58 protein-coding genes and 1 riboswitch (2 of these 59 cut by a window edge) are annotated in these 57671 nt (G+C 37.0%); of the genes, 40 read left to right on the top strand and 18 right to left on the bottom strand.

The window, feature by feature from the left end:
* Positions 1 to 4: the 5' portion of a heavy metal translocating P-type ATPase metal-binding domain-containing protein gene (locus tag LQV47_RS00525; RefSeq protein WP_230032605.1), read on the bottom strand. It extends 2375 nt beyond the left edge of the window; only the first 4 of its 2379 coding nucleotides appear in the window; it begins with the start codon at positions 2 to 4; its stop codon lies beyond the left edge, outside the window.
* Between the two features lie 89 nt (positions 5 to 93).
* Between LQV47_RS00525 and LQV47_RS00520 the strand changes: the two genes are divergently transcribed.
* The 12 genes from LQV47_RS00520 (at position 94) to LQV47_RS00465 (ending at position 9767) form a co-directional block, all read left to right on the top strand.
* Positions 94 to 807, top strand: coding sequence for a Crp/Fnr family transcriptional regulator (locus LQV47_RS00520; RefSeq protein ID WP_230032601.1), 714 nt, complete (start codon positions 94 to 96; stop codon positions 805 to 807).
* Positions 808 to 869: 62 nt separating this feature from the next.
* Positions 870 to 1685 (top strand): 3-methyl-2-oxobutanoate hydroxymethyltransferase, encoded by an 816-nt coding sequence (gene panB / locus LQV47_RS00515; RefSeq protein ID WP_047491717.1) that lies wholly within the window; start codon positions 870 to 872, stop codon positions 1683 to 1685.
* 3 nt (positions 1686 to 1688) lie between these two features.
* On the top strand, positions 1689 to 2006 hold the full coding sequence (locus LQV47_RS00510) for a hypothetical protein (RefSeq protein ID WP_230032600.1): 318 nt from the start codon (positions 1689 to 1691) through the stop codon (positions 2004 to 2006).
* Positions 2007 to 2014: 8 nt separating this feature from the next.
* Complete coding sequence (locus tag LQV47_RS00505) at positions 2015 to 2695, top strand: RluA family pseudouridine synthase (protein WP_230034218.1); 681 nt, start codon at positions 2015 to 2017, stop codon at positions 2693 to 2695.
* 17 nt (positions 2696 to 2712) lie between these two features.
* Positions 2713 to 3549, top strand: a complete 837-nt coding sequence (locus LQV47_RS00500; protein WP_230032599.1) for a hypothetical protein — start codon at positions 2713 to 2715, stop codon at positions 3547 to 3549.
* Between the two features lie 101 nt (positions 3550 to 3650).
* Positions 3651 to 3748: riboswitch (TPP riboswitch) on the top strand.
* A 57-nt stretch (positions 3749 to 3805) separates the two neighbouring features.
* Positions 3806 to 4012, top strand: a complete 207-nt coding sequence (gene thiS, locus LQV47_RS00495) for a sulfur carrier protein ThiS (RefSeq protein WP_230032596.1) — start codon at positions 3806 to 3808, stop codon at positions 4010 to 4012.
* Positions 4013 to 4036: 24 nt separating this feature from the next.
* Positions 4037 to 5848 carry a phosphomethylpyrimidine synthase ThiC gene (gene thiC, locus LQV47_RS00490; protein WP_230032593.1) on the top strand — a complete coding sequence of 604 codons (1812 nt, stop codon included), beginning with the start codon at positions 4037 to 4039 and terminating at the stop codon, positions 5846 to 5848.
* Entirely contained in the window at positions 5845 to 6432 is a 588-nt protein-coding gene (locus LQV47_RS00485) for a thiamine phosphate synthase (protein ID WP_230032590.1), read from the top strand. Before thiC ends, LQV47_RS00485 begins: the two co-directional genes overlap by 4 nt.
* 45 nt (positions 6433 to 6477) lie before the next feature.
* A complete protein-coding gene (locus tag LQV47_RS00480) occupies positions 6478 to 7092 on the top strand; it encodes a thiamine phosphate synthase (RefSeq protein WP_230032588.1) in 615 nt (204 codons plus the stop codon).
* Between the two features lie 34 nt (positions 7093 to 7126).
* Positions 7127 to 7903 (top strand): thiazole synthase, encoded by a 777-nt coding sequence (locus LQV47_RS00475; RefSeq protein ID WP_230032585.1) that lies wholly within the window; start codon positions 7127 to 7129, stop codon positions 7901 to 7903.
* 9 nt (positions 7904 to 7912) lie between these two features.
* Positions 7913 to 9031: a 2-iminoacetate synthase ThiH gene (gene thiH, locus LQV47_RS00470; RefSeq protein WP_230032583.1), complete on the top strand. Its 1119-nt coding sequence runs from the start codon at positions 7913 to 7915 to the stop codon at positions 9029 to 9031.
* A gap of 25 nt (positions 9032 to 9056) precedes the next feature.
* On the top strand, positions 9057 to 9767 hold the full coding sequence (locus LQV47_RS00465; protein ID WP_230032581.1) for a HesA/MoeB/ThiF family protein: 711 nt from the start codon (positions 9057 to 9059) through the stop codon (positions 9765 to 9767).
* Between the two features lie 195 nt (positions 9768 to 9962).
* On the opposite strand, the gene LQV47_RS00460 is transcribed toward LQV47_RS00465, so the two are convergent.
* Positions 9963 to 12179: an outer membrane beta-barrel family protein gene (locus LQV47_RS00460; protein ID WP_230032576.1), complete on the bottom strand. Its 2217-nt coding sequence runs from the start codon at positions 12177 to 12179 to the stop codon at positions 9963 to 9965.
* 131 nt (positions 12180 to 12310) lie between these two features.
* The gene (locus LQV47_RS00455) at positions 12311 to 12457 is read right to left on the bottom strand and encodes a hypothetical protein (protein WP_230032572.1); all 147 of its coding nucleotides are present in this window, start codon (positions 12455 to 12457) and stop codon (positions 12311 to 12313) included.
* An 86-nt stretch (positions 12458 to 12543) separates the two neighbouring features.
* Between LQV47_RS00455 and LQV47_RS00450 the strand changes: the two genes are divergently transcribed.
* From LQV47_RS00450 to LQV47_RS00440, 3 genes are read left to right on the top strand one after another with little or no spacing between them, the layout of a single operon-like run.
* Positions 12544 to 12693: a hypothetical protein gene (locus tag LQV47_RS00450; RefSeq protein WP_230032569.1), complete on the top strand. Its 150-nt coding sequence runs from the start codon at positions 12544 to 12546 to the stop codon at positions 12691 to 12693.
* A complete protein-coding gene (locus LQV47_RS00445) occupies positions 12680 to 12883 on the top strand; it encodes a response regulator (RefSeq protein WP_230032566.1) in 204 nt (67 codons plus the stop codon). Before LQV47_RS00450 ends, LQV47_RS00445 begins: the two co-directional genes overlap by 14 nt.
* Positions 12880 to 13176 carry a hypothetical protein gene (locus LQV47_RS00440; protein ID WP_230032562.1) on the top strand — a complete coding sequence of 99 codons (297 nt, stop codon included), beginning with the start codon at positions 12880 to 12882 and terminating at the stop codon, positions 13174 to 13176. Before LQV47_RS00445 ends, LQV47_RS00440 begins: the two co-directional genes overlap by 4 nt.
* A gap of 84 nt (positions 13177 to 13260) precedes the next feature.
* Here LQV47_RS00440 and LQV47_RS00435 read toward each other — a convergent pair whose 3' ends face one another.
* Together LQV47_RS00435 and LQV47_RS00430 are read right to left on the bottom strand one after the other, a co-directional pair.
* Positions 13261 to 15528 (bottom strand): aconitate hydratase, encoded by a 2268-nt coding sequence (locus LQV47_RS00435; protein ID WP_230032560.1) that lies wholly within the window; start codon positions 15526 to 15528, stop codon positions 13261 to 13263.
* Positions 15529 to 15832: 304 nt separating this feature from the next.
* A complete protein-coding gene (locus LQV47_RS00430) occupies positions 15833 to 18613 on the bottom strand; it encodes a bifunctional aconitate hydratase 2/2-methylisocitrate dehydratase (protein ID WP_230032558.1) in 2781 nt (926 codons plus the stop codon).
* A gap of 302 nt (positions 18614 to 18915) precedes the next feature.
* On the opposite strand from LQV47_RS00430, the gene LQV47_RS00425 reads away from it, so the two are divergent.
* The 9 genes from LQV47_RS00425 (at position 18916) to LQV47_RS00385 (ending at position 28688) form a co-directional block, all read left to right on the top strand.
* Complete coding sequence (locus LQV47_RS00425) at positions 18916 to 19686, top strand: WG repeat-containing protein (RefSeq protein WP_230032555.1); 771 nt, start codon at positions 18916 to 18918, stop codon at positions 19684 to 19686.
* Between the two features lie 279 nt (positions 19687 to 19965).
* Positions 19966 to 22083: an outer membrane beta-barrel protein gene (locus LQV47_RS00420; protein WP_230032553.1), complete on the top strand. Its 2118-nt coding sequence runs from the start codon at positions 19966 to 19968 to the stop codon at positions 22081 to 22083.
* A gap of 225 nt (positions 22084 to 22308) precedes the next feature.
* Positions 22309 to 23061: a hypothetical protein gene (locus tag LQV47_RS00415; RefSeq protein WP_230032550.1), complete on the top strand. Its 753-nt coding sequence runs from the start codon at positions 22309 to 22311 to the stop codon at positions 23059 to 23061.
* On the top strand, positions 23049 to 23591 hold the full coding sequence (locus LQV47_RS00410) for an acyl-CoA thioesterase (protein ID WP_047492349.1): 543 nt from the start codon (positions 23049 to 23051) through the stop codon (positions 23589 to 23591). Before LQV47_RS00415 ends, LQV47_RS00410 begins: the two co-directional genes overlap by 13 nt.
* Positions 23592 to 23681: 90 nt before the next feature.
* Complete coding sequence (locus LQV47_RS00405) at positions 23682 to 24062, top strand: GxxExxY protein (RefSeq protein WP_230034216.1); 381 nt, start codon at positions 23682 to 23684, stop codon at positions 24060 to 24062.
* A gap of 45 nt (positions 24063 to 24107) precedes the next feature.
* A complete protein-coding gene (locus LQV47_RS00400; RefSeq protein WP_230032547.1) occupies positions 24108 to 25037 on the top strand; it encodes a 2-hydroxyacid dehydrogenase in 930 nt (309 codons plus the stop codon).
* 127 nt (positions 25038 to 25164) lie between these two features.
* On the top strand, positions 25165 to 26427 hold the full coding sequence (locus LQV47_RS00395; RefSeq protein ID WP_230032544.1) for a serine hydrolase domain-containing protein: 1263 nt from the start codon (positions 25165 to 25167) through the stop codon (positions 26425 to 26427).
* Positions 26428 to 26452: 25 nt separating this feature from the next.
* The gene (locus LQV47_RS00390) at positions 26453 to 28225 is read left to right on the top strand and encodes an Ig-like domain-containing protein (protein ID WP_230032541.1); all 1773 of its coding nucleotides are present in this window, start codon (positions 26453 to 26455) and stop codon (positions 28223 to 28225) included.
* Positions 28226 to 28229: 4 nt separating this feature from the next.
* Positions 28230 to 28688, top strand: coding sequence for a heme-binding domain-containing protein (locus LQV47_RS00385; protein WP_230032539.1), 459 nt, complete (start codon positions 28230 to 28232; stop codon positions 28686 to 28688).
* 522 nt (positions 28689 to 29210) lie between these two features.
* Here the strand turns inward: LQV47_RS00385 and LQV47_RS00380 are convergent.
* The 5 genes from LQV47_RS00380 to LQV47_RS00360 form a co-directional block, all read right to left on the bottom strand.
* Positions 29211 to 29723 (bottom strand): NUDIX domain-containing protein, encoded by a 513-nt coding sequence (locus LQV47_RS00380; protein WP_230032536.1) that lies wholly within the window; start codon positions 29721 to 29723, stop codon positions 29211 to 29213.
* Positions 29724 to 29765: 42 nt separating this feature from the next.
* On the bottom strand, positions 29766 to 30680 hold the full coding sequence (gene xerD, locus LQV47_RS00375; RefSeq protein ID WP_230032533.1) for a site-specific tyrosine recombinase XerD: 915 nt from the start codon (positions 30678 to 30680) through the stop codon (positions 29766 to 29768).
* Between the two features lie 6 nt (positions 30681 to 30686).
* On the bottom strand, positions 30687 to 31109 hold the full coding sequence (locus LQV47_RS00370; protein WP_047492363.1) for a dCMP deaminase family protein: 423 nt from the start codon (positions 31107 to 31109) through the stop codon (positions 30687 to 30689).
* A gap of 48 nt (positions 31110 to 31157) precedes the next feature.
* Positions 31158 to 31925: an enoyl-CoA hydratase-related protein gene (locus LQV47_RS00365; RefSeq protein ID WP_230032530.1), complete on the bottom strand. Its 768-nt coding sequence runs from the start codon at positions 31923 to 31925 to the stop codon at positions 31158 to 31160.
* A gap of 105 nt (positions 31926 to 32030) precedes the next feature.
* A complete protein-coding gene (locus LQV47_RS00360; protein WP_230032528.1) occupies positions 32031 to 33518 on the bottom strand; it encodes a catalase in 1488 nt (495 codons plus the stop codon).
* Between the two features lie 133 nt (positions 33519 to 33651).
* On the opposite strand from LQV47_RS00360, the gene LQV47_RS00355 reads away from it, so the two are divergent.
* The 9 genes from LQV47_RS00355 to LQV47_RS00315 all read left to right on the top strand — a co-directional run bounded on the left by LQV47_RS00355 (position 33652) and on the right by LQV47_RS00315 (position 41315).
* Positions 33652 to 34602: a LysR substrate-binding domain-containing protein gene (locus LQV47_RS00355; RefSeq protein ID WP_047428937.1), complete on the top strand. Its 951-nt coding sequence runs from the start codon at positions 33652 to 33654 to the stop codon at positions 34600 to 34602.
* Between the two features lie 228 nt (positions 34603 to 34830).
* A complete protein-coding gene (metK, locus tag LQV47_RS00350; protein WP_230032527.1) occupies positions 34831 to 36111 on the top strand; it encodes a methionine adenosyltransferase in 1281 nt (426 codons plus the stop codon).
* A gap of 82 nt (positions 36112 to 36193) precedes the next feature.
* On the top strand, positions 36194 to 36685 hold the full coding sequence (locus LQV47_RS00345; protein ID WP_230032526.1) for a hypothetical protein: 492 nt from the start codon (positions 36194 to 36196) through the stop codon (positions 36683 to 36685).
* 196 nt (positions 36686 to 36881) lie between these two features.
* On the top strand, positions 36882 to 37472 hold the full coding sequence (locus LQV47_RS00340) for a sigma-70 family RNA polymerase sigma factor (protein WP_230032524.1): 591 nt from the start codon (positions 36882 to 36884) through the stop codon (positions 37470 to 37472).
* Positions 37473 to 37674: 202 nt separating this feature from the next.
* Positions 37675 to 38370, top strand: coding sequence for a YjjG family noncanonical pyrimidine nucleotidase (locus LQV47_RS00335; protein ID WP_230032523.1), 696 nt, complete (start codon positions 37675 to 37677; stop codon positions 38368 to 38370).
* 165 nt (positions 38371 to 38535) lie between these two features.
* Positions 38536 to 38985: a PepSY-like domain-containing protein gene (locus tag LQV47_RS00330; protein WP_230032522.1), complete on the top strand. Its 450-nt coding sequence runs from the start codon at positions 38536 to 38538 to the stop codon at positions 38983 to 38985.
* 34 nt (positions 38986 to 39019) lie between these two features.
* Entirely contained in the window at positions 39020 to 39277 is a 258-nt protein-coding gene (locus tag LQV47_RS00325; protein WP_230032521.1) for a hypothetical protein, read from the top strand.
* 83 nt (positions 39278 to 39360) lie between these two features.
* Positions 39361 to 40032 (top strand): response regulator transcription factor, encoded by a 672-nt coding sequence (locus LQV47_RS00320; protein WP_230032519.1) that lies wholly within the window; start codon positions 39361 to 39363, stop codon positions 40030 to 40032.
* Entirely contained in the window at positions 40032 to 41315 is a 1284-nt protein-coding gene (locus tag LQV47_RS00315; protein ID WP_230032517.1) for a HAMP domain-containing sensor histidine kinase, read from the top strand. Before LQV47_RS00320 ends, LQV47_RS00315 begins: the two co-directional genes overlap by 1 nt.
* A gap of 75 nt (positions 41316 to 41390) precedes the next feature.
* Here the strand turns inward: LQV47_RS00315 and trpS are convergent, their stop codons facing one another.
* The 7 genes from trpS to ileS all read right to left on the bottom strand — a co-directional run bounded on the left by trpS (position 41391) and on the right by ileS (position 48263).
* Entirely contained in the window at positions 41391 to 42359 is a 969-nt protein-coding gene (trpS, locus tag LQV47_RS00310) for a tryptophan--tRNA ligase (RefSeq protein WP_230032514.1), read from the bottom strand.
* Positions 42360 to 42596: 237 nt separating this feature from the next.
* Complete coding sequence (locus LQV47_RS00305; RefSeq protein ID WP_230032509.1) at positions 42597 to 43241, bottom strand: ElyC/SanA/YdcF family protein; 645 nt, start codon at positions 43239 to 43241, stop codon at positions 42597 to 42599.
* Positions 43242 to 43256: 15 nt separating this feature from the next.
* On the bottom strand, positions 43257 to 43895 hold the full coding sequence (locus LQV47_RS00300) for a lipoprotein signal peptidase (protein WP_230032507.1): 639 nt from the start codon (positions 43893 to 43895) through the stop codon (positions 43257 to 43259).
* Positions 43895 to 44089, bottom strand: a complete 195-nt coding sequence (locus LQV47_RS00295) for a DUF2683 family protein (RefSeq protein ID WP_047492401.1) — start codon at positions 44087 to 44089, stop codon at positions 43895 to 43897. The genes LQV47_RS00300 and LQV47_RS00295 overlap by 1 nt, the downstream gene beginning before the upstream one ends.
* 16 nt (positions 44090 to 44105) lie before the next feature.
* Positions 44106 to 44351 (bottom strand): DUF6576 domain-containing protein, encoded by a 246-nt coding sequence (locus LQV47_RS00290; RefSeq protein WP_230032504.1) that lies wholly within the window; start codon positions 44349 to 44351, stop codon positions 44106 to 44108.
* 77 nt (positions 44352 to 44428) lie between these two features.
* Positions 44429 to 44809 (bottom strand): TraR/DksA C4-type zinc finger protein, encoded by a 381-nt coding sequence (locus tag LQV47_RS00285; RefSeq protein WP_002983772.1) that lies wholly within the window; start codon positions 44807 to 44809, stop codon positions 44429 to 44431.
* A 58-nt stretch (positions 44810 to 44867) separates the two neighbouring features.
* Positions 44868 to 48263, bottom strand: a complete 3396-nt coding sequence (ileS, locus tag LQV47_RS00280) for an isoleucine--tRNA ligase (protein WP_230032502.1) — start codon at positions 48261 to 48263, stop codon at positions 44868 to 44870.
* Between the two features lie 425 nt (positions 48264 to 48688).
* Here ileS and LQV47_RS00275 point away from each other — a divergent pair, with 425 nt between their 5' ends.
* From LQV47_RS00275 to LQV47_RS00260, 4 genes are all read left to right on the top strand, one after another.
* Entirely contained in the window at positions 48689 to 50377 is a 1689-nt protein-coding gene (locus LQV47_RS00275) for a M23 family metallopeptidase (protein WP_230032495.1), read from the top strand.
* Positions 50378 to 50462: 85 nt separating this feature from the next.
* Positions 50463 to 51755, top strand: coding sequence for an AMP-binding protein (locus tag LQV47_RS00270; RefSeq protein ID WP_230032494.1), 1293 nt, complete (start codon positions 50463 to 50465; stop codon positions 51753 to 51755).
* A gap of 14 nt (positions 51756 to 51769) precedes the next feature.
* Entirely contained in the window at positions 51770 to 52369 is a 600-nt protein-coding gene (locus LQV47_RS00265; protein ID WP_230032485.1) for a hypothetical protein, read from the top strand.
* A 30-nt stretch (positions 52370 to 52399) separates the two neighbouring features.
* On the top strand, positions 52400 to 53002 hold the full coding sequence (locus LQV47_RS00260; RefSeq protein ID WP_230032484.1) for a hypothetical protein: 603 nt from the start codon (positions 52400 to 52402) through the stop codon (positions 53000 to 53002).
* Positions 53003 to 53034: 32 nt separating this feature from the next.
* On the opposite strand, the gene LQV47_RS00255 is transcribed toward LQV47_RS00260, so the two are convergent.
* Positions 53035 to 54282 (bottom strand): NAD(P)/FAD-dependent oxidoreductase, encoded by a 1248-nt coding sequence (locus LQV47_RS00255; protein WP_230032483.1) that lies wholly within the window; start codon positions 54280 to 54282, stop codon positions 53035 to 53037.
* Positions 54283 to 54379: 97 nt separating this feature from the next.
* Between LQV47_RS00255 and LQV47_RS00250 the strand changes: the two genes are divergently transcribed.
* The 3 genes from LQV47_RS00250 to LQV47_RS00240 all read left to right on the top strand — a co-directional run.
* A complete protein-coding gene (locus LQV47_RS00250; protein ID WP_230032481.1) occupies positions 54380 to 55900 on the top strand; it encodes an aromatic amino acid ammonia-lyase in 1521 nt (506 codons plus the stop codon).
* Positions 55901 to 55969: 69 nt separating this feature from the next.
* Positions 55970 to 56701 carry a 3-oxoacyl-ACP reductase FabG gene (gene fabG, locus LQV47_RS00245; RefSeq protein ID WP_230032480.1) on the top strand — a complete coding sequence of 244 codons (732 nt, stop codon included), beginning with the start codon at positions 55970 to 55972 and terminating at the stop codon, positions 56699 to 56701.
* A 1-nt stretch (position 56702) separates the two neighbouring features.
* Positions 56703 to 57671: the 5' portion of a beta-ketoacyl-[acyl-carrier-protein] synthase family protein gene (locus LQV47_RS00240; protein ID WP_230032479.1), read on the top strand. The gene runs 252 nt beyond the window's last position; only the first 969 of its 1221 coding nucleotides appear in the window; the start codon lies at positions 56703 to 56705; its stop codon lies off the right edge, out of view.

The following is a 57671-nucleotide window of genomic DNA, read 5'->3' as shown; positions in this document are numbered from 1 at the left end:
TCACCACCATAAAATATTGAACTACAAAATTATAACAATTTTTTTTGTTTATCGTGTTAAAAAGTTCTATTTTTGTGATAAATATCATATAAAATGCCGCAGGAACAACAGATAGCAATTGAAGAGAGGTTCGCCAAAGTTTTTAATGATAAATCATTTAAGGAAAGACTTTCTAGCGCAGATTTTGAAAAATATATTAATGGCAAAAAGAAATTAAGTTTTCAAAAACACGACACTATTTTTGAGGATGGAGAAACTCCAAAGGGAGTTTATGTCCTTGAAAAAGGTGCTGCCAAATTATCAAAATCAGGAGCGTTCGGAAAAGATCAGATTTTAAGATTTATCAAAGAAGGGGATATCATCGGCTATCGTTCTTTGCTTTGTGGAGAAAACTTCCAAGCCAAAGCCGAAGCTATGACGGATATTGAGTGTGTTTTTCTACCAGCAGATATCTTTATGTATCTCTTAGAGGTAGATCCACAGCTTTCTTTTGTCATGCTTCAGAAAATTTCATACGAATTGGGAGAATCTTCCAATACCATTACATTCCTTGCACAGAAAACGGTAAGAGAAAGGCTGGCTGAAATATTACTGCTTCTGGAGCAGAAGCTGGGGGTAGATCCGGAAGGCTTTATTAAAATTTCTCTGACAAGGGAAGAAATTGCCAATATTATTGGTACTGCCACAGAAAGTGCCATCCGTCTGATCTCAGAATTCAAACAGGACAGCCTGATTGAAGTAGACGGAAGAAATATCAAGATTTTAAATCACGACAAACTCATGAAACTCGGCCACGTAGTTTTATAAAAATCATACAAAATTTAAGTCGGCTGAAGGCCGACTTTTTAACTTTTAAAAATAGATAAATTATGTCTGTTCACTCTGAAATTAAAAAAGTTACGACTGAAACCTTGCGTAAAATGAAATTCGACAAGGAAAAAATAACAATGCTTACGGCCTATGACTTTACCACGGCAAAGATGGTAGATGCTGGCGGTGTAGATGCTATTTTGATTGGAGATTCTGCAGCAAATGTGATGGCTGGTTTTGAAACTACATTACCCATTACACTGGATCAGATGATTTATCACGCTCAAAGTGTGGTAAGAGGAACTGACAGAGCTTTGGTCATTGCAGATCTGCCTTTCGGAACTTATCAGAGTAACCCTGAAAAAGCATTGGAATCTGCAGTAAGAATGATGAAGGAAGGAGGTGCTCATGCCGTGAAAATTGAAGGAGGAAAAGAGATTTCTAAATCGATAAAGAAAATCGTGAACGCAGGAATTCCTGTAATGGGACATTTGGGATTAACTCCACAATCTATTTATAAGTTTGGAACCTATAAAGTGAGGGCAAAAGATGAAGCAGAAGCAGAAAAACTGATTGCTGATGCACAGCTTTTGGAAGAACTGGGATGTTTTTCTGTAGTTTTAGAGAAAATTCCTGCTGATCTGGCTAAAAGAGTAACGGAAAGTATTTCTATCCCTACTATAGGAATTGGCGCCGGAGCTGACTGTGACGGGCAGGTTTTGGTATATCATGATATGGTGGGAATGAATAAAGGCTTTAGCCCCAAATTCCTAAGAAGATACCTTGATCTTTATACTGAAATAACAGGAGCTGTTGCTCAATACGTAAAAGATGTAAAGACAGTAGAATTTCCAAACGAAAACGAAAGTTATTAATCTATGCAAAATCAACAACAATCTATCCAGGGAATTTTATCTATTGCCGCATTGGTATGCCTCGCTATAGGCTGGTTTAATCTTTTCTCCCCGGAAATCAATCATCTGCTGTCCCGAAAAGTTTTTTATGTCCTGATAGGAGCGAGTTTCTTTATTCAGGCACCCTTGCTTACGAATAAGAACTTTGTCTATGCTATGTATGCTGCTGCAGGGATTTGCGTCATCGGAGCTTTTATACCTGAAGATTCAACCCTTTCAGTACTTAAAACCATTGGTCTTTTGGGAGGAATTATTCTTTCACTGTCCAATAGAAGAAGATAGACTGAAGCATTATGAAGGAGCAGATTGTATATGAAGATAACCATCTTCTGGTGGTTAATAAAAAAGTCGGTCAACTGGTACAAGGAGACAAAACCGGCGATGAATCATTATTAGAATCTATAAAGAATTTTATAAAAATAAGAGATGCTAAGCCGGGGAATGTTTTTCTCGGCTTGGTTCATCGTATAGACCGTCCTACTTCAGGATTGGTAATCTATGCTAAAACGTCCAAAGCACTTTCCCGCCTTACTCAAATGGTGAAAAACCGTGAGGTCAAAAAGACATATTGGGCTGTGGTAGGAAAAGAAATGATTCCACAGAGTCAGAGGTTGGTTCATTACCTAAAGAAGAACGAAAAAAACAATAAAGCTATTGTTTTTCCAAAGGCAACAGAAGGAGCGAAAGAAGCTATTTTAACCTATCATGTTATTAAAACACTTGATAATTATATACTTCTTGAAATTGATCTGGAAACAGGCAGGCATCATCAGATTCGTGCCCAATTATCTAAAACGGGAATTCCCATCAAAGGAGACCTTAAATACGGGGCTCCCCGTTCCAATCCTGACGGAGGAATTAATCTTCATGCAAGGAAACTGGAGTTCATTCACCCGGTAACCAAAGAAAAGATTGAAATTACAGCACCCGTTCCGCAAAATGATGCAATCTGGAGAGCTTGTGAGGATTAAAAAACTTAAAAAACTACATGAAAATTCAATTATTATGCCTGGTCATACTAATGACTTTTGCATCCTGTTCCAGCAGTAATGACGAAATGTTAACAGAAAATACCCAACAAATAACTGTAGATCAGCCAAATAAAATATCCTGGAACTTTCCGGTTTTATCACCTAATGGGGTAGGAAATATGACAGACCCTAATATCTATTTTGAATATGATTCTCAGGGAAGGGTTGTTAAAAAAGTGGGAGGTTTTATATTTATTGATCCTAATACAGGATATAACTCTACACATTTTTCTAAAGACATTTATACCAGTGTTTCCTATAATGGGAATATAATTTCTATTTCTACATTCAGCAGTAGCCCTGACTATATTGTCCCAATCAATAAAAGAACATTTGAAGTTGACAATCAGGGAAGAATAATGAAATCTATTATTCCTTCAGTAGATAATCCGTATTTTGATAAACATCTGAATTATAGTTATGATTCATCTGGGAAACTCATTGAAATTTTAACAACGTTTCCAAACATGCCTTATGATCCGACTGATCCTGATGACTTTATTTGGACGATAGCTAAAAGATTTACTTATGATAATATAGGAAATCTGAAAAAATCTGTTGAAGTAGAAAGGCATAATAACGTTGATTTTTACATAGAAAATACAGTAGAGTTCAGTAATTTTGATACAGCCCCCAATCCTTTTAAAAAGCTGCAGATTTTTGAAGATTACTTTTATTTTTCACTATCAAAAAATAACTTTCAGAAAGAGGTAAAACTATATAACAGTGGAATTGGAGAATCAAAATGGGTGAATCAGTATGATTCTAATGGAAATGTAAAACTTTACTATTAAAAATAATAATTACAGATAAACAGGGCCATCTCAATTTTGAGGTGGTTTTTTGTGTAAGGAAAATTCAATTTTGCCCATTCTGAAAAAATACCTACCTTCGTCCCAGACTTTAGGGGTGTCTGTTGACCAACAGACTGAGACTTTACCCTTTGAACCTGATCTGGATTATACCAGCGTAGGGAAAAGCAGATGACTTTTGCTGTACATTCTATTTTACAATAATGGCCATTCCTAAAGTATATTAAAATTATTAGGAATGGAACTTATAATCAACCACACCCGAAAAACATTTGATATACTTCCCGACAATCTGGAAGCATTACTGGCTATGGAACTACCCGGAAAGAAAAAAGGGATTGCTGTAGCTGTAAACAACCGTATTATTCCACTGTCCGCCTGGGCAGAGACATTTCTTAAGGATAAAGATTCAGTTTTAATTATTACTGCCACTCAGGGCGGTTAATTTTCATATTTAATACCAATATTTATGGCTCATTCAATTACGTGTTCGCCATTTCCGAACTCAAAGAAAATCTATGTTGAAGGAACAATACATCCTATCAGTGTAGCAATGCGTGAAATAGCACTTAGTCCTACCAGGCTTACCAAAGGAGGCTTTGAAGACAATGCTCCTGTAACGGTTTATGATACTTCCGGTCCCTATACGGATGTCAATGCAGAAATTGATATTCAAAGAGGGCTTCCGAGAATAAGGGAACAATGGATTTTAGACAGAGAAGATGTAAATATCCTGAATGGAATCTCATCCGAATATGGAAAAGCCCGTTTAGCAGATTCACGGCTTGATGAGCTGCGTTTTTCTTATGATCATAAACCTAAAGTTGCCCGGGAAGGTAAAGAAATTACCCAGTTGTACTACGCAAAACAAGGAATCATCACCGCTGAAATGGAATATGTAGCCATTCGGGAGAACCAGCGTATTGAGCAGCTGGAAACGGTTTCAAAAGAGATGGCTTTCCAGCATCCTGGAAACAGTTTTGGCGCGAATACTCCGAAAACTAAAATCACTCCGGAGTTTGTAAGAGATGAAATTGCTGCGGGAAGAGCTATTATTCCCAATAATATCAATCATCCGGAAAGTGAACCGATGATTATTGGAAGAAATTTTTTAGTAAAAATTAATGCCAATATCGGAAACAGCGCTGTTTCTTCAAGTATCGATGAAGAGGTGGAAAAAGCAGTATGGGCCTGCCGATGGGGAGCTGATACCATTATGGACCTCTCCACAGGAAAGAACATTCATGAAACGAGAGAATGGATTATCAGAAACAGCCCGGTGCCTATCGGTACGGTTCCTATTTATCAGGCATTGGAAAAAGTAAAAGGAGTTCCTGAAGATCTTACATGGGAAGTTTTTAAAGATACTCTGATTGAGCAGGCAGAGCAGGGAGTTTCTTACTTTACCATTCATGCCGGAGTTTTGTTGCGATATATTCATCTGACAGTCAATAGAGTAACGGGAATTGTGTCCAGGGGAGGTTCTATCATGGCTAAATGGTGTCTTTTTCATCATAAAGAAAACTTTTTATATACTCATTTTGAAGAGATCTGTGAGATTATGAAGAAGTATGATGTGGCTTTTTCTCTTGGGGATGGCCTTCGTCCTGGATCTATTGCTGATGCTAACGATGCCGCACAATTTGCCGAACTGGAAACTTTAGGAGAACTTACAAAAATTGCATGGAAACATAATGTACAGGTAATGATTGAAGGTCCTGGCCACGTTCCAATGCATATGATTAAAGAGAATATGGATAAACAGCTGGAAGAATGCCATGAAGCTCCATTTTATACATTAGGTCCTTTGACAACGGATATTGCACCGGGTTATGATCACATTACTTCTGGAATCGGAGCTGCAATGATAGGATGGTTCGGATGTGCCATGCTTTGTTATGTAACTCCGAAAGAACACTTAGGTCTTCCGAATAAAAAAGACGTTAAAGATGGGGTTATTACTTATAAACTGGCTGCCCATGCTGCAGATTTGGCAAAAGGACATCCCGGATCACAATACAGGGATAATGCATTAAGTAAAGCAAGGTTTGAATTCAGATGGGAAGATCAGTTTAATCTTTCACTGGATCCGGATACGGCAAGAGCTTATCATGATGAGACTCTTCCGGCAGAAGGAGCGAAAATTGCCCATTTCTGTTCTATGTGCGGACCAAAATTCTGCTCCATGAAGATCACTCAGGAAATCAGGGAATCTGCAGAACAGGGAATGCTGGGCAAGTCTCAGGAATTTATCGAAAAAGGAAAGGAAATTTATATATGATCCTTGTTATTACTCCTGAACAGAACTTTCCCAATGAAGCTGAGATTATTAATCAGATGTTTCAGGAAGGTCTGGATTTACTTCATATCAGAAAACCCGGGATCAGCAAAAGTGAATTGACTGCTTTTATCAGCAATATTGACCAATTTTTTTATCCTCAATTGGTTCTGCATACGCATTATGAGCTGGGAAAAGAATATAATATATCACGGTTTCATTATAGAGAATCTGATCGGGAAGAAAAGAAATACAAACCTGTGGTGGAAGAGCATACAATATCAACCTCAGTACATGATATCAGAGCATATAACAGGTTAGAAAAAGAATGGGAATATGCTTTCATAAGCCCATTCTTTCCAAGTATCTCTAAAAAAGGATATGGTGAGAATACAACCGTTATGAAGGATATAAACTCCCGGAATAATGAGCATGTAAAACTGATTGCTTTAGGAGGTATTGATCCGAATAACATTCAGGAAGCTTTTGATGCCGGAGCAGATGGTGCAGCTTTGCTTGGTGGTGTTTGGGAGAGCAGGGAGCCATTGGAAGCTTTTATAAAATGCAGAAAGAAAATCTTTTTATAATTAAAAAAACAAATCCCTCTTTACCGGGATACATTTATAGTACCTATGGAAAAATTACAATATATATCACAGGGAAATACAAAAACAGAGCAGGAGCTTAATATCAGGAAAGCTCTGGACCATGGAATAAAATGGGTACAGGTCCGATGGAAAAATGCTCCCGAAAGAGAATTGATCAGTCTCTGTGAAATTTCAAAACAGCTATGTTTGGAATATCAGGCAGTTTCTATTATTAATGACAATGTACAATTAGCACAGGAGATTGATGCAGATGGTGTTCATTTGGGATTGAATGACGGATCTGTTGAAGAAGCAAGACTGGTTTTAGGAGAGCATAAAATAATCGGAGGGACGGCCAATACGATAGCTGATATTCTTCAAAGAATGCATGAGCCTTGTAACTATATTGGGTTGGGACCATTGAGATTTACAGCTACTAAAGAAAAACTGAGCCCCGTTCTGGGCTTTGAAGGGTATCAGAAGATTATTGATCACCTGAAAGAAAGATCCTTAGAGATTCCTAAAATATTTGCCATTGGCAGTGTTGCCCTTGAAGATATTGCACCATTGCAGCAAATCGGGATATACGGGATTTCGGTTTCAGGAGAAATTACAAAACAGCCATCCATTATTAACACATTAAAAAAAGCAATGGTATAAGAATGAATGTCTTAGGAAAAATAAATAGTAAAATATGAGTAATCAAAAATTGATAATAGCAGGCAGGACTTTTGAATCAAGATTGTTTTTAGGAACAGGAAAATTCGGAAGCCTTAGAGATATGACATCATCTGTTGTCGCATCAGGAACAGATATGGTGACCATGGCATTGAAAAGAATTGACGCGCAATCGGCAGAAGACGATTTGCTTGAATCATTAAGAGAAACCCATGTTCATCTTCTTCCTAATACTTCAGGGGCAAGAACGGCAAAAGAAGCCGTATTAGCCGCTCAGTTAGCCAGAGAAGCGCTGGAGACCAATTGGGTAAAACTGGAAATTCATCCAGACCCCAAATATTTGCTGCCTGATCCTATTGAAACATTGTATGCTACGGAAGAGCTTGCAAAACTGGGATTTATAGTGATGCCTTACATCCATGCAGATCCCGTTTTATGTAAGCGTCTTGAAGATGTAGGAACAGCAGTGGTTATGCCTTTAGGAGCACCTATCGGAACCAATAAAGGACTGAGAACATTAGATTTTTTAGAAATTATCATCAGCCAAAGTAATGTACCTGTTGTTGTAGATGCAGGAATTGGAGCACCTTCTGATGCAGCAAAAGCAATGGAAATGGGGGCAGATGCTGTCCTTGTGAACACGGCTATTGCTGTAGCCAGAAATCCTGTTAATATGGCAGTTGCATTTAAAGAAGGAGTGATTGCCGGAAGAAGAGCCTTTGAATCCGGATTAGGAGCAATTGCCCACCATGCAGAAGCTTCAAGTCCCCTTACTTCGTTTTTATTTGAATAAAACCAGAATATGAAAAGCTTTAAAGATGTTTTTGAGCAATTTCAATGGGATGAGGTAAAAAATAAGCTTGAAAAAGTGAGTCTGTCTGATGTTCAAACCAGCCTTCAGAAAAAGAATAAAACCCTTGAAGACTTTCTGAATCTGCTTTCTCCGGCTGCGGCTTCAGAATTGGAACAGATGGCAAGAATGACGCAGGTCTTAACCCAGAAACGGTTTGGTAAGACCATTCAGTTATATGCACCATTGTATCTCAGCAATGAATGTCAGAATATCTGTACCTATTGTGGCTTCAGCCTGGATAATAACTTAAAGAGGAAAACATTATCCGATACAGAACTCATGGTAGAAGCTTCGGTACTGAAGTCTATGGAAGTGAATCATGTATTGCTGGTAAGCGGGGAAGCTCATAAAATAGTGGGAGTTCCCTATTTTCAGAATGCGGTCCGCTTATTAAAGCCGCATTTTTCCAATATTTCTATTGAAGTACAGCCTTTAATGGAAGAAGAATATAAACTCTTGCATGAAGAAGGGGTCCATTCAGTATTGGTATATCAGGAGACTTATCATCAGGAAATATATAAAGAATACCATCCGAAAGGAAAGAAATCCAATTTTGATTTTCGCCTGGATACCCCGGATAGGATAGGAAGGGCCGGTATTCATAAAATAGGACTGGGCGTTCTGCTGGGGCTGGAAGATTGGCGGGTAGACAGTTTTTTCAATGCACTGCACATAGATTATCTTCAGAAGCAGTACTGGAAAAGTAAATTTTCAGTTTCATTTCCAAGACTGAGACCCGCAGAGGGAATTATTGAACCTAATTTTATCATGGAAGATAAGGATCTGCTTCAACTGATCTGCGCCTACAGAATATGGAATGAAGACCTTGAAATTTCAATCTCAACCAGGGAAAATGAAGTTTTCAGAAATAATATTGTATCTCTGGGGGCTACCGCGATGAGTGCCGGATCAAAAACCAATCCCGGAGGATATTCTGTAGATAAAGGATCTTTGGAACAGTTTGAAACCAGTGATGAACGAAGTATGGAGGAGATCAGGAATATGATTAGAAAATCAGGCTACGACCCGGTTATGAAAGACTGGGATTCCATATATAGCGGTTTTTAAATAGTAAATATGTTAATGATTAACGATGAAAAACGAAGATATATTTGCGAGATACAGCCGCCAGATCTTTATTGAGGAAATAGGATTGGAAGGACAAAAGAAAATAATGGCTTCAAAAGTCCTTGTTATAGGAGCAGGAGGCTTGGGAAGTCCTGTTATCCAGTATTTGGCTGCCGCTGGAGTAGGTACATTAGCGGTAATGGATTTTGATCATTTGGAGCTTCACAACCTAAACCGGCAGGTAATCCATAATGAAAATAATATAGGAATGCCTAAAGTAAAAAGTGCAGAAATATATGTGAAAAACATCAATCATCAGGTAGCGTTTATGGGGCTCAACGAGAAAATTAATGCTTCAAATGCAGAACATGTGCTGTCCCAATATGATGTAGTAGTAGATGGTTCCGATAATTTCTCAACAAGATATCTGGTGAATGATACCTGTGCAAAGCTGGGAAAAACATTGGTTTATGGGAGCATTCTTGGCTTCTCAGGACAGCTGGCTGTATTCAATCATAAAGGAAGCAAAAACCTGCGCGATCTGTTTCCGGAGCCTCCTTTTGATGAAGATATGGCGGATTGTGACAGCCTTGGAGTATTAGGCGCTTTACCGGGAATAGTCGGAAGTATGATGGCTCTTCAGGTTCTGAAAATTATCACAGGGCTTCCCGTGAATCTGAACCAGCTAACACTCATTGACACATTGGATTGGAGGTTTCAAACACTGGATTTTTAAGTGTCCAGATTGTTTTAATTCAATAGGAGTGGGCTTTAGCCCATTTATCAATAACATATCATTTCCATTGGCTTTAGCCGAAACTTATGTTCCCATCAATCACGCAGAGATCTGTTGTATCAGGTAAAAAGCGGACGAGAGATAAAAAAGAGACTGTGATTATTTCACGGTCTCTTAATTTTTTAACAAATTTATTTATTGTCCTTGCTGCATGACGCCGGTATCTTCTTTTTTAGTTTGGTTTAAGATATTGGGATCTTCTTTTGCCAGTTTGTTTCTGGTAGGAATTTTATAATTAATTGAAAAACCGAAGTTTCTTGAATCATATTTAGACCGTATCATAACCCTTTCTCCTTCAGGTGGGCTGGAATAAGCCTGCATCACCTGGCTGTTGAAAATATCATTAGCAAATATGGAAACTGTAAGGCGCTTGTCCAAAAACTTTTTAGTAAGCGTGATATTAAGGGAGTTATTAAACGGCTTATCTGCTGTAAAATAGAAATATCCTCCTTTGGGTGTTAAATAGCTGTAATTAACATTCATATTGATTTCCTTAGGAAGGATAATTTGAGTCATCACATTAAAAATCCAGAACCCTTTATTGTTGAGGTTATCAATGTCATGTTTCTGATATCCTGCATACAGATACATGAAGTTGATTTTATCAGGATTAAAATTAAACTTCATGATTTCACTCATCGGTTTGCTGAATATCATAAACGGAATAGGGAGACCCACGTTGAAATTGTGGATTTTCATAGTAGAAATATTGATCTGCTCATTGTACAGATTTTTACCGTCTTTTCTGATGATCTGTGCTACCTGGTTGCTTGCTGAACTTACGCTGTATCCGATAAATGCATAATCAAATGCAGAAACCTTAAGCTCATAATTATCAAAAATGGTAGGCTGAAGATTCGGATTACCGGTTATTTGAGTATTGGGACCTGCAAACGTAGTGTTGTTTGGGTTAAGAGCAGAAATACTCGGTAAACTGATTTTCCTGTTATAATTTGCCGCAACATACACCTGATTCATCATGCTGTACTGAATGCTGGCATTCGGGAAAAGCTTAAACTTATTAAAAGGAATTAAATCATCCTGAACCAGCTTTTTATCTTTGTTAATGTACCTTGTTACTCCGGAAATATCATAGTTTTCAGCACGCGCACCTAATGTAAAGTCAAACTTCTTAAGTTTTGCCTGAAATTCCAAATAGGTAGATGCCGTTTGTCTTTGATACTCTAAATTGGTCAATCCAAAACTTTTAGTATCATAATCCTGTCTTTCATACAATCCTCCTGCGCTTATTTTTCCACCATCAAGAAGTTTAATAGGCTGTGCATAATCTACCTTGAAATTGGCTATTCTCATATCCGATTTGTTATTGAGAATATCATTACCTCCTGCATGGGTAAAAGTTGTACCATTTTCTGTATAAAAACCTTCCCGAAAGAAATTATCCTGAGAAAACCTGGTATCAGACTTTGTATAGCCAAACTGAAAATCCAGTTTTTGAGACTTATCTGCGAAACGCTTTTGATAGGTTACTACAGCTTCCTGCCTCAGGCTGTTGGTACGTGCTGCATCAAAAGCCTCGAACCGGGCTTCTTTATAAACATCAGGATCCTGACTGACAAGGAGATCGGCAAGACCATTACTTAGAGTATAGTTATCATTATTATTGTGGTAAATGTCGTAGTTAAGCAATAATCTGTCTTGGCCAAGCTCAAAGGTTACTCCTGATTTTGCGAAATACCCGCGGGCATATCGGTCTGTATTTCCAGACAGAAGGTTATCTTGTTGAGTATTGAGCATACTTTCACGATAGTTTTGCCCAATATTAAGCTGCCATCCGAAGAGTTTATTTCTGGCGTTGAGGTTAAGAGAGTTGGTTACTCTGTTTCTGTACTTATCATAGTTTGTGAACGTATAATTCCCGGAATAAGTAGCCGTTAAATACTTATTGGCATTTTTATTCGTAACAATATTCATGATGGCTCCTCCGGAGGTTGCCGGAAATTCTGCGCCGGGTTGGGTAATCACTTCAATTTTCTCTACAGAATTGGCGGGCATGCCCTCAAGAAATGAGTTTAATTCATTAGAAGTAATATTTAAAGGCCTTCCGTTAAGATAAACATCAAGCATTTTTCCCTGATACATCATTCCTGCGATGTCTGTGGCTACAAGCCCCGGAAGCTTTTTAATCCCTTCCAAAACATTCCCGTTGTTGAGCTGAGGCTGTTCAGAGAAATCAAAAACAGTACGGTCAGCTTTTTGTTCAACGGCTTTTTTAGTTTTGGTGATCACTACACCGTCGATTTGTTTTTCTTTAGGCTGGTTATTATTTTTTTCCTGAGAAAAAATAATAACTGAGCTTACAAGTGATAAAGCGAATACCGTTTTTTTCATAATGTTTTTTACTACTATTCCGTTAGACGCTCAAAAAGAGAATTTGTTACGATAAAATGGTGAAAATTAATTTTTTATATCAAATATTTTTTATATATCCTTCCAAAAGCCCTAATATCAGGCAAATTTCATTATTGTGCACGGTTTTTTTCATCAAAATTAATTTTTCTTTCATCACTTTTCAGCTTCTGGTTTCCAAAATTATAGGTGATGCTTAACACCATTCTTCTGGCGTCCCAATAATTATTGAAAGACTGTGTATTATCGTAGAAATACATAGTTGCTTTATATCCGGATTGTTCTGAAAGTTTCCGATAAAAATCGGACCCTCCATTTTTCTCTTCACAATTTTAAAAATCAGAGGATGAAAGATACAGCGTCCGGAATAGGTATTGAGAATGTGAAAAAGAGACTGGAAATTCTTTATCCTCAGAAATATGAACTGAATATAAAAGACTCAGAAACAGAATTTATAGTAGATTTAAAGATTGACTTACGAGATGAATACAATTAAATGCGTCGTTGTAGATGATGAGCCCCTGGCCATATTTCTCCTTGAAAACTATATCCGGAAGATCCCTTTTTTTGAACTGGTATTTTCTACCGAGAATCCTATACTGGCTTTGGAATATAGTAAAGATAATGATTCAGACCTTATTTTTTTAGATATTCAGATGCCGGAGCTTACAGGGATTAATTCATGAAAATTGTGGGAGTCAGGCAAAAATATATTTTAACGACTGCTTATTCGGAATATGCACTGGAAGGATACGAGCATAACATCATTGATTATCTGCTGAAGACTGTTTCTTTTGACCGGTTTCAAAAAAGTGCTCTAAAAGCCAGAGAGCGTTTCTCCGTTAATGAGAAAAAAGATTCCCATTTCTTTGTCAAGTCTTCCGGACAGCAGCATCGTTTGCTCTTTAATGATATTCTTTATATTGAGAGCATTAAAAAAGGTGATGCTTTCCAAGCAGGAAATTCCAATAGGAGATAATTACAGAGTAAACCTTATGGAAAAACTGAAATAAAAAGACGGCTTCAACAGAAGCCGTCTTTTATAGTAATCTAACAAGTAATCTTAATTTTCCTGTTGTTTAATCAGGTTCAGTGCAGAACCAGCCTTAAACCACTCGATTTGTTGGTCGTTATAAGTATGGTTGGCCATGATAATGTCTTTAGTTCCGTTAGCATGAACGAATTCTAATGTCAATTGTTTTCCTGGAGCAAACTGATCAAGATCTAAGAAATTAACCGTGTCATCTTCTAAGATTTTGTCATAATCAGCTTCATTAGCAAAAGTTAATCCAAGCATACCTTGTTTTTTAAGGTTGGTCTCGTGGATTCTCGCGAATGATTTTACCAGTACGGCTTTTACACCAAGGTGTCTGGGCTCCATGGCAGCATGTTCTCTTGAAGAACCTTCACCATAGTTTTGATCCCCTACAACAATAGTTGGAATACCTGCCGCTTTATAAGCTCTTTGTACAGCCGGAACTTCACCATATTCACCGGTGATTTCGTTTTTCACGTGGTTAGTTTCCATGTTGTAAGCATTTACAGCTCCAATCAACATATTATTTGAAATATTGTCAAGGTGACCTCTGTATTTCAACCATGGCCCAGCCATAGAAATATGGTCGGTAGTACATTTTCCGAAAGCTTTGATCAATACCTTGGCCCCTTCAATATTTTTACCGTCCCAGGCAGGGAATTCTTCCAATAGCTGAAGTCTGTCTGAAGTAGGGCTTACATTTACCACAATACCAGATCCATCTGCTGATGGAGCCTGATAGCCATTGTCATCTACTGCAAATCCTCTTGCAGGAAGCTCAGAACCTTTAGGCTCATCAAGTTTTACCTGCTCACCAGCTTCATTGGTTAGTGTGTCAGAAATTGGGTTGAAGTCTAATCTACCGGATATTGCCACGGCAGCTACCATTTCCGGAGAAGCTACAAAAGCGTGAGTATTTGGGTTACCGTCAGCTCTCTTTGCAAAGTTTCTGTTGAAAGAGTGGATGATAGAGTTTTTCTCACCTTTATCAGCTCCTTCTCTGTCCCATTGTCCAATACATGGTCCACAGGCATTCGTGAAAATTCTTGCATTTTCAAATTTTCTGAAAGAATCTAAGAAACCGTCTCTTTCAGCGGTAAATTTTACCTGCTCAGAACCTGGATTGATCCCTAAAATAGCTTTAGGTTTTACACCTTTTGCTACTGCATCTTCAACAATAGAGGCAGCTCTTGATAAATCTTCGTAAGAAGAGTTGGTACAAGAACCGATAAGAGCCCATTCCACTTCTATTGGCCATCCGTTTGCTTCAGCTTTCGCTCTGAATTCAGCGACAGGAGTTGCCAAATCCGGAGTAAAAGGTCCGTTTAAATGGGGTGTTAATTCAGAAAGGTTGATTTCGATTAATTGATCAAAATAGTGTTCCGGGTTTGCATATACTTCAGCATCACCTGTTAAATGTTCAGCAATTTTGTCAGCTGCATCTACAACATCCTGTCTTCCTGTTGCAGCTAAATATCTTCTCATGGAATCATCATACCCGAAAGTGGAAGTCGTAGCCCCGATTTCAGCACCCATGTTACAGATAGTACCTTTACCTGTTGCAGAAAGAGATTCTGCACCTTCACCGAAGTACTCTACAATACATCCTGTTCCTCCTTTTACAGTAAGGATTCCCGCTACTTTCAGGATTACATCTTTTGCAGAAGTCCAGCCGGACATTTTACCGGTCAGTTTTACGCCGATAAGCTTGGGCATTTTAAGTTCCCATGCCATTCCCGCCATTACATCTACTGCATCAGCACCACCTACACCGATAGCAACCATTCCCAGACCTCCTGCATTTACTGTATGAGAGTCTGTACCGATCATCATCCCTCCAGGGAATGCATAGTTTTCTAATACTACCTGGTGAATAATACCTGCGCCGGGCTTCCAGAAACCTATTCCGTATTTATCACATACAGAACTTAGAAAGTTGAATACCTCGGAGTTTTTGTTGATACCTTCCTGCAAATCTTTATCAGCACCTACTTTCGCCTGGATCAGGTGATCTGCATGAGCAGTTGACGGGACAGCTACTTTCGCTTTTCCTGCCTGCATGAATTGCAAAAGTGCCATCTGTGCAGTTGCATCCTGCATGGCTACTCTATCTGGTGCAAAGTCTACATAAGAGTTTCCTCTTTCATGTGCCTGTGTAGCATTTCCTTCCCAAAGGTGGGTGTAAAGGATTTTTTCTGAAAGGGTAAGAGGTTTTCCCACGATCTGTCTTGCTGCTGCAATTCTTTCAGGGTAACGCTCGTACACTTTTTTGATCATATCAATATCAAAAGTCATATCTAAATTTAGTTTTTGTTCTTTTTCCGTTAATGCTTCTTCCTCTGATTTTGAGAGAAAACTGCTTGCAAATACATCAAAAAATGTTCCTATAATTTATAAATGAGGACATTTCTGATGCTAAATCAAGAGATTTTATAACTTTCAATTTAAGAAAAAATAGAATTTATTTTATCGGTTTTCTTGAAAAAAAATTGTATTACTCTTAAAATAGAAGTATTCTAAACAAAAAAATGAGAGATTTTAATCCTGGCAGGACTAAAATCTCTCAATTCTATACTTTTTAAAACTGTTGTCAAGCCTGTTAATGACCCACCTGAACCAATTCCTTAATAGGTGGAGCAAACTTAGTAAGGTCAATACCTTCAACTGCAGTTTTATATTCATCGATATTAGGAATACGTCCGATAATAGCTGAAAGAACAACTACCGGTGTAGAAGCTAATAAAGATTCTCCTTTTTTACGTTCAGAATCTTCAACCACTCTTCCCTGGAAAAGACGGGTTGACGTTGCCAACACGGTATCTCCTTTAGCCGCCTTTTCCTGGTTACCCATACAAAGGTTACATCCGGGACGCTCAAGGTACATTACATTTTTATATTCTGTACGGGCCTCGCCTTTAGGAGCCTTATCATCAAATTCAAAGGCTGAATATTTTTCTAACAGTTCCCAGTCTCCTTCTGCTTTTAATTCATCAATGATGTTATAGGTGGGTGCTGCCACTACAAGAGGAGCATTAAATTCTACTTTACCTTGTTGCTTTTCAATATTTCTAAGCATTTGAGAAACAATTTTCAAATCTCCCTTGTGAACCATACATGATCCTACGAAACCAAGATCTACTTTTTTCTCTCCTCCATAATAAGAAAGGTCCCTGATGGTATCGTGAGTATATCTTTTAGAAACATCATCATTGTTCACATCCGGGTCAGCTATCATTGGTTCAACGATGATATCAAGATCAACCACCACTTCAGCATAATATTTAGCATTAGCATCAGGGGTTAAAGCTGGTTTTTCGCCAGATCTGATCTCTGCAATTCTTTTATCAGCTTTATTAATTAATCCCTGAAGAACCTTATTGTGATTATCCATACCTTTATCAATCATGATCTGGATTCTGCCTTTTGCAATTTCCAATGATTCAATTAAAGTATTGTCTTCAGAAATGTTGATCGAAGCTTTTGCCTTCATCTCTGCAGTCCAGTCTGTAAATGTAAATGCCTGGTCAGCAGGAAGTGTTCCGATATGAACCTCAATGATTCTACCCTGGAATACATTTTCACCTCCGAATTGTTTTAGCATTTGAGCCTGTGTTGCATGAACAACATCACGGAAATCCATGTGTTCTTTCATATTTCCTTTGAAAGTTACTTTCACAGACTCTGGAATTGGCATAGATGCTTCTCCGGTAGCCAGTGCAAGGGCTACTGTTCCTGAATCAGCTCCAAAAGCCACCCCTTTAGACATTCTTGTGTGGGAGTCTCCACCAATAATGATGGCCCATTCATCTACCGTAATATCATTAAGAACTTTGTGAATTACGTCAGTCATAGCATGATATTCCCCTTTAGGGTCACGAGCTGTGATCAATCCGAATTCGTTCATGAATTTCATTAGTTTCGGGATATTTGCCTGTGCTTTTTTATCCCATACTGAAGCTGTGTGACATCCTGATTGGTATGCACCGTCAACAATTGGAGAAATTACTGTAGCCGCCATAGATTCAAGCTCCTGAGAAGTCATAAGACCTGTTGTGTCCTGAGACCCAACGATATTAACTTCTACACGAACGTCTGAACCTGCGTGCAACACTTTTCCAGGTGTTGTTCCCACAGCATTTCTGTTGAAGATTTTTTCTACAGCTGTAAGACCTTGCCCTTCATGAGAAATTTCTTTTGATGGAGCAAAAACAACCGGAGCTTCAACTCCCAGAAGCAGAGCTGCAAACGTCTGTAATTTTTTACCAAATACGATAGCGTAAGATCCACCAGCCTTAATGAATTCCATTTTCTGAGGGGTCAATGCCTTAGAAATGTCAATAAGCTCCTGGTCTCCGTTATATAATTTTTTCTCTTTTATATTAATAGTAAGAACTGTTCCTGTGGCAACAGAATAAGCCTGCTCCAGAATAGGTTCTCCATTTTCATTACGAACCGCATTTCCATCTGCATCCAGCTTTTTCACCCAGTTCTTAAGGTCGATACCAATACCACCTGTAACATCAACAGTGGTAAGGAAAATTGGAGAAATACCGTTTGTTCCCCCTACAATAGGAGCAATATTTACAAATGGCACATATGGACTTGCTTGTTTACCTGTCCAAAGAGCAACATTGTTTACTCCGGACATTCTTGATGAGCCTACACCCATTGTTCCTTTTTCAGCAATAAGCATAACGCTTGCGTCAGGATGTTTAGCCTGTAAAGCCTTGATCTCTTCCTGAGCCTGAGGCGTGATCATACACTTACCATGAAGTTCACGGTCTGATCTTGAGTGAGCCTGATTTCCCGGAGATAGTAAATCCGTTGAAATGTCTCCTTCACCAGCGATGAAGGTCACCACTTTAATTTCTTCAGCTACCTCTGGAAGTTTAGTGAAGAATTCAGCCTGCGCATAGCTTTCCAGGATTTCTTTTGCGATTTCGTTACCACTAGTGAATGCTTCCTTTAGACGGTTAGTATCTGCTTCATAAAGGTAGACTTGCGTCTTAAGCACTTTTGCCGCTTCTTTTGCAATAACTGCATCATTACCTAAAGCGAGATCTAACAGTACTTCAATAGAAGGACCTCCTTTCATGTGAGATAACAATTCAAAGGCATAAGCCGGTGATATTTCTTCTACTACGGATTCACCCAGAATGATCTCCTTTAAAAATTTAGCTTTAACACCCGCTGCACTTGTTGTTCCCGGCAAAGTGTTGTAAATGAAAAATTTAAGAGAATCTGTTCGATCTGCATTACCTGAATCTTTAATTTGTGCAATGATTTCGCTTAGTAATTCAGCACCATCAATTGGCTTTGGATGAAGCCCCTGGTTTTTTCTTTCTTCAATCTCTTTGATGTAATCCTTATAAATATTCATAATAGAAGTCTTTCTCTTTTAAAGGTAGATATATGAAACAGCTGTTAATACTGTCACTCCTTTTGACCGGTCTGTATAAATAACATTTTGAGTTTCCGCATTTTGGATATGCGATATAGTCCGGAGAAAAGCAAGTATAATCTACGAGTTTTTTTAAAGTTTTAAAATTATCAAACAATTCAAAATGTTCCCAAAATTACGAATTTTTACTATTTTATGGGAATGAATTTATTTAGATTCTTTATAAATATGAATTTGATAAATTCTATATTTGGCCGTAATTTTGCAGACAAATGACGAGTATGAAAAATATCCTGAATGTTTTGTGCATTTTTATTTCGATTTCCATTTTCTCACAGACCAAATCTGTGAAGAAATTGGCTGTTAAAAATGTTGCAAAAACCACGGTGAAGAAAGGAAGTACAGTGACAAAGCCTAATCCTGATCTGGTAGTTATTAATAAGGATCTTCCTCTTCTTATTCCTAAAAAGAAAGAAGATAAATTTGGATATGTCAACCAAAACGGGAAATTTATTATCCAGCCGGAATATCATATTGCTGTGTTTTTTTATGAAGATTGTAATCTTTTAAATTCTCCGAATGAAAAAATCAGAAAATTTGGGACGAAAAACTATGCAACAGTAGAGAAAGATATGATTTCTTACCGAATTGATGCCAAAGGAAAAAAAGTATATCAGTTCAAAGACTCAGATCTTGGAAAATGTAAGTTTGGAGACTACAAACAGCAGTTATTTCAGGCTTACGTTCTGAATGGATTTTACGGGATCATTGAAAAATCAAAATTCGTCAATGCCGCGGACTATAGAGATTATCAGATTTACCCTCAATATCAATACCTGTACATCATGGAAGGTGATGATGTGGCAGATCCCATGATCGTGGCTTCCCAGAATGATAAATTTGGGGTAATAGATGTGAATAATAAAGTGATTGTTCCTTTCGAATATTCCAATATAAAAAGAAATTTCAGCTGGAAACTGGGCAAAATGTTTGAAGTAACCAAGGACGGCAAAGAATATTATTATATTGACGCAAATAATAAAACCTACTAGTGATGAGCTATGAGTCGTAATCTGATAATCTACCATATTTTCTAAAACAAAAAACTTTCTATCTTAAGTCACCTACCCACATCCCGTACCTGATTCTCACATCTCGTATATTTTTTGTAATTTTGCAGCTGAAATAAAGGGGTGCTTTAACAGGCTGAGATTATACCCAATGAACCTGGAACAGGTAATGCTGTTTAGGGACACACCGACTGTTATAAGTCGAAATGTATAATATCTTATCGATCCCCTTTTATTCATTAAATGTTAAAGATTTATAGAATGAAAGGATTATTTTTTTTAGGGCTTACCGTAGGCTCAGCAGCCTTTATGCAGGCTCAACATAAGGACTCTCTGAAGATAAGAGAGATTGAAGGGGTAAATTTCACCAAGAGACTTCCGGTTGCGAAGGAGATTATTAATGTTCAGAAAGACTTAGACGGAAAAAACCTCGGTCAGGACCTTCCTATTCTTTTAAAAAATCAAACCTCGGTTATTGCTACTTCAGATGCTGGTAATGGCGTGGGGTATACCGGTTTTAGAATTCGTGGGGTATCAGGATCAGCAATTAATGTAATGATGAACGGGGTTCCTTACAATGATTCTGAAAGCCAGGGTACATTTTTCGTAAATGTTCCGGATCTTACAAGTTCTGCTTCACAGATTGTCATTCAAAGAGGTGTGGGAACTTCCAATAATGGAGTTTCTGCTTTTGGGGCAAGTATCAATGTGATCTCAAAGGAGCCGGAAGAAAAGTTTTATTTTAAAACAGATGATAGCTACGGTTCTTTTAATACCTATAAATATTCAGCTGAAATAGGTTCCGGAAAGTTCTGGAAGAATCGTCTTTCCGTGATGGGAAGATACACCCGTATTCATTCTGATGGATATATAGACCGGGCTTCATCAGACTTACATTCTTACAATTTTACGGCCTTATTTGAAGAAGGGAAAACAAAAATACGTTTAATGGCTTTTGGTGGAAAAGAAAAAACCTATCAGGCCTGGGGCGGGATTAGCCGGCAAATGTGGGAAACAAACCCTAAATTTAATGGTTCAGGGGCTATCTATGATGCCAGCTGGGAGAATGTTGTAGGATTCTATGATAATGAGACAGATAATTACAGACAGAATCATTATCAGTTGCTTTGGGAGCAAAAGCTAAATGATCGCTGGAATCTGGAAACAACTTTTCATTATACCAAAGGGAAAGGGTACTATGAAAATTATAAACAGGAAAATACTTTTTCAAGATATAATCTCCCTGATATTATTGAAAACGGACAAACCATTAAATATTCAGATTTTATCAGAAAAAAATGGCTGAATAATGACTTTTACGGAGTAGTTTCAACGCTTTACGGGAAGTTTGAAAATCTTGATTTAAATTTTGGAGCAGTGGCCAACCAGTATTACGGAAGACATTTTGGAAATGTTACCGGCGTATTTTATCCGCAGATTGATAAAAGCGAATATTACAGAAACCGTTCTGTAAAGAATGAAGTCTCAGGATTTGCAAAGGCTTTGTTTACAATGGATGATTTTGAATTTTTCGGTGATTTACAGCTTAGAAATATCAGTTACAATACCAAGATTTTAATGGCTGGAGACAAAGAAGGTGCAGATCTTGATAAAAACTGGCTGTTTTTTAATCCAAAAGCTGGGGTAAATTACAGAATCAGCGGAGGCAAGGTATTTTTATCATATGCCCATGCCCATCGTGAGCCAAACAGGGAAGATATAATGTCTAACCATGATATTAAACCTGAAAAGCTTCATGACTTTGAAGCCGGTCTGGAAAAGCAATTTGGATTTTTATCCTTTACAGCAAACATTTATTATATGTACTATGTCAATCAGTTAGTGTTGAATGGAGAGCTTAGTAATGTGGGGGCATTTATCAGAACCAACTCAGGAAAGAGCTACAGAAGAGGGATGGAAATCGGAGCATTGGCAAAATTATCAAAACAATGGGAAGTTTCAGGAAATGTAAGCTTAAGCCAGAACAGAAATCAGGATTTCAATGTCAAGAATGGAGAAGTGCCAGTAAACCTGGGAAATACTCAAATTTCATTCTCTCCGGATGTAGTTGCCAATCTAGGGTTAAAATTTAATCCAACTCAAAATTTCCAGTTTGCCCTGATGAATCAGTATGTTGGAAAACAGTATCTTGATAATACAGAAGATAAAAATTTCGAGCTTAAAGATTATTTCCTGACAGATTTTAATGCACAGTATCAATTTAAAATTGCTAACAATGATATTGCATTGAAGTTATTGGTCAATAATCTGTTCAATAAAAAATATGTTAACAATGGTTCCGTATATGAGGGAGCGCCTTATTATTTTTCGCAGGCAGGAACAAACTTTATGTTTGGAATCAGCTGGAAAATTCAATAATGTGTAATGAGTTGTGATAAAGAATTATAGAATTGTATAGTGAGTTATGTTTACAGCCTAATCTGATTTTGAATTTTATACAATAGCTTTTGTAGTTAAAAGGTATTATAGGTAACGTTATCCCTATTTTAATAGATAATAGACAAAAGACTGTTCCGGCGGTCTTTTTTTATATAGGATTAAATGTCTTAAAAAGTCATGAAAAAGTTATAAATTTGCTGCCAAATGAATATTTCAGCATATATTTTAGAATACTTGAAACAATTTGGAACTGCTACAGTTCCAGGCTTTGGCGTGTTTTCCCTGAAAAATTCTAAGGCCATTATTAATTCTGAAAATGGGAGTATACTTCCGCCAGCCAGTCAGATTGATTTTACCATAGATTATGAAGTACAGTCTGAAGAGCTGATTGCTTTTATAGCCGGACAAAAACAAATGTCTTTGGAGGCTTCCAGAAGCGATCTTAAGATCCAGACTGATTTTTGGAAGAAAAAACTTCAGGCAGAACAGATTCTTGAAATTCAAAATCTTGGAAACATTTTCATTGAAGAAGGGCATACCCATTTCAAGGGAAAAAGAATAGAATCAGGACATCCCGATTTTTATGGATTAGAAGAAATCAGGTTTTCAGATATCAATAATGGAGAGAAAGTACAAGCTTCAGAAAACAGGGAAAAGGACTATAAATTCAAGAAAACAATCCTCTGGATTTTTCTGCTGATTATTCCGGTGGCGGGAATCCTTTACCTGGCCTATGCTAAACAGGAGTTTATTTTTGGAAAGAAATCCTTTAATAATGTTTCTGTACAGACTTCTACCCATAGAATTGTGAAAGATACAGTAAAAGTGGTAGCCCATACCCCGGAAATGGCTGTTTCAGATTCCCTGAAAAAAGATTCATTAGTAAAACCTGCCGTAAAAGGAACAAAACCTGCTCCGGCTGCCCGAAACAACACTAAGACTAGATGGCAAAAATAAAAAAAGCGTCAGAATCTCTGACCATTATGACTAACATTGTTCTTCCGAACGAAACAAATTCTTTAAGAAACCTTTTTGGTGGTGAGCTTTTAGCAAAAATGGACCGTTGCGCGTCTATTTCTGCAGCAAGACACTGTGAAAGAAGAGTGGTAACAGCTTCTGTAAATCACGTTTCCTTTAATCATCCCATTCCGGAAGGTGGAGTGGTAGTCCTGGAATCTAAAGTTTCCAGAGCATTTTCCACTTCTATGGAAGTGTATGTGGATGTATGGCTGGATGATCCGATCAATCAGAAGAAAATTCACACCAATGCGGGTATTTATACTTTCGTTGCAGTAGATGAATTTAACCGTCCTATTCCTATCCCGGAAATGGTTCCGGAAACAGAAGAGGAAAAAGAAAGATTTGCTGCGGCATTCCGTAGAAAAGAACTTTCTTTAATTCTTTCCGGAAGAATGAAACCGCTGGAGTCTGTAGAGCTTAAAAAATTATTTCAGGAGCCACAAGAGCCAAAGAAGGATAAAAAATAAAACATATAAAAACACAAATATCACAAATGCCTGGCACAAATTCTCACAAATGATTGATGCCCGTCAAGATGAAAAATACTAAAAATGGATATTTCTGAAAATGATATATCAAGAATTGTTTACGAAGCAGGATATCTGGTTCATAAATCTTTAGGTCCCGGACTTTTAGAAAGTGCATATGAAGAATGTATGTTTTATGAACTGAATAAGCATGATCTTCTTGTAGAAAAACAAAAGCCGATGCCCTTGATTTATGATGAGGTAAAACTGGATGTAGGCTATAGACTCGATTTTCTGATTGAGAAAAAATTTGTATTAGAAATAAAGTCTGTAGAAGCTTTAAACGATGTCCACTTAGCTCAGATACTTACTTATCTTCGGCTGAGTAACTGTAAACTTGGAATGTTGATTAACTTTAATACTCTTCAATTTAAAAACGGAGTAAAAAGAGTGATCAATGGTACATTATAATCTGTGTTAGTTGTGAAAATAATTTGTGTCATTTGTGTTTAAGCTATGAAAATACTTCTTTTAGATAAAAATCACCCTCTTATTACCGAACAGCTTCTGGCCAGGAGCTTTATTTTGGAAGAAGATTTTACTTCTTCTTATGATGAGGTTTGCCATAAAATCGAACATTATGATGGTATTATCATCAGAAGCAGAATTCCACTGGATAAAAATTTCCTTGAAAAAGGCAGGAACCTGAAGTTTATAGCAAGAGTAGGAGCGGGAATGGAGAATATCGATATTCCTGTTGCTGAAGAATTGGGAATTCAGCTGATCAACTCTCCTGAAGGCAACAGAGATTCTGTTGCAGAACATGTAGTAGGAATGCTGTTGGTGATAATGAACAGGTTGTTTATTGCTTCTCAGGAAGTAAAAAACGGTATCTGGAAACGCGAAGAAAACAGAGGTGATGAACTGTTGGGAAAAACAGTAGGCCTTATAGGATACGGAAATATGGGAAAAGCTACCGCCAAAAGATTCTCAGGCTTTGGATGTAAAGTGATTTTTCATGATATCCTTCCGGGACTTTCCGATGAATTTGCCACACAGGTTAGTATAGAAGAACTGAAGCAGTCTGCAGATATTGTAAGCCTTCATATTCCTCTTACTTCAGAAACTCATTATCTGATTGATGAAAGCTTTATTGCTGAGATGGAGAATGACTTTTATTTTGTGAATACAGCAAGAGGAAAGAATGTAAAGACTAAAAGTTTAGTAGAGGCTTTAAAATCAGGAAAAGTAAAAGGAACCTGCCTGGATGTTCTGGAATATGAAAAATCTTCTTTTGAAAATATAGAAACGGAAAATGAAGATTTAAAATTTCTTCTAGAATCAGAAAAGGCTATTGTAACACCTCATATTGCCGGCTGGACTCATCAGAGTAAAGAAAAACTGGCACAATTCATTGTAGATAAAATAATAGCCTCTTTTGGCTAACACAATAAAGAATCAGTAAATTTTCCTATTGCTGATTCTTTCGTTTATGTTAAATAATTCATAATATCACTCTATATTTATTATTTATTTTCGAGTTTTATTAAATTGCCGCTCATTTTTGAATCTCATGAAGACGCGTAATTTTGTATTTATTTTAACTGTTCTTTTATCCCTATTTTCCTGTAAAAAAAAGTCTGAGGCCAAAGAAGTTTCAGCGGGAAATGATACCAATCTCCCTAACTACGGAAATGTAGATCTTGGAAAGGTTTTTACCCAATCAGATAACCAGGTTTTAGACAAACCAACAATGGTAAATTATATAGATCAGTATTACAAAAAGATCTGGGATGGAGGAGATCTTAGTGGCGGAATACTTGTTGCGAAAGGGGATGAGATTTTATACGAAAATTACAGAGGTTTCGGAAGAGAGGCAGACCAGATGCCTATAGATAAAAATACACCTTTGCATGTTGCATCGGTATCAAAAACATTAACGGCGATGGCGATGATGAAGCTGGTGGAAGCAGGGAAAATAAAGCTTTCAGATCATCTTAGCCAATATTTTCCAGGGTTTCCATACCCGAATGTTACTATTCAGACCTTATTGGATCAAAGAAGCGGACTTCCAAAGTACGAATATTTTATCACCAAAATACAGCCTGCGCCAGCAGAACTTTCCAAACCTTTTATTACCAACCAGGATGTCCTGAATATGATTATCAAATACAAGCCGGATCTGGCTAGAGATACAGATACAGGATTCATGTACTGTAATACCAACTTTGCTTTATTGGCTTTATTGATTGAAAAAGTGACCAAAACTCCGTTTCCTCAGGCCATGAAAGAAATGGTTTTTACACCACTAAAAATGACTAATTCTTACATTTTTCAGGAAAAAGATATTCCTACAGCGGCACAGTCTTTCTACTATGGAGGAAGTAAATTATATCCTTTAGACAGATTGGATCTTATTTATGGGGACAAAAACGTATACACTACACCAAGAGATTTATACAACTTCTCAAAAGCAATGTTCTCAAAAGATTTCCTGAAGCCTGAGCTGATGCAGATGGTATTTACGCCTTACAGCAATGAAAAGTCCGGAATGAATAACTATGGATTAGGATTTAGGATGAAAATTTTTGACAACGGTGAAAAACTAACCTATCATAATGGTTGGTGGCACGGTAGTAATTCTGTATTTGCCCATCTTCTGAAGTCCAAAGTTACTATTGTCGCAATTGGCAATAAATATTCAAGCAAAGTATATACGGCGCTTGCATTGTCCGGATTATTTGAAGATTTCCCTTTACAGAAAGATAAGCTTCATTCGGTAATGAACGACAATAAGGATACTTTGAATTCAGGACATGAAGTTTTTGGAGAATAATGTTTACTTTTGCCTAAACATTTTCATGAAAAGGTTTCTTTTATTATTCGTTATCAGTTTTCTTGTTCATTCATGTGCAAGAGTAGGTTCTCCTGTAGGGGGACCGAAAGATACTTTGGCTCCAAGATTTTTAAGTTCAAATATTGATACCACAAGAATCAATGTAAAAAGAGATATTCACGAACTCCGCCTGGATTTTGATGAGTACGTAACATTGAAAGATATCAATAAGAATCTGATCATTTCGCCGCCAATTAAGAATATAAAGCGAATTCTTCCTTCCAATATTGCCAATAAATATGTTCTGATCCAATGGACAGATACTTTACAGGCCAATACCACTTATAATTTCAATTTTGGAAATTCAATTGTGGATAATAATGAATCCAACCCACTGCGGTATTTTAATTTTGCTTTTTCTACAGGCGACAAATTGGATGACTTGTATGTAAGTGGTGAAATAAAAGACGCTTTAGACATCAAAAAGAAAACAGGAAGTACTGAAAATAAATTGGTGGTAGGGCTTTATCAGGTTAAAGATACCATGAATTATAAGCAGAAGCCTTATTATATTACCAAGGTAGACGATGATGGATATTATGAGATGAATTACCTTTCTCCGGGAAAATATAAAATTATAGCATTTGCTGATGAGAATGGAAATTCCGTTTATGATCCCGGAAAAGAGAAAATAGGTTTTCAAAAAGAAGCGGTAGAGGTGGAGAAGTCTGTTTCAGGATTAAACTTAAAGGTATATCCTTCTAAAAAGCCTTTGAAATATTCTGAAATGAAAGAGGTTCCGGGAGGAATTCTTATGACATTTGAAGGCCATCCGGATGATGTAAAAGTAGAATCACTGAATGACAAACTTAAAGATATAAAGGTAACACACAGCCCAAAATCAGATTCTGTGAAAATCTGGTTTGATGCCGTGAAAAATAATGTAGGGCAAGAGACCACAGAAAAACTGGTGTTCACGCATGATAAGGGTCCGAAAAAAGACAGCGCCTATACTGTTTCCTTATTTTACAAATACAATAAGAAAAATGTGATGGATCTTAACAGTGACAACGGAGGGGGTTCACTAGCTCCGAAAACTGATTTTAAGATTTCTTCCAATTATTTCATTGATAAGATCGACCCTGCAAAATGGGTGTTGAAAAGTGACAGTTTAACCACGCAGGAATTTACAGCCAAAATCTCTGAAACCAACCCGTATCAGATATTGATTCAGTCAGACTTTGTCAGCGGGAAGAAATATCAGCTTACCGTTCCAAAAGAAACAGTGTCATCTTTCTATGCTAAAAATACACAATCAAAACGTTTTGATTTTGACGTCGCTAAAGTAGACCAGTTTGGCAGCCTTGAATTTACCCTCCTGAATGCACCGTCTTCAAGCTATTGGATTCAGCTTCTTGACTCTTCTGAAAAAGCAATTTACCAGAGATATACAAAAGGGGATAAAGTGAAATTTGATATACTGAAACCTGAAGAGTATATTGTCAGAATATTAGTAGACAACAATGAAAATAAATATTGGGATGAGGCTGATTTTGCTACTGAAACTTTTGCCGAAGATGCCTATATTTTCTATAAAAAAGTTGTTATAAGAGGATTGTGGGAAACAAGAGAAGAATGGGACCTGAAAGATACCAGAACGCTTGATAATCCTAAAGCAGCGGTAGCTCCTGCTGAGCCTGTGGTTCCTGCTCCTGCTGATGACAAGAAGGAAGCCGTAGATCAGAACGTAAAAAAGGAAATTAAATATGATAATGCCGTTCTAACTCCGGTAAAGTAAACGTATGAAAATCGCAAAAAAAATAGTCTTTTGGAGTTTGGTAGCTTTTGCTCTCATTCAGTTTATTCCTATTGACAGAGTAAACAAACCGGTAGATTCAAAAGTAAACTTTGTAGATTCTAGGAAAGCTCCGGAAAAGATTAGAATATTACTTAGAGGAGCCTGCTATGATTGTCATTCCAATGAAACGGTTTATCCCAAATATGCTTTTATTGCTCCTGTTTCATGGTCTGTGAAAAGCCATGTAAATGAAGGTCGTCAGCATCTTAATTTTTCTGTTTGGGGTACCTATAATAAGGAATTAAAAGAGAATATGCTTGACAGGTCTATTGAGGCTCTTAAACATAAAACAATGCCGATGCCTGGTTATATTGTTTACCATAAAGAAGCAAATCTTTCGGAAGCAGAAAGATCACTGCTGATCCAGTACTTGGAAGAAATGCTGAAGGCCAAAACGTATTGATTTCAATAGGATAGAGCGGATCAGTCTCAAAAGTCATGACTAAGCAAACTGAATTAAACTAAAACTTCTTGTTTGGATGACATTAAAATATGTGATTTTTATATTTTGACTTGAAAACAGGATGGAAATAACCTTTTATTCACGCAAAGGAAAAATAATTAGGATACCCTATTGTAAAAAAGCAAAGAAAGGCGACTTTGTCGCTGAATAAGCGATATAAAAAAGTTAGCTTCATCAAAATCGATCTAATCGATTTATTCTTGGCTCACTTAAAATCAAGCGTAATAAAAATAGAACTTTGCGTAAAAGAAAGGTGTATTGAGGTAAATTTATATTACCCCCAACTTTTGCACCTGATCCGAGAGCGCACAGCGCCTATCTGTTTTTTCTGTTTAAAATAAATTAGAATGCCTTCACAGCTGAAGCAGACTTCAAAAAGTAATTATCTGCCTGATCCTTAAAATTAGCAGGGAAAAAAAACTCCCACAGATTTTAAATCTGCAGGAGAATATATTACAAAAATTATTTCCTTACATAATTCTCAAAAAACCTCTTCTGAGAATCAAAAGCTATATCATCAAGGTTAAGTTCCCTTAAAGGAATCCATACCGCTTCTGATATTTCTGAAAGCTCAAGGTTTACCTCAAATTTTTCCGAAACAGTATACTCATAAAAAAGATCAATCGTATTATAATCAATTTCTTTATATTGATAGACGTTAGGAAGACTGGTAAGGTATCTTAGGTTTGAAATATTGATACTAAGCTGAAGCTCTTCAAAAAGCTCTCTTCTGCAGGTTTCTTCTGCGCTTTCTTTAGGGTCGACAAATCCTCCCGCAAGATCGAGTTTTCCCTTTTTAGGATCTCTGTTTCTCCTGGTAAGATAAATTTCATCACCACACCTGATCACCACAGCTACAGCGCCTGCTACATTATTATACAGCCTGAAGTCACATTCAGGGCAGCTCCATTTCTTTTCACCATCCCAGTGTAAAGATTCTTTGCCACAGCTTGGGCAATATTTCAATAATTTCATCTGTTTATAATTACTTTTTTAAAGTTCAGATGGAACTTTATTTCATTGAGTAATATTAATATTTCTCGGGTGATAACTCAAAATAACATCCCGCAATTCTTCAGTTTTTAAATGAGTGTAGATTTCTGTTGTTGTAATACTGGAATGTCCCAGCATTTCCTGAATATAACGTAAATCTGCTCCATTCTGAAGCAAATGTGTTGCAAAAGAATGCCTGAAGGTGTGTGGAGATATCTTTTTGTTAACCCCTGCTTTATCCGTAAGTTCTTTTATGATAAGAAATACGATAACCCTTGACATCGAGGTGCCACGGCTGTTCAGGAACAGTGTATCTTCATATTTCTTATTGATTTTACCTTTAGAACGTACTTCCTTGATATAATTTTCCAGTAATTCAGCTGTATAGTCAGCCAACGGAACGAAACGCGTTTTGTTTCCTTTTCCATTGACTTTAATATACTGCTCTTTGAAATTGATATTGGATATTTTCAAATCAATAAGTTCAGAAACACGGAGTCCGCAACCATACAGTACCTCAATGATACAGTTGTTCCTTTTCCCCAGATCTGTATTGATTTCAATAGCAGCAATAATTTTGTTGATATCAAGCAGGCTTAAAGTGTCTGGTAGATAGAGTCCTAATTTAGGACCTTCGAGTAACGCTGCAGGGTTGTCTTCCCGGAATTCATCCTCAAGCAGAAATTTAAAGAAAGCTTTAATGGAAGAGATCCATCTCGCTTGAGATCTCTCACTGAATTTCTGTTTAGAAAGATTGAAAATGTATTCCTGCAGGTTTTCGTAACCGATAGAATCTGGACCGACGTTTGCCAGATCTTCTTCTGCATAATCTTTTAATTTTTTAATGTCCCGAACATAGGCGTCGAGCGTGTTGTCTGAAAAATTTCTTTCGAAGCGAAGAAATATTTCAAAATCTTTGATCTTTTCATCCCAAGTCATTTGTGCTTATTTTTTTAGTTCACAGTCCGATATTTGTTCTATTTCAATACCATGGTTTTTCAGGAACGAAATGCCGTCTTCATCCGAGTATTCATTAATATACACCAGTCTTGTAATTCCTGCCTGCAGGATTAGTTTACTGCATTCTTTACAAGGCGACAACGTTAGATATAGCGTTGCCCCTTTTGCAGACTGAGTAGAAGCTGCCAGCTTTAATATAGCATTAGCCTCCGCATGCAGTACATACCAGTGCGTTTTTCCCTCTTCATTTTCACAGCAGTTCTCAAACCCCGAAGGAGTTCCGTTATAACCGTCTGAAATAATCATCCTATCTTTTACGATAAGAGCTCCCACCTGTTTTCTCTTACAGTAGGAGAGTTTTGCCCATTCCTGAGCCATTTTTAGATAAGCCTTGTCAAACTTATTCATACCGCAGCATTAGTTTTTTCGAAATAATTGGATTAAAAGCTTGAAAGTTTAGAAGTTCGGCTTTCTTTTCTCTAGGAAAGCAGTCACTCCTTCTTTCTTATCGTCCATTTCAAAAAGTTCCCCGAAATACTTGATTTCAGTTTCAAAACCTTTCTCCGTGTCAGATAAATTCACGGCGTGGATAGCCTTAGATATTGCCATTGGTGAATTGTGGGCAATAGTGTTCGCTAATTCTTTCGTTTTGGTTAATAATTCTTCAATAGGGTATACTTCATTTACCAATCCGATTTCTTTTGCTTTTTGAGCAGGAATCATTTTGGCTGAGAAGATCATTTCGTTGGCAATACCTTTTCCCACAAGCTTAGGAAGCCTTTGAGTCCCTCCGTATCCCGGGATTAATCCGAGCGTTACTTCAGGAAGACCCAATCTGGCGTTTTCCGATGCATATCTGATATGGCATGCCATAGCAAGCTCTAAACCTCCTCCCAATGCAAAACCGTTTACGGCTGCAATGACAGGTTTAGACATATTTTCAATTTTATTAAACAGTGAATTTTGTCCGTTTCGGGCAAGCTCTTCAGCTTTTTCTTGCCCAAACTCGCTGAATTCTTTGATGTCGGCACCAGCTACAAAAGACTTTTCACCACTTCCCGTAAGGATAATAACCCTGCAGGAATGGTCGGAATTAAGCTCGTCCATTGCTGTACTGATCTCCTGAATAGTTTTTGCATTTAACGCATTTAAACTCTCAGGTCTGTTTATGATAATGATAGATACTTTATCTTCTTTTTTTAATAATATATTTTCGTAACTCATTTTTCCACTTTGAAATATCATCCTCTGCAAATTATGAATTTTTTGCAAAAAAAAGGAAAAAATATTATTTTTTTTTCCTTTTTTTTAATTTATTGTTCAATATGATTATTTGGAATGATTCATCATATTTGCATCGATATTGACATTTAATTGGGAAGCCACTCTCATGCCAAGTTCGATATTAGCCCTAAAAAAGTGACATAATTGCCTGTTGATGATCTCTTCTCTCTTGGGCCCAGAGATCCCTTTCATGCTTCCTACGATGTTGTTAATCAGGTGTTCCCTGTCTTCAGCATTCATTGCTTTTGAGTAAAGAAGGCCTGGCTGGGTATAATGATCACTGTCGTTTTCATTTCTGTTATAGTTGGCGACATGAGCGCTGTCCAGTTCATACTCATAGTTTTTATAAGACGGATCAGGCGTGATATCATCAAAGCTGTTGGGGTGATAATTGGGTTTATCCTGATATTGGCTTGAATCTGCCATATAGCCGTCTCTTTGATAATTATTAACAGCAAAAGGACATCTGTTCACCTCCAGCTGATGGGCATTTACCCCAACCCTGTATCGGTGAGCATCAGGATAAGAAAACAGTCTTCCCTGAAGCATTTTGTCCGGTGAAAAGCTGATCCCGTTAATCAGGCTGCTGGGAGAAAACGTAGACTGCTCAACATGGGCAAAATAATTGACAGGAACTTCATTGAGCTCCATTTCACCTACCTCAATAAGAGGGAAGTCATCATGGAACCATACTTTGGTAACATCAAAAGGATTCCATCTGAAATCTTTTGCCTGGTCTTCAGTCATCACCTGGATATACATAGTCCATTTCGGGAAATCTCCATTTTCAATAGAATTGCAGAGGTCTTCCTGGGCAAAGTCAGGATTTTCTCCAGCCATTTTTACGGCTTCTTCATCCGTAAAGTTTTTTACCCCCTGTTTTGTTTTGAAGTGAAACTTTACCCATACTCTTTCGTTCTGCTCATTGATCATGGAAAAAGTGTGAGATCCAAAACCATGCATATGTCTGAAACCATAAGGTGTTCCTCTGTCTGACATTAAAATAAGAACCTGGTGAAGAGACTCCGGATTGAAACTCCAGAAATCCCACATCATAGTGGCACTCTTTAGATTGGTTTTAGGAAGTCTTTTTTGAGTATGTATAAAATCCGGAAATTTTTTAGCATCTTTAATAAAGAAAACAGGAGTGTTATTCCCTACAAGATCCCAGTTTCCATCTTCTGTATAAAATTTTAAAGCAAATCCCCTTGGATCTCTTGCCGTATCTGCACTTCCTTTTTCTCCTCCTACGGTAGAAAATCTTGCAAACATTCTGCATGAATTACCTACTTTTGAAAATAGCTTTGCTTTTGTATATTTACTGATATCATGGGTTACGGTAAAGGTTCCGTACGCTCCACTCCCCTTAGCATGTACAATTCTTTCAGGAATCCTCTCCCTAACGAAATGGGCAAGGTTCTCCTGAAGAACAAAGTCTTGCAGTAATACCGGGCCTCTTGGTCCTACCGTCTGGGAATCCTGATGCTCAAAATAAGGCGTGCCGTTACTTAACGTTAATTTTTTAGAATCCATATATCGATGATTTGAATAATTGTTTTCTTTATTTCTAAATACCTCTGTAAAGGTAGTGAATATCAAATTTACTTGAATTTTTAATTGCTAATAGCAAAAACATTATATCTTTGTAATAGATAATATTAATCAAATGAACATTCAGCAACTGGAGTATCTTATCGCTGTTGATAAGTATAAACATTTTGGAAAAGCAGCCCAGGCATGCTTCATTACCCAACCTACCTTAAGTGCAATGATACAGAAGTTTGAGGACGAACTGGATGTGAAGGTTTTTGACAGAACTACACACCCGATCCGTACCACAGATGTAGGTCTTCAGATCATTGATCAGGCTAAGGTTATTATAGAATCTGTCAATGAACTGAAAAACAAGGCCAATCTTTTGAATAATATTTTAGGAGGAACTATTAATCTGGGTATTATTCCAACTGTTTCTTCTTTTATTCTGCCTACAGAAATTTTTAAATTCCTGGAAGATAATCCTAAGATTCAGATGAATGTAAAGGAAATGACAACCGATAATATTATCAAAGCGTTAAAAGCAGGAGAACTGGATGCGGGCATTATTTCCACTCCTTATGATACAGCTGATGAGTTTTATCAGGATTTTCTATTCAATGAAGAGCTGATGATCTACAGTTCCAATACTGAAGCTAACAAAAAGAACTCTTATATTATTCCTGAAGATCTGAATGTAGAAAAGGTATGGTTGCTTGAAGAAGGAAACTGTCTTAGAAACCAGTTCGAAAATATCTGTCATCTGAAAGAAAATACATTAAAGCCTAAAAACTTAGATTTCTTAGCTTCCAATATTCAGACGTTGGTACATATGGTAGATAAAGTAGGAGGAATTAGTATTTTACCGGAACTTGCCTTAAGCCAGCTTTCAGAAGAGCAGAAAAAAAATGTCTTCAGATTTAAGAAGCCATTCCCATACAGAGAGATCAGTATTATATATTATAAGCCGACCTTTAAACAGAAAATTATTGACGAATTATCACATTCTATCAAAACTTCTTTAGAGCTTAAATTGAACTATCATGAAAGTCCTAAAGAATTTGTAAGCATAAAGCCACAATAGTCAGGATGCTCTAAAATGATATAAGTCATTAATTTAAACAAAATTATAATTAGTAAACAAAATTTTTGAGTATTAGAAAAATAGTACTTAAATTTGCTGACGTTTACGACGAGGAAAAATTTGACCTGATTGCAACCTCTATAAAAAAATGCTAAAACAGTATTCTTTTTGGGCAATTTTATTCTTATTTTTCTTCAAATTTTTTTAATCTAAAAAACAAAGAATAATATGTCTTATTTATTTACATCTGAATCTGTTTCAGAAGGACATCCGGATAAAATCGCCGATCAGATCTCCGACGCATTAATCGACCACTTTTTAGCATACGATAAAAGTTCTAAAGTTGCCTGTGAGACTCTTGTGACTACAGGGCAGGTAGTATTGGCAGGAGAAGTAAAATCTGATGCTTACCTTGATGTTCAAACAATTGCCAGAGAAGTAATCAATGGAATTGGATATACAAAAGGAGAATATATGTTCAATGGAGATTCTTGTGGGGTAATCTCCGCCATCCATGAGCAGTCTCCCGATATCAATCAGGGTGTGGACAGAGCGGTAACAGATGAATCTTTTGAAGCCAAAGCCAACGCACAGGGAGCAGGTGACCAGGGGATGATGTTCGGTTATGCCACTAATGAAACGGCTAATTACATGCCTCTTGCTTTAGATTTAGCCCATACAATTCTTAAAGAACTTTCCAATATCAGAAGGGAAAATAAAGAAATCCCTTATCTTCGTCCGGATGCAAAAAGCCAGGTAACTATTGAATATTCTGATGATCACAAACCAATCAGAATAGATTCTATTGTCGTTTCTACGCAGCATGATGATTTCGGAACTGAAGAAGAAATGCTGAATAAGATCCGTGAAGATATCAAGAATATCTTAGTGCCTAGAGTGGTGGCACAGCAGACTGAAGAGATCAAAGCTTTATTCAATGATCAGATCAAATACCATATCAACCCGACAGGTAAATTCGTAATCGGAGGGCCTCACGGAGATACCGGCCTTACAGGTAGAAAAATCATTGTAGATACTTACGGTGGAAAAGGAGCTCACGGTGGTGGTGCTTTCTCCGGAAAAGATCCTTCAAAAGTAGACAGAAGTGCGGCCTATGCAACAAGACATATTGCTAAAAACTTAGTGGCTGCGGGTATTGCTGACGAAGTTTTGGTACAGGTTTCTTATGCCATCGGTGTTGCGGAGCCTTGTGGATTATATATTAATACTTACGGAACTGCAAAAGTAGATCTTCATGACGGTGAAATTGCTAAAAAAGTTTCAGGGATCTTTGATTTAAGACCTTATGCTATTGAGCAGAATCTTAAATTAAGAAATCCTATCTATTTGGAAACGGCTTCTTATGGTCACATGGGTAAAGATCATTATGTAGCTGATAAAACGTTCAATAAAGGACATAAAAATGAACTTACGCTGAAAGATCTTGAGTTTTTCACGTGGGAGAAATTAGACAAAGTAGGGGAAATTAAAGCCGCTTTCGGAATTTAATTTTTTCTTTACCATAATAAATGACTGCTTTATCTTCTGATAAGGCAGTTTTTTTTAATTTTACACTTTAATTAATTGAAAGATGATGAATTTTCGAACTGCAGTTGCTGTACTCTCCCTGTTTTTTCTAAGCACATTAGTAAAAGCCCAATATACCATGCATAAAATGATCAGTGTGGGATATACCTACCAGAATCAGAGTTTTGGGGAATTAGGGGGGAAATTGCTTTTTCTTAAAAATGATGATGTCATTTACAGATTGGGGGGTTCTGCCTTAATGGGAGTTGCAGACTCCAAGTTTGCCATTATGCCAAAACTGCAGGCTGATGTACTGCTTAATTTTCAAAAAAATGTAGACTTCTATCACTCTTATTATTTTTTAATGGGCGCAGAGGGAACAAATAAATATATTGCTCCGAAAATTGGGGTTACCTTATTTGGGATGCTGGACCTTACCGGAGGGTATGCTTTTCCTATCGGAGATACCCGTTTAAACGGAAAAGAAATGAAAGGTCTAAATATTAATTTTACATTAAATATCCCAACTGTATTTATTCATGACATGTTTAAGTAACTTTTTTTAAATTTTTCTTGTGAAAAATTAATAATAAGTTAACAGTTATTAAAAAATGATTATATTTACATCATAATATAATTGTACCGCCTATTGAAGAGACTCTACTCTAAAAAACTGTTTTGTATATACAGCAAAAGCCAGATGAAATATCTGGAGGAAGCCTTGTCTACAAATATTTATATTGAGAAGAGTTATGAAATCAAATTCGGATAGTTTACTAATTTCATTGTACCAAAAAGGAGATGAGGAAGCGTTATCGGCTCTCATTCATCGCCATCAGAGAGAACTGTTTACATTCATTTTTTACAAAATTAATGATGAAGATTTAGCCAACGATATTTTTCAGGATACATTCATGAAAATTATTGTCATGCTGAAAGAAGGACGCTATAACGAAGAAGGGAAATTTATTCTTTGGGCAAAAAGAATCTCTCACAACTTAATCATAGATCATTTCAGATCTAAAGCAAAAAATATCAAAGTTTCAGAAACTACTTTTGAAACTGATGAATATTCTATTTTTGATTTAATACGTGAACCCTCGGAAAATATTGAAGATCAGCTTGTAACCAATCAGATCCAGGAAGATTTGTTGAGAATGCTGCAATTCCTTCCTCCCAACCAACAGGAAGTGATCAAACTGAGGTTTTTTGACGGACTAAGCTTTAAAGAAATTGCAGATCATACTGATATGAGCATTAATACGACCTTAGGAAGGGTAAGATATGCATTGATTAACCTGAGAAAAATCATGGACGAAAATAATATAATCTTAACCAGATAGATAATATTTTGTAAAAATTCACGTTTTAAGGAAAACATACTTCGCCTATGAAAAAAAATGATTCCTTAAAAGTGAAAACTTTGAAACCTAAAAAGCAAACCATTGATCTTTTACTCAATTTTTCTAAAAGCCTTGAGGTGGTGAAAAGCACGAGTAAAAATTATACGATCTTAAAAAATTAAAATCACTAACTTTGTGCTGTATGAGAATGCAGCACGTTTTTTTTGATCTGGACAATACGCTCTGGGATCACCGCAGAAATGCCTACCTTACCATTAAAGATCTTTTTGATAACCAGGAGATTAGCCCGAAGTATAATATTGACTTTGAGGAGTTTCACTCTGTTTACCATGATATTAATGAAGACCTTTGGGAAAAAATCAGAGATGGAATTATAGGCAAAGAATATTTAAGAGAACATCGTTTCTATGATACATTCAAATATTTTGGAGTAGAAAACAAAGAACTTTCCAATTATTTTGAAGAAAATTTCCTGGATAATATTGTTGGATATAATGAATTGGTAGATGGAGCTGAAGACATCCTCGTCTATCTGAAGGCAAAGAATTATAAGCTGCATATTATTTCTAATGGTTTTCAGGATGTAACAGAGAGGAAATGTACTTTATCGGGGATCGCTCCTTTTTTTGAAACGATTACCAGTGCAGATTCTATAGGGGTAAGAAAGCCTGATCCTAAGATTTTTGAATACTCCCTGGGGCTTTCGGAAGCTAAAAAAGAGGAAAGTATCCTGATTGGTGATGACTGGATTGCTGATGCCATGGGAGCAAAAAATTTCGGAATGGATTCTATTTTCTTTGATGTTTATAAAGAAGATAAGAAAGAAGCCGGATTAAAAGCTATTACCCACCTTCAGCAAATTAAAGAGTATTTATAAAGATTACCGGACTCTAAAGTCTACAACAAGCATATATAAACCATTAAGAAATCATTTCTTAATGGTTTTTTTATCTCCATTTTTTTTCTGTATTCCATTTTTCCCAATTCTTTCCTAAATTGATTTGGACCTTTGCTTCATAATAATAACGAAAAACTTAATGTTATGAAAAATGTAAAGAAAATCACAGGAGTATTTATTTTAATCTTCATGTTGGCGGGAGGCTTCATTTCTGCACAGGATAGAGCGATTCAGGCCAACCAGTTACCTAAAGCGGCAAAAACCTTTCTTGCTGTCCATTTTAAAGGGATACCTGTAAGTTCGGCCATTGAAGACAGGGAGATCTACGGAGTGGATGATTACAAGGTATACCTGAACAATGGAATGAAAATGGAATTTGACAGTAATGGAAACTGGAAAGAAGTAGATGGTAAGCACCAGAAGCTGCCTTACGGATTTATTCCTTTATCTATCAGGAACTATACAACCCGTAATTTCCCGAATACGTCCATCGTTAAGGTAGAAAAAAAGAGATGGTCTTATAAAGCGGAGCTTTCCAACGGACTGGAGCTGGAATTTGATAAAAACGGGAATTTTAAAAGAATTGATGACTAATTTGCCATTATAAATAACACCAAAATTTAAAAATATGATCAATTGGAATATCATAAGAAATACCGGAAGAGAGGTTTCTTCCAACAAGATTAGGAAGAGTATTGTATCTTTTATAACAAGGCACCATCCGTGCAGTGTGGTGAGTTCTATTGAAAAAAAATATGATGCCTATAAAATTCACCTGATGAGCGGGATCTGCCTTTTTTTTGATGCAGACGGGCGTTTTATAAAAATGAGCTGGTTGGTAAGAATTCAGGAGGCTGGAAGAAAAAGTTTTTGGAACCCCGAATGAAGTTTCTCTCCGGCTTCCCACCTTATAATTTCATATATTTGATATAAGTTTTAACTGTTCAGCAGAGCGTAAACCATAGCAGAATGAAGATTTTAATAGTAGAAGATGAACCGGCTTTAAGAGATACCGTTCAGAAATTTCTGGAAGCAGAGCATTTTATTGTAGAATACGCAGATACCTACAGTTCTGGCCTTGAAAAGGTTATTTCCTACGAATATGACTGTATTTTACTGGATATTATGCTGCCGGACGGAAGTGGGATAGATCTGCTGAGAGAAATTAAAAAAATGCATAAAAAAGATCCTGTCATTATCCTTTCGGCTAAAGATTCTGTAGATGATAAGGTAACAGGTCTGGAGATAGGGGCAGATGATTATCTTGCCAAACCTTTTCATCTGGCTGAGCTGATGGCGAGGGTGAAATCTGTGATCAGAAGAAATAACCAGGATGGCGAAAATAGTATTACCTATAAGAACATCAGTATTGATCCCGACCTCAGAAAGGTTATGGTAGGAAAGGAAGAACTTGTACTGAACCGTAAAGAATATGACCTCCTGTATTATTTTGTTATTCATCCGGAAAAAACCTTACAGAAAACTACATTAGCCGAAGCGATCTGGGGAGATTATATAGATCAGGCAGATAGTCTTGATTTTATTTATTCGCAAATTAAAAACCTTCGTAAAAAACTGAAAACCGTCAATGCTGAAGCTGATTTTCAGGCAGTATATGGGATCGGCTATAAATTTATCTGATGCAAGTTTCATTAAAATATTATACCATAAAATACCTTATTATGATCCTTCTGCTGATTATTGCAGTTTGGGCCGGGTTATTTTATGCCTATATCCTGGATGAAGTTCATGATAATGTGGATGATGGGCTTAGGGATAGAAAAATACAGATTATTAAAGCAGTATACCTGAATCCTCAGTTATTGAAGAATAATGATTTTGGATTTAATGAATTCAAAATTAATCCTATTACTGCCGGAGAATATAAAAATAAAAGCCGGCTCTATAATAAGATGTATTATATGGAGTATGACGATAAAGATCAACCCTATCGTGTACTTGAAGCAGATTTTATCGATCAGTATAAGATGAACCAGAGGCTTGTTATAAGAACTTCTACAGTAGAAGAGGATGAGTTGATCTATGACCTCACAACAGCCTTAATTGTCCTCTATATTGTTTTGGTCATAAGTATAGTGGCTGTCAATGGATATCTGCTGAATAAAGCGATGCGTCCATTCTATTTAATTTTAGATAAACTTAAAAAATACCAGTTTGGGATTCCTGCTGATTCGCAGAATGAGGAATATATAATTAAAGAGTTTGAAGAGCTGAATGTTGAAATTAATGAAATGATTGACCGCAATGAGCTTGTTTTCTATCAGCAGAAGCAGTTTATTGAAAATGCTTCCCATGAACTTCAGACCCCGCTTGCCATTGTTATCAATAAGATAGATCTTCTGATTCAGAATGATGATCTTGATGAAAAGAATCTGAATTTTCTTACCGGGGTAAAAAATGACCTGCGAAGAATGGTAGGCTTGAATAAATCTTTATTGATGCTTTCCAAAATTGAGAACAGCCAGTTTAACAAAACATCAGGAGTAGATTTTAATGCTTTGATCAGTAAGTTGGTTCAAAATTATGAAGATTTTATAGCGTTTAAAAAAGTAGATGTCAATATCATAGAAAAAGGAAGTTTTGAAGCTGATTTCAATCGCGACCTTGCGGATATTCTACTGTCTAATCTTCTTAAGAACGCCATTAAATATAATAATGAAGAAGGCACACTGAATATTATGATTGAGGATGACAGGATTACATTTCAAAACAGTGGAGCAACCGTGGGATTAGATCCATCCAGGATTTTTGACCGTTTCTATAAACAGAGTTCCGATCATACTTCTACCGGGCTGGGGCTGTCTATCATTAAAACCATCATCAAACAGTATCCCGGTTGGGAAATTACCTATAAGTTTGAAGATAGAATGCATTACTTTATACTTGTAAAGAATGGTACCTAAGGATAGAATACTCACCGTGATAAAAGAAAGAAGCCCTTCGAAAATGAAGGGCTTTCCTATGTTTGAAAGTCAGAATTAAAATCCTAAGCTTGTTCTTACTCTTTTAATCGTTTCCAGTGCTACAGGTCTTGTTTTTTCTGCACCCTGCTGTAATTTTTCTTCCAGTTCATCCAGGTTATTCATATAATAAGTGAATGTTTCTCTTTCTTGGGCAAAACGAACTAAGATTAAATCTAACAATTCTTTTTTAGCATGTCCGTATCCGAAATTTCCGGCCAGGTACTTAGCTCTTAATTCCTCAGTTTGTTCAGGAGTAGCAATAAGCTCATAGATCTGGAATGTTTTATCCGTTTCAGGATCCTTAGGTTCTTCCAACGATTTAGAATCCGATTCAATACTCATCACCTGTTTTTTAAGTTCCTTTTCAGGGAGAAAAACATTGATAATATTTCCCATAGATTTAGACATTTTACGGCCATCAGTTCCGGGAACATATTTTGTGTCTTCCTGAAGCTCAGATTGAGGTAAAACAAAAACTTCACCCATCTGGCTATTAAATCTTGAAGCTACATCTCTGGTAATCTCCAAATGCTGAAGCTGATCCTTCCCTACAGGAACAATCTCTGCATCGTATAATAAAATATCTGCAGCCATCAGAATAGGATAGGTAAATAATCCTGCGTTCACATCCTGGAGGCGGTCCGCCTTATCTTTAAATGAATGGGCCAGTGTTAATCTTTGATAAGGAAAAAAACATGATAAATGCCAAGATAATTCACAGGTTTCAGCGATATCACTTTGTCTGTAGAAGAATGTTTTTTCAGTATCTAATCCACAAGCAAGCCAAGCCGCAGCAATCTCGTAGGTATTTTGTCTTAACGTCTGCGCATCTTTAATCTGGGTAAGCGTATGAAGATTCGCGATAAATAAAAATGATTCATTTCCTTCCTGCTTAGAAAGTTCAATAGCAGGAATAATTGCCCCAAGCAGGTTTCCAAGATGGGGGGTTCCGGTGGCTTGAATGCCGGTAAGAATTCTTGACATTTGTTTACAATATTTTAAAATTAATGAATTGCAAATTTACAAGGTTTGGTGGGATAATGGGTAAAAAAGATTAAAAGAATCAAGAACCAAGAATCAAGAACGAAGAACCAAGACTTATTATTAAAATTCAATAGGAGCGGACTTTAGTCCGCTTTCATAATAAACCTACCAAATCTGGCTTTAGCCGAAACTTAAATCTAGCCTATAATCTCTAGCCCTATAAAAATTTGAAAACCTTTACGGGATTATAATCTTCTCTCCTCCAAATTTCGGTTCTACTCCGAAAATCAAATCCCAATATACTTTAGCTTTAGCAAGATACTCCCGCATATTGGTTTTTAAACCTGCATATTTGTTTACATCTGCAGCGTTGTATCCAAATGCTTCCATTCCATTTTTTCTGGCCAGGAAAACAGCTCTTTCATTATGAAATTTTTGGGAAATAATAACCAGCTTTGTCTGTCCGAAGATCTCTTTTGCCCTTACTACAGAATCTAAAGTTCTGAATCCGGCGTGATCCATAATGATCTTATCCTGTGGAATTCCTTGCTGCATTAAAGTAAGCAGCATATCTTCCGGTTCATTATAATCTTTGGTGCTGTTGTCTCCACTTACGATGATGTACTGTATTTTTCCGCTTTTATAAAGATCTGTGGCTGCTTTGATTCTATTGTAGAAATAGGCGTTTGGCATTCCATTGCTTAGTGTTTTGCCGGTTCCCAAAAGCAAAGCTGTTTTTGCCTGGGGAACATCTTTTGTGCTATAAAATAGAAATGCTTCACTTTCTTTTTTTATACTATAATTTGCCCAGGCAATAAAAATAATTCCTGCCACAAAAAGAAGCAGGAAAATTTTAAAAATATTTTTGATTATTTTTTGCATCCGAAATATATCTTTTTAAAACTCAAGTCCATTCGGGAAAGCTTTCTTTCTGAAGATTAACAGCAACGCAGCTCCTACAGTAATAGCAGAATCGGCAACATTGAAAATATACTTGAAGAATTCAATATGTTTTCCGCCAATCAAAGGGATATTTTCAGGAACATACCAATCTACCAGCGGGAAGTGAAGCATATCAACCACACAGCCTTTCATAAAGGTAGAATACCCCTGGCCAAAAGGAACAAACTTAGAAATGCCGCCATATCCTATCCATCGGTCAATGCTTTGATCATAAATCGTTCCGCTGTCGAAGATCATTCCGTAAAACATACCATCAATAATATTTCCGATAGCTCCGGCAAATATAATAGACATAGGAATCAAAAGATAGTTTGAGGCCCCTTCTTTCAGCCATTTTTTAAACATATATACCATTCCTCCAATTAGGAAAAGTCTTAGGATAACCAAAAAGTATTTTCCGATGATCCCTCCAAAATGAAACCCATAGGCCATCCCGGGATTTTCCACAAAGGTCAGTTTAAATCCGGGAAGAACAGTCACGCTGTCGTCCAGATTAAAATGGGTTTTAATATAAATTTTAGAAGCCTGGTCAATTAACAATACCAAAAATGTGATAGCTACTATCTTTTTCATTACAGTCCTTTAGGTTTTGGCGGTTTTGAAGCTGTTTTTGCATTTTTATTATCGCTCGCTTTCTTAATCACTTTCTGTCCATTAAATGAACTTTTCACATGAGCCTTTTCAAATTTAATGTTCATTTCTTTCAAAACGCCTTTCAGAGCACTAAGCTCCATTGCATTTTTTGGGTGTACGATGATAGATTCCATTTCTTATATTTAAATGTTACATTTTGGACAATTCGTCAAGTCTTTTTCTTTCTTTTGCAGAAAGATCATTAATTCCGTTTTTGCCCATCTTACTCAAAAGCCTGTCGACTTCTTTTTCCCTTTCACGCTTATCAGAATTAAACTGATCATCTATCGTATAGTTTCTATGTTTATTGGGAAAGATCCTTTTTTTGATCCATTCTCTATTAAAAAACAATAAAACTCCTACGACGATAATTACTAAAATTAATAATTCGTTCATGGGTATACATTAAAAATTAGGTTTATAAAGTATCCGTGAATACGATATAAACCCAATATTATTTACAAACCTTACGGTTATTTTTGCATGTTTTTCGCTTCGATGCTCAAGGTAGCATGGGGAACGGCCAATAGCCTTTCCTTAGGAATAAGCTTCCCTGTTACTCTACAAACACCATACGTTTTATTTTCGATTCTGATTAAAGCATTTTTAAGATCACGCACGAATTTTTCCTGTCTTCCTGCCAAAATAGAGTTCTGCTCTTTGCTCAATGTTTCAGCGCCTTCTTCAAAAGCTTTGAAGGTAGGTGAAGTGTCATCTGTTCCATTATTCTGGTCATTGATGAAACTCTCTCTGATCAGCTGAAGATCTTTTTCTGCTTTTTCTATTTTTTCTTTTATGATTGCCTTAAATTCCTGTAAATCAGCATCGCTGTATCTTACTCTTTCGTCTGACATATTCTTTCTCTTTTTTAATAAAATTATGAAATGGATTTTGAAATACAATAACTACATGTTAATTTTTTTCAATATTTATCTTAAAACTAACCTCATCTATTTCGATTTCGTTAAAATTTGAAAGTGAAGATACAATTTCTATTTTATTTGACAAGACTTCAGAAGAAATATATTCCTCATTTTTCTTAACATTTTCAATGAAAAGAGAATTCTCCTCAATGAAGATATTAATTCTGTCTGTCAGATCAAAATTCTTATCTTTTCGCAGGTTCTGAATTCTATTAATGAACTCTCTTGCGATCCCTTCAGATTTTAACTCATCAGTTAATGTCAAATCTAATGCCACAGTTGTTTTTCCATCAGAAGTTACCGTCCATCCCGGGATATCTTTTGTTGAGATTTCCACATCATCTAAAGTGATCTCATATCCCTGAATATCAAGTTTTCCTTCTCTCTCCAGATCCGAAATCTTTTCTGTACCAAGAGCACCGATCTCAGCCCCAACCACCTTCATGTCTTTTCCTAATTTAGGACCTAATGCTTTGAAGTTGGGTTTGATCTGTTTTACAATTAAATGAGATGCTTCTTCAGCATTGATTAACTGTAATTCTTTCACATTTACTTCCTGCTTAATCAGATCGGCAACAGCCAAAATCTGTTCCTCTGTTTTAGAGTCCAATACAGGAATTAATACTTTTTGTAATGGCTGGCGTACTTTTACGTTCTCTTTCTTTCTTAAAGAGAAAACCATACTGGTAATATTCTGAGCCAAATGGGTTTTTTCAACCAAATCCTGGTCTATTAAACTTTCATCAGCAACCGGGAAGTCCGTTAAATGCACAGACTCACAGTTTTCTTTACCTGTTACTTTATTCAGGTCCTGATACAGCTGATCCATAAAGAATGGAGCAATAGGTGCAGATAATTTGGTTACCACTTCGAGGCAGGTATATAAAGTCTGGTATGCAGAGATTTTATCATCAGAATATTCCCCCTTCCAGAAACGTCTTCTGCATAACCTTACGTACCAGTTGCTTAAATTATCATTCACAAATGTGCTGATCGCTCTTGCTACTCTGGTAGGTTCATAATCTTCATAGAATGCTTTCACTTCTTTGATCAGAAGGTTCAGCTCAGAAAGGATCCATCTGTCTATTTCAGGACGGCTTTCCACTTCTTTCTCCGAATAGTTGAATCCGTCAACATTCGCATAGAGTGCAAAGAATGAATACGTATTGTACAGGGTTCCAAAGAACTTTCTTCTTACCTCATCAATTCCTTCAATATCAAACTTCAGGTTTTCCCAGGGATTGGCATTGGAGATCATATACCAACGGGTAGCATCAGGTCCATATACAGAAAGTGTTTCAAACGGATCCACTGCATTTCCTAAACGTTTTGACATCTTCTGCCCGTTTTTATCCAGAACAAGACCATTACTCATCACGTTTTTATAGGCTACAGAATCAAAAACAGCTGTTCCGATAGCATGAAGGGTATAGAACCATCCACGGGTCTGATCAACACCTTCAGCAATAAAGTCTGCAGGGAAAGCTTTATGGTTGTCTATTAATTCTTTATTTTCAAAAGGATAATGCAGCTGCGCATATGGCATCGAACCAGAATCAAACCAAACGTCGATCAGATCACTTTCACGCTTCATTCCTCTTCCCGAATCAGAAACCAACACTACTTTGTCAACCACATTTTTATGAAGGTCCACCAGTTCATAGTTTGATTCAGACATATTTCCAATAACAAAACCTTTGAACGGGTTTTCAGTCATGAATCCTGCCTCAACAGATTTTTCGATTTCGTTGTAAAGCTCTTCTACAGAACCTATGATTTTTTCTTCTTTCAGATCCTCCGTTCTCCAGATCGGTAATGGAATACCCCAATAGCGTGAACGGGAAAGGTTCCAGTCGTTTACATTTTCAAGCCAGTTGGCAAAACGTCCTTCTCCGGTAGCTTTGGGCTTCCAGTTGATCTCTTTGTTCAGGTTTACCAATCTGTCTTTTACAGCGGTCATTTTTACAAACCATGAATCTAACGGATAGTATAATACCGGTTTGTCTGTTCTCCAGCAATGAGGATACGAGTGGACATATTTCTCTACTTTGAAGGCTTTGTTTTCTGTTTTCAACAAGATAGCAAGCTCTACATCCCAGGATTTTTCAGGTGCAGTCCCTTCATCGTAATATTCGTTTTTAATATATTTTCCGGCATAGACTTCAGGAACATTTTCTCCTTTGATGAATCTTCCTTGCAAATCTACCAATGGAACAAGGTTGTCATTTTCATCCTTTACCAACATTGGCGGAATTTCAGGCTGAGCCATTTTAGCAACCCTCGCATCATCAGCACCAAAAGTAGGTGCCGTGTGAACGATACCTGTACCATCTTCTGTTGTTACAAAATCTCCCAGGATTACTCTGAAAGCGTTTTCAGGGCTGTCATTGGGTGTAAACCAAGGAACTAATTGCTCATACCTTGTCCCAACAAGCTGTTCTCCCGTAAATTCTTTTAAAACTTTAAAAGGAATGACTTTGTTTTCCGAAGTATAGTTCGCGAAATCCTCATCCGTTCCTTCTGTATATTTTTTACCGAAAACCTTAGGTAATAAAACTCTTGATAAAACTACTGTTACAGGTTCAAAGGTATACTGATTGAAAGTTTTCACTACAACATATTCTATATCTCTGCCTACTGTAAGCGCTGTGTTGGATGGCAATGTCCATGGAGTAGTTGTCCATGCCAGGATATGCACATCTCCGTCAACATCACTGAATAAAGCAGACGAATCTTTCTTTACTTTAAACTGAGCTACGATCGTGGTATCTGAAACATCACGGTACGTTCCCGGCTGGTTCAGCTCGTGTGAAGAAAGTCCTGTTCCTGCTTTTGGAGAGTAAGGCTGGATGGTATACCCTTTATACAACAAGCTTTTGTCATATAACTGTTTCAGTAACCACCAAACGGTTTCCATATATTTTGACTTGTACGTGATGTACGGATCCTCAAGATCTACCCAATATCCGATTTTCTCAGTAAGGTTATTCCACACATCAGTATAACGCATTACCGCTTCACGACATGCTTTATTGTAGTCTTCAATAGAGATTTTTTTGCCAATATCTTCTTTCGTAATTCCTAATTCTTTTTCTACACCCAGTTCCACAGGAAGACCATGCGTATCCCAACCCGCTTTACGGAAAACCTGTTTCCCGTTTTGCGTTTGGTAACGGCAGAAAATATCTTTCAATGCTCTTGCCATTACGTGGTGAATTCCAGGCATACCGTTTGCTGAAGGCGGACCTTCATAAAAAACAAACTCAGGATTGCCCTGACGAATCTCAACACTTTTACTGAACGTATTATTCTGTTTCCAAAATTCCGCTACATTGTCGGCTATGTCAATAAGGTTGAGGTTTTTGTATTCTTTAAATTGGCTCATTGTAAATATCTCAATATCGTTGATTAATTAAGTCTGCAAATTTACTAAATTTTGTCGGTTTATAATATATGTTTTATTTTGATATCATCTATTAAAAAGTTCAATTTCAGAAATATAAATGAAGGCCAAGCATAAAAGTGAATGATGAATGGTGAATTAGTCAGTTTTCAGTCTGTTTTTACAATAAAATTTAACAGCCTTTATTCGATAGAAGTGGGCTTTGGTCAATCTAAAATGTAAATTTACTTCGTCCATCGGATTTAGCCCAAATGTAAATATGGTCTATTGCAGATCGCTCAGATTTTTATTCACATCTTTGAAAATCCGGGTGCATCTGGGGTTAAAAATACAATCTACAAGAGGAAAATAGCACAATCATTGCTTGAAATTCTGTATATTTAAGTAAATCTAAACCCAAATGCTGTATGAAAATCTTTTATAAACTGATGCTGATTGTTTGTTTTATCAACAGCTTCTCTACCCAGGCTCAAGATAATTATCCACAAAACTACTTCCGCAATCCCTTAAATATTCCCATGCAGCTGGCTGCCAATTTTGGGGCAGTCCGGGCTAACCATTTTCATATGGGATTGGATTTACGGACGAACAGTAAAGAAAACCTGCCGGTAGTGGCAGCAGCAGACGGGTATGTAAGCAGGATAAAAGTGGAGCGGTATGGTTTTGGGAATGCAGTCTATATTACCCATCCCAATGGCTATACCACAGTGTATGCTCATTTAAATAAATATTTTGACAGGCTTGAAGAGTATGTAAAAGAAAGGCAATATAAAGATGAAAAGTGGGAACAGGATATGACATTTCAGCCGGGGCAGTTTCCTGTAACAAAAGGGCAGCTTATTGCTTTGAGTGGAAATACAGGAGGTTCCGCAGGGCCCCACTTACATTTTGAAATAAGGAATACCAAAACGGAGGAATGTCTTAACCCTCTGCTGTTTGGTTTTGCCATTCCGGACTCTGTAGCTCCTATTATTAGTGGGCTGTACTGGTATGACAGAAGCTTCAGTACCTATGAACCGGGAGCAAACGGAGTCGCTGTAAAAAAAGCAGGAAATATATATACAACGGATCTTGTCACGGTAAATTCGCCGGTGATAAGCTTCGCTGTTAAAGCGGTGGATAAAGCCAATCAGGGATTTAACCTGGGTGTTTACCATGCAGAATTATTAATGGATGGTAAGCTCATCTATAGTTTTTCCATTGATAAAGTAAGCTATGATGACACCCGCTATCAGAATGGCTGTATAGATTACACCAAATTCATCAGGGATAAAATGAATATCCAGCATTTATCTGTTTTACCGGGAATGAAACTACAGAATTACAGTCTTCCCAATGTATCGGGAGTTATTAATCTTCAGGACAAAGAGGTCCATCATATTGAGATTATTTTAAAAGACGTGAACGGAAATACAAGCCGGTTGGCAACAAAAGTGCAGCTGAATACTACCGGAAATAATATTCCGTCTACTCATAAAACGGTAAAGCCGGATGAAGGAAAAACGATTGCCACAGAAAATGCTGAAATAGTTTTGAGTAAAAATGCAGTGTATGATGCTGTGAACTTTAGCATGTACGAAAAACCCGATGCTGAAGAAAATGTAATTTCCAATGCCATTGTGCTGCACAATCCATATGTTCCCATTCATGATCGATACACTGTAAAAATAAAACCCAACCGGAAATTGACCAAAGAGGAAAAAGATAAAGTAGTGATATTGCTGGATTATGGAAGTGATAAAGATGCTGTAAAAGGAAACTGGACCGGAGATTGGGTACAGGGGGAATTCAACAGATTGGGCTTGGTGAAATTGATCTTAGACAAAAGTTCTCCATTTATTACTACGGAATGGAAAGATGGAGCGCTTATAAATAGCGGGACTTTACGTTTGAAAGGAAATACAAGTGTGGGTGACATCGTTTCATTTAGGGCAGAACTGGATGGGAAGTGGCTTCGCTTTGCAAGAGTAAAAGATTATTTTATCTATACTTTTGATGAAAAGTGCCCCAAAGGATCCGGTAAGCATACTTTAGAGATAACGACAGTCAATACTGCAGGAAATGCCAATACCCAAACTTTAACGTTTCAGAGATAAATCAATGGAGGGTAGTAATCTTTTAACCTTTTCATGTTTCAGTCTTTTATTTTTAAATAAATTTGTCTTCTAAAAATTAAAATCATTGGAATTTCATCCATCCATCGAAAGATCATCCATTCAGGAAATTAAAAAGTTTCAGGAGAGAAAACTTCAGGAGCTATTGGCTTATCTTGAAACTCATTCACCTTTTTATAAAAAACTATTCACAGAAAATGATATCCATATAAAGAATATCATCACCCTGGAAGATCTGCAGAAAATCCCTACGACAACAAAAAATGATTTACAACAGCATAATCATGACTTTTTCTGCATTCCTCCGGATAAAATTGTTGATTATAGCACAACTTCAGGAACACTGGGAGATCCGGTGACATTTGGATTGTCTGACAGTGATCTTGAGAGACTGGCTTATAATGAAGCCATCTCTTTTGCCTGTGCAGGAATTCAGAAAGGAGATGTGGTACAGATGATCACAACCATTGACAAGCGCTTTATGGCTGGTCTTGCCTACTTTTTGGGTTTAAGAAAAATGGGGGCAAGCGTTGTGAGAATGGGACCGGGAATTCCGGAACTTCAATGGGATTCTATTTTTAGGTATCAGCCTAAATACCTGATTACTGTGCCTTCTTTTTTGCTGAAAATGATTGATTATGCCGAAAAACACGGCCTTGATTATAAAAACTCCAGTGTTTACGGTGCCGTCTGTATTGGAGAAAGCATCAAAAATCAGGATTTTACAGATAATATTCTTTCGCAGAAGATCAAAGAAAAATGGAATATCAATCTTTTTTCAACCTATGCATCTACCGAGATGAGCACCGCATTCACGGAATGTGAGTTTCAGATGGGCGGACATCACCATCCTGAACTTATTATTACAGAAATCCTGGATGATCACGGAGATCCTGTGCAAGAAGGAGAAAGTGGTGAGCTTACGATTACAACGTTGGGAGTGGAAGCAATTCCTTTGTTGAGATTTAAAACAGGAGATATTGTAAAAGCTCATTATAAGCCTTGTCAGTGTGGAAGAAATACCATGAGATTGGGTCCTGTAGTTGGCAGAAAGCAACAGATGATTAAATATAAAGGAACAACATTATATCCTCCGGCCATGAATGATATCCTGAATGATTTTAATGGTATTCTCTGTTATCAGATCGTTATTCAGGCTAATGAAATAGGACTTGATGAAATTATAATCAGGGTAAGTACAGAGGAAAACAATGAAAACTTTGTACATGAAGTAAGGGATCACTTCCGGGCAAAACTCAGGGTAAGTCCTAAGATTGAAATGGTAGATTTTGAAATATTATCCAAAACTGTTTACCATCCAAATAGCAGGAAACCAATCACTTTTATTGATTTAAGGTGAAAATAAAAACAAATATGAAAAAAATATTATTTCTGATCTTGATCACCTTTTCTGCTTGCTTGGCGGCGCAGAGGGTCAAAGTTATTTCGGGAGATTATAACTTTTTAAAAGGACAAAAATTCATTAAAGTAGTTTTTAAGTTTGAAGGGGTAACTTTTAACAGGAAAAAGGTTACTGAAGAACAATATGTTGCTGAAAGAATGACTGAGATAGAAAAGAGAAGTGGTAAAGATAAAGCTCAAAAATGGAAGGATGATTGGGAGTTTTCAAAAGCCAAAACCTTTCAGGATAAATTTCTGGCTTCCTGGAATAAAAATACAGATATTAAAGCGGCTACCAATTTCGAAATGACTGCATATACCTTAATCGTAGAACCTACATGGATTTCTCAGGGCGTTTTTGTCGGAATAGGTAATATTCCAGCACAAATGAATTCTAAAATTACTTTTGTAGAAACTAATAATCCCGATAATGTTTTAATGGTAGTTGAAGGAATGAAAGCTACAGGAGATAATGTTGTTGGAATTCCAAATAACAATGACCGTATTGCTGAATGTTTTGCAAAAACGTCAAAGATGCTCGCTTTAAAGGTTGATTATTATACCAGAAAATAAAAATTAATAATTCTTAAGATTAAACTTACTATGAAAAATCTATTGTTGTTGCTATTCATGGCAATTACAACTCCTTTATTTGCACAAAGCAAATTAACTTATGAAAATGGAAATTTTGATTTTCTTAAAGATCAGAGCGATGTAAATGTTCAGTATAAATTTGAAAATGTTACTTTTCAGGTAGATAACTATACCGAAGCACAATATCTTGAAAGAAGAAAGACAGAGACATTGGCTAAAAAAGGTGAGGATGCTTGGAAAGAGTGGAGTGGAAATTGGAATGAACATAGAGAATCTGTCTTTATACAAAGATTTATTGAAGGATTAAATGCTAAATCAAAGAAAATTAAGTTTGGAAAAGATTTAAAAACAAAATATACCCTACTTGTAGAAACAAAATGGGTGTATCCGGGATGGAGTGGTGGAATGATTATGCAGCCAGCTAAATTATCAACTGTGGTAACTTTTGTTGAAACTGAAAATCCAGCTAAAGTGATAGCCAAGATCCAAACTGATAAAATTGAAGGGGTGGGAAGTAAAGTTGATTATGGAATGGAGTATGGAAGAATATCAGCAGCTTATGAAAAAACAGGCAAGGAATTGGCAAAAGAGATTAAAAAAACTTTAAAATAAAACAAAAACAGTCTGAATTTCAGACCGATTTTTTATTGTTGATTTTGCTTTTCCTGTTTGATGAGGTTGGCAAGATTCTTAATTACTGTATCATGCTTTTTTACAAAAGGATTGTCTTTATTCCATACATATCCAGCCAATACTGCACATATCTTTTTCTTGACATCAGGGTTCTCCGGTTGGTGGAAGAATAATTCCTGAAGATTACCCGTATACCATTCCTTTACATAGGTGGTGAAAACATCTACACCATATAAGATATAATCTGTGTATTCTGTTTGCCAGTCAATTTTTTCTCCGTTGAGCTGTCTAAACGCTAATTTTGCAGCAAGCATTCCCGATTCTGTGGCAAAAGCCATTCCCGATGAGAAAACCGGGTCAAGAAACTCAGATGCATTACCCGTTAAAGCAAACCCATCTCCAAATAAACTTTTTACCGAACATGAATAATCTTTCAGATGTTTGGGCTCAAAGAGAAAATCTACTTCTCCAAAACGTTTTACGTAATAGTCAGATAGAGAAATTGCTTTTCTTAACGCCTCAGCAGGATCTCCGTTTTCAGACAACTTATCAATATATTCTGTAGGACCTACAATTCCTACACTTGTATTTCCGTTAGAAAAAGGAATGACCCAAAGCCATACCTCTGTTTCAATGATGTCGAAAGATATTAATGTTCCCTCTTCGCCCTCTTCTCTGTTGATATCCTTTACATGAGAAAAAATAGCAGAGTGGGGAGATAATTTTGAAGGCTTTTCAAGATCTAGTAAACGAGGTAAAACTCTTCCGTAACCACTTGAGTCAATAACAAACTTGGCGTGGATCTCTTTTGTCTTTCCATCTTTGGTTCTTACCGTTGTGATAGAATCCGTACCGTCAAATCTGATGGCTGTAACCTCGGTTTCAAACTCAAGGTCAATCCCTTTATTAATGACTTCCTGGGCCAGTGTATGATCAAAATCAGCTCTCGGAACCTGCCAGGTCCAATCCCAGCCTTCTCCGAATTTATCACTAAAATCAAAAATGCAGACCTCATCCCCACGCAGGAAACGTGCACCCAGTTTTTTTTCAAAACCCATTTTGTCTAATGCAGGGAAAAGTCCGGCTTCATCAAAGTGGTCCATTACCCTTGGAATTAGGCTTTCTCCTACTACCAATCTTGGGAATTTTGTCTTTTCAACCACCTTTACGTTGACATTATTCTTCTTAAGGTATGAAGAAGATACGCATCCGGAAGGTCCAGCTCCGATTACAAGAACGTCAACAAATTCTTTGCTCATCTTGATTTTTTATTTTAATAATAACTTCTATCTTTGCCGCAAAATTAGTGACAAATAATTAATATTTTACAAAATTATCAACTATTACTTTTGATTAATGAAAATAAATAACTTTTTAGGACTGAAAGATTTTCAAAAGATTATCATTGAAAATGAGAAAATTGAACTGGATGAATCACTTTTATCAAGAGTCGATACAAGCTTTCAGTTTTTAAAGGAATTTTCAAAAAATAAAGTAATATATGGAGTAAATACGGGGTTTGGTCCGATGGCTCAGTTTAAAATCAGTGATGAGGATACCCACCAGCTTCAGTATAATTTAATTAGAAGTCATTCTTCTGGATTAGGAAACCCTTTACCTGCACAGGAAGTGAAAGCCTGTATGCTGGCAAGGCTGAATACCTTATCTTTAGGGAATTCGGGAGTACATCAGTCTGTTATTTATCTTCTTCAGGAATTGATCAACAGAGATATTACCCCTTTGATTTTTGAACACGGTGGAGTAGGAGCAAGTGGCGATCTTGTTCAGCTGGCACACCTGGCTTTGGTACTTATTGGAGAAGGAGAAGTTTTTTACAAAGGAGAAAGAAAATCTACAAAGGATGTTTTTGCAATTGAAGGACTTGAGTCTATAAAAGTGGAGATCCGTGAAGGGCTTGCTTTAATGAACGGAACTTCTGTAATGTCCGGAATAGGGATTGTGAATGCCTATAAAACAAATCAGCTGACCGATATTTCCATAAGGCTTTCCTGTGCAATTAATGAGATTGTTCAGGCTTATGACGATCACCTGTCTGAAGCTTTAAACGGAACAAAAAGACATTATGGTCAGCAGAAAGTGGCAGAAAGAATGCGTACACATCTTGCAGACAGTAAACTGATCAGAAAAAGAGCAGACCATCTTTATACTCACTTTGAAGAACAGGAAAAAGTATTTAAGGAAAAAGTTCAGGAATATTATTCTTTACGATGTGTTCCCCAAATATTAGGCCCAGTGCTGGACACATTGGAATATACAGAAAAAGTGCTTGAAAACGAGATTAATTCTGCCAATGATAACCCGATTATCAATGTTGAAGACCAGCATGTTTACCACGGTGGAAATTTTCATGGAGATTATATCTCTTTAGAAATGGACAAGCTTAAAATTGTGGTCACCAAGTTAACCATGCTTGCAGAAAGACAGCTGAACTATCTTTTAAATGCCAAGATCAACGAAATTTTGCCTCCTTTTGTAAATTTAGGTAAATTAGGCTTTAATTTCGGGATGCAGGGTGTACAGTTTACAGCAACTTCTACTACGGCAGAGAGTCAGATGCTTTCAAACCCTATGTATGTTCACAGTATTCCTAATAATAATGACAATCAGGATATTGTAAGTATGGGGACCAATGCAGCCGTGATCTGCAGAAAAGTAATTGAAAATGCATTTGAAGTTTTGGCGATAGAAGCAATTACTGTCGTTCAGGCAATTGAATACCTGGGCTTCCCGGATGAGGTTTCATCATCTACAAGAGCGCTTTATGATGAGATCAGAAAAATTATTCCTGCGTTCTCAGATGATATGGTGATGTATCCTTATTTAGAGAAAGTAAAGATGTATTTAAAAGCAATGTAATTATTAACCGTAATGAATTGTCTTTAATAAACTAACTAAAAAAAACTAAAACGAAATAAACACTAACGCATGAAATGTGCAATTGTAACAGGAGGCTCCAGAGGAATCGGGAGGGCCATCTGTATAAAACTGGCTGAAGAAAAAAATTATCATATACTGATCAACTATACCTCTAACGAGGCTGCAGCTAAGGAAACATTGGCCCAAGTGAAAGAACTTGGCTCTACAGGAGAAATTCTTAAATTTGATGTAGGAAATGCGGAGGAAACACAGGACGTCCTTACAGAATGGCAGGAAACAAATCCTTCTGCCGTAGTAGAAGTGATTGTAAATAATGCAGGAATCACCAGAGACGGCCTGTTTATGTGGATGCCCAAAGAAGACTGGAACAGTGTAATCAATACAAGCTTAAACGGTTTCTTCCATGTGACGAACTTTTTTATCCAAAAACTGCTTCGTAACAAATACGGAAGAATCATTAATATGGTTTCGGTTTCCGGGGTAAAAGGAACAGCCGGACAGACCAATTATTCGGCAGCAAAAGGAGCTCTGGTAGGAGCTACAAAAGCCCTTGCCCAGGAAGTGGCAAAAAGAAATATTACAGTAAATGCTGTAGCACCGGGTTTCATCAAAACAGATATGACCCAGGATTTCAATGAAGACGAGCTTAAAGCGATGATTCCTGCAAACAGATTCGGAGAAGCAGAAGAAGTAGCTGATTTAGTAGCATTTTTAGCTTCCCGAAAAGCATCCTACATTACAGGAGAGATAATTAATATTAACGGCGGAATTTATTCATAAGATGGAAAATAGGGTTGTGATTACCGGAATGGGAATTTATTCCTGCATCGGGACGTCTTTAGAAGAGGTCAGGGAATCCCTATATCAAGGAAAATCCGGTATTGTTTTAGACGAAGACAGAAAAGACTTTGGTTTCAGATCAGGCCTTACAGGGGTGGTTCCAAAGCCGGATTTGAAAAATCTTCTTAACAGACGCCAGCGTGTAAGTATGGGAGAAGAAAGTGAATATGCTTATCTTGCAACCATTGATGCTTTGAAGCAGGCGAATCTTGACGAGGCTTTTTTAGATACCCATGAAGTCGGGATCTTATACGGAAATGACAGTGTATCCAAGGCAGTCGTTGATTCTATCGATATTGCCCGGGAAAAAAAAGATACCACATTGATGGGATCCGGAGCGATCTTTAAATCAATGAATTCAACAGTGACGATGAACCTTTCTACGATTTTTAAGTTGAAAGGAATTAATCTTACCATCAGCGCAGCCTGTGCAAGTGGCTCGCATTCTCTGGGACTGGCCTTTATGATGATCAGGAACGGTTTTCAGGATATGATCATCTGTGGGGGAGCTCAGGAAACCAATAAATATTCAATGGCAAGTTTTGACGGATTAGGAGTTTTCTCAACAAGAGAAGACGAGCCGGCAAAAGCATCAAGACCTTTTGATACAGCGAGAGATGGTTTGATACCAAGTGGAGGTGCAGCCTCTTTAATTGTAGAAAGCTTAGAATCAGCACAGAGAAGAGGTGCTCCTATCCTTGCTGAAATTATAGGCTACGGCTTTTCTTCAAACGGAGGGCATATCTCAACTCCTAATGTTGACGGGCCGGCTTTAGCAATGGGCAGAGCCTTACAACAATCCGGATTAACGGCTTCAGATATTGATTATATTAATGCGCATGCTACCTCCACGCCTATTGGAGATGCTAACGAAGCAAAAGCTATCTATGAGATTTTCGGAAGTGAAGTT

The organism is Chryseobacterium sp. Bi04 (genome assembly GCF_918698085.1).
Classification (GTDB): Bacteria; Bacteroidota; Bacteroidia; order Flavobacteriales; family Weeksellaceae; genus Chryseobacterium.
This window is presented reverse-complemented; position numbering and strand designations above follow the sequence as displayed.

Bases quoted from the DNA above. Each gene is read 5' to 3' on its own strand.
- LQV47_RS00520 (WP_230032601.1), top strand. From the start codon at position 94: ATGCCGCAGGAACAACAGATAGCAATTGAAGAGAGGTTCGCCAAAGTT.
- panB (WP_047491717.1), top strand. From the start codon at position 870: ATGTCTGTTCACTCTGAAATTAAAAAAGTTACGACTGAAACCTTGCGT.
- LQV47_RS00510 (WP_230032600.1), top strand. From the start codon at position 1,689: ATGCAAAATCAACAACAATCTATCCAGGGAATTTTATCTATTGCCGCA.
- LQV47_RS00500 (WP_230032599.1), top strand. From the start codon at position 2,713: ATGAAAATTCAATTATTATGCCTGGTCATACTAATGACTTTTGCATCC.
- thiS (WP_230032596.1), top strand. From the start codon at position 3,806: ATGGAACTTATAATCAACCACACCCGAAAAACATTTGATATACTTCCC.
- thiC (WP_230032593.1), top strand. From the start codon at position 4,037: ATGGCTCATTCAATTACGTGTTCGCCATTTCCGAACTCAAAGAAAATC.
- LQV47_RS00485 (WP_230032590.1), top strand. From the start codon at position 5,845: ATGATCCTTGTTATTACTCCTGAACAGAACTTTCCCAATGAAGCTGAG.
- LQV47_RS00480 (WP_230032588.1), top strand. From the start codon at position 6,478: ATGGAAAAATTACAATATATATCACAGGGAAATACAAAAACAGAGCAG.
- LQV47_RS00475 (WP_230032585.1), top strand. From the start codon at position 7,127: ATGAGTAATCAAAAATTGATAATAGCAGGCAGGACTTTTGAATCAAGA.
- thiH (WP_230032583.1), top strand. From the start codon at position 7,913: ATGAAAAGCTTTAAAGATGTTTTTGAGCAATTTCAATGGGATGAGGTA.
- LQV47_RS00465 (WP_230032581.1), top strand. From the start codon at position 9,057: ATGAAAAACGAAGATATATTTGCGAGATACAGCCGCCAGATCTTTATT.
- LQV47_RS00460 (WP_230032576.1), bottom strand. From the start codon at position 12,179: ATGAAAAAAACGGTATTCGCTTTATCACTTGTAAGCTCAGTTATTATT.
- LQV47_RS00455 (WP_230032572.1), bottom strand. From the start codon at position 12,457: ATGTATTTCTACGATAATACACAGTCTTTCAATAATTATTGGGACGCC.
- LQV47_RS00450 (WP_230032569.1), top strand. From the start codon at position 12,544: ATGAAAGATACAGCGTCCGGAATAGGTATTGAGAATGTGAAAAAGAGA.
- LQV47_RS00445 (WP_230032566.1), top strand. From the start codon at position 12,680: ATGAATACAATTAAATGCGTCGTTGTAGATGATGAGCCCCTGGCCATA.
- LQV47_RS00440 (WP_230032562.1), top strand. From the start codon at position 12,880: ATGAAAATTGTGGGAGTCAGGCAAAAATATATTTTAACGACTGCTTAT.
- LQV47_RS00435 (WP_230032560.1), bottom strand. From the start codon at position 15,528: ATGACTTTTGATATTGATATGATCAAAAAAGTGTACGAGCGTTACCCT.
- LQV47_RS00430 (WP_230032558.1), bottom strand. From the start codon at position 18,613: ATGAATATTTATAAGGATTACATCAAAGAGATTGAAGAAAGAAAAAAC.
- LQV47_RS00425 (WP_230032555.1), top strand. From the start codon at position 18,916: ATGAAAAATATCCTGAATGTTTTGTGCATTTTTATTTCGATTTCCATT.
- LQV47_RS00420 (WP_230032553.1), top strand. From the start codon at position 19,966: ATGAAAGGATTATTTTTTTTAGGGCTTACCGTAGGCTCAGCAGCCTTT.
- LQV47_RS00415 (WP_230032550.1), top strand. From the start codon at position 22,309: ATGAATATTTCAGCATATATTTTAGAATACTTGAAACAATTTGGAACT.
- LQV47_RS00410 (WP_047492349.1), top strand. From the start codon at position 23,049: ATGGCAAAAATAAAAAAAGCGTCAGAATCTCTGACCATTATGACTAAC.
- LQV47_RS00400 (WP_230032547.1), top strand. From the start codon at position 24,108: ATGAAAATACTTCTTTTAGATAAAAATCACCCTCTTATTACCGAACAG.
- LQV47_RS00395 (WP_230032544.1), top strand. From the start codon at position 25,165: ATGAAGACGCGTAATTTTGTATTTATTTTAACTGTTCTTTTATCCCTA.
- LQV47_RS00390 (WP_230032541.1), top strand. From the start codon at position 26,453: ATGAAAAGGTTTCTTTTATTATTCGTTATCAGTTTTCTTGTTCATTCA.
- LQV47_RS00385 (WP_230032539.1), top strand. From the start codon at position 28,230: ATGAAAATCGCAAAAAAAATAGTCTTTTGGAGTTTGGTAGCTTTTGCT.
- LQV47_RS00380 (WP_230032536.1), bottom strand. From the start codon at position 29,723: ATGAAATTATTGAAATATTGCCCAAGCTGTGGCAAAGAATCTTTACAC.
- xerD (WP_230032533.1), bottom strand. From the start codon at position 30,680: ATGACTTGGGATGAAAAGATCAAAGATTTTGAAATATTTCTTCGCTTC.
- LQV47_RS00370 (WP_047492363.1), bottom strand. From the start codon at position 31,109: ATGAATAAGTTTGACAAGGCTTATCTAAAAATGGCTCAGGAATGGGCA.
- LQV47_RS00365 (WP_230032530.1), bottom strand. From the start codon at position 31,925: ATGAGTTACGAAAATATATTATTAAAAAAAGAAGATAAAGTATCTATC.
- LQV47_RS00360 (WP_230032528.1), bottom strand. From the start codon at position 33,518: ATGGATTCTAAAAAATTAACGTTAAGTAACGGCACGCCTTATTTTGAG.
- LQV47_RS00355 (WP_047428937.1), top strand. From the start codon at position 33,652: ATGAACATTCAGCAACTGGAGTATCTTATCGCTGTTGATAAGTATAAA.
- metK (WP_230032527.1), top strand. From the start codon at position 34,831: ATGTCTTATTTATTTACATCTGAATCTGTTTCAGAAGGACATCCGGAT.
- LQV47_RS00345 (WP_230032526.1), top strand. From the start codon at position 36,194: ATGATGAATTTTCGAACTGCAGTTGCTGTACTCTCCCTGTTTTTTCTA.
- LQV47_RS00340 (WP_230032524.1), top strand. From the start codon at position 36,882: ATGAAATCAAATTCGGATAGTTTACTAATTTCATTGTACCAAAAAGGA.
- LQV47_RS00335 (WP_230032523.1), top strand. From the start codon at position 37,675: ATGAGAATGCAGCACGTTTTTTTTGATCTGGACAATACGCTCTGGGAT.
- LQV47_RS00330 (WP_230032522.1), top strand. From the start codon at position 38,536: ATGAAAAATGTAAAGAAAATCACAGGAGTATTTATTTTAATCTTCATG.
- LQV47_RS00325 (WP_230032521.1), top strand. From the start codon at position 39,020: ATGATCAATTGGAATATCATAAGAAATACCGGAAGAGAGGTTTCTTCC.
- LQV47_RS00320 (WP_230032519.1), top strand. From the start codon at position 39,361: ATGAAGATTTTAATAGTAGAAGATGAACCGGCTTTAAGAGATACCGTT.
- LQV47_RS00315 (WP_230032517.1), top strand. From the start codon at position 40,032: ATGCAAGTTTCATTAAAATATTATACCATAAAATACCTTATTATGATC.
- trpS (WP_230032514.1), bottom strand. From the start codon at position 42,359: ATGTCAAGAATTCTTACCGGCATTCAAGCCACCGGAACCCCCCATCTT.
- LQV47_RS00305 (WP_230032509.1), bottom strand. From the start codon at position 43,241: ATGCAAAAAATAATCAAAAATATTTTTAAAATTTTCCTGCTTCTTTTT.
- LQV47_RS00300 (WP_230032507.1), bottom strand. From the start codon at position 43,895: ATGAAAAAGATAGTAGCTATCACATTTTTGGTATTGTTAATTGACCAG.
- LQV47_RS00295 (WP_047492401.1), bottom strand. From the start codon at position 44,089: ATGGAATCTATCATCGTACACCCAAAAAATGCAATGGAGCTTAGTGCT.
- LQV47_RS00290 (WP_230032504.1), bottom strand. From the start codon at position 44,351: ATGAACGAATTATTAATTTTAGTAATTATCGTCGTAGGAGTTTTATTG.
- LQV47_RS00285 (WP_002983772.1), bottom strand. From the start codon at position 44,809: ATGTCAGACGAAAGAGTAAGATACAGCGATGCTGATTTACAGGAATTT.
- ileS (WP_230032502.1), bottom strand. From the start codon at position 48,263: ATGAGCCAATTTAAAGAATACAAAAACCTCAACCTTATTGACATAGCC.
- LQV47_RS00275 (WP_230032495.1), top strand. From the start codon at position 48,689: ATGAAAATCTTTTATAAACTGATGCTGATTGTTTGTTTTATCAACAGC.
- LQV47_RS00265 (WP_230032485.1), top strand. From the start codon at position 51,770: ATGAAAAAAATATTATTTCTGATCTTGATCACCTTTTCTGCTTGCTTG.
- LQV47_RS00260 (WP_230032484.1), top strand. From the start codon at position 52,400: ATGAAAAATCTATTGTTGTTGCTATTCATGGCAATTACAACTCCTTTA.
- LQV47_RS00255 (WP_230032483.1), bottom strand. From the start codon at position 54,282: ATGAGCAAAGAATTTGTTGACGTTCTTGTAATCGGAGCTGGACCTTCC.
- LQV47_RS00250 (WP_230032481.1), top strand. From the start codon at position 54,380: ATGAAAATAAATAACTTTTTAGGACTGAAAGATTTTCAAAAGATTATC.
- fabG (WP_230032480.1), top strand. From the start codon at position 55,970: ATGAAATGTGCAATTGTAACAGGAGGCTCCAGAGGAATCGGGAGGGCC.